This is a genomic window from Acidobacteriota bacterium, from assembly GCA_022340665.1.
Taxonomy (GTDB): domain Bacteria; phylum Acidobacteriota; class Thermoanaerobaculia; order Thermoanaerobaculales; family Sulfomarinibacteraceae; genus Sulfomarinibacter.
The window spans coordinates 1-57,671 of the sequence record JAJDNM010000149.1 but is presented as its reverse complement, the minus strand read 5'-3'; the positions used below and the strand labels follow the sequence as shown (position 1 = coordinate 57,671).

Sequence of the window (57,671 nt, the reverse complement as noted above, 5' to 3'; positions counted from 1 at the left end):
GGAAGAGACACACAAACAACGCGGACAGATTTCGGGTCATCAGCGGCTCCTTTCGATTCGACGAATTCTACGCTGTCGAAATGTCGAAATTCCTATGTTTGACAGGAGAATCCCCTTCCCTTCGCGGAATCTCGACGACATTCAGAAGCATACGCACTCCTTGCTGGAATCGACGACGTCTCGTGAACACGACCTCCTGATGAAGTTTGGAATAATTTCTTGCATTTATACCTTATTTATGCCACAATGAAGCTCCTGGACAGCCAGCCGTCCACGCTCCAGGACGATCGGAGGATGGTCATGGAAGCCATCACGGCAGGAAACATCACACCGACGATGCCGCGCATCGAGGCACTGCCCGAGGAACGAGACGCGTGGCCCGACAACGCCACAAAGGAGTATCGCCAGCTCCTACGAGAGCTCAACGATTGGAGCCGCGAGCACGACTGGCCAACGTCGAATAACTCCTGGATTGCCGAGGAGGCGGTTCGGCGCAGCTGGTAGTTTGCCCGCCAGTTCTCCGCGATCCCTGCCGATCACTGATTACTGATCACCATTTTCTGCGAGGGATTTGGCGGCTTCGACGATGCGATCGACATTCGGCAGCGCGGCCTTTTCGAGATGACGGGCGTAGGGCAGCGTGTCCTCGACGCATACACGGGCGTAGCGAGGCGCGAGACCTGCCTCGAGACAAACCGCTGCCAACTCACCGGCCAGGCCGAAATCGCGGTAGTCCTCGTCGACCACCAAAAGGCGATTGGTCTTGTCCACCGAGCCGACAATCGTCTCGACGTCAAGCGGACGCAGCGATCGCAGGTCGATGACCTCGCACGACACTCCGCTCGCATCGAGGTTCGTCGCGGCCTCGAGAGCGCGATGGACTCCCACTGCCAGAGAGGCGATGGTGATGTCTTTTCCCTCGCGCCGAATCGCCGCCTTCCCGAAGGGCGTCTCGTGCGGCGGATCCGGCACCGGACCCACCGTGCCGCCGGCCGGCACGTCGAAACTCACGGAGTCACGTCCACAGCGACCGAGGAATTCCAGCCACTCTTCGGACAGCAGTTTCGGCTCCAAAAAGACTACCGGGCCGTCATGGCCCAGGGCGGCGGTCATCAGGCCGTAGGCGTCGGCCGGGGTCGAGGCGGCCACCACCGTGAGGCCGGGGATCGAAGCCAAGGATCCCCACAGTGATTGCCCGTGCTGACCTCCGTCACCGTACCAGCCTCCCGACGGCGCGCGGATCACTACGGGAGCTTTCCAGTTTCCTCCGGAGAAACCCTCGAGCTTGGCCATGTGGTTGAGTACCGCGTCGTAGGCCACCGCGATGAAGTCGACCATGTAGAGCTCGACGATAGTCCTCAAGCCGGCCATCGCGGCGCCGGCTGCAACGCCGAAAAACGCCGACTCGCTGATCGGCGCAGCCAGGACCCGACTGGCACCGAATCTGGCGTAGAGCGGCGCCCGGAGCATCGGTGCATCCTCCCCGATAAGCACAATCGTCTCATCGCGCGCCATTGCATCTTCGATGGCGAGATCGACCGACTGGCCGAGGCTGAGATTACGCATCGTCAGACTCCCCAACGCCCGCGAGCGCAGCCTCCACCGCGGCCTCGATCTCTTCTGTGACCTCGGAATCGATGCGTTGCCGTTCCGCCTTCTGCCTGTCCATCGCCTTGCGCACGGCGCGCATCGGGTCGTCACGGCCCTCCCTGGCCGGAGTCCGTCGTGCCTTCGCCATTGTCGACATCATCCGGGTCATGCCGCCCGTCCTGTCCCGGATGCCTCCGCCACCTTTGGAAGTTGCAGACGAGATGACCTTGGCGAACAGGTCCTTCCCCTCGGCCAGAGGCTTTCGCGCCAACCTCAGCAGCGGGTCGCCGAGAATATGACCGTCGAGTCGGGGGCATTCGGCCAGGAGGAAACCCGGACCCTTGCCGCGGCGTGCGGCGTTGATCAGCTTTCCGGCTTTCTTATGAACGGACTGCACGTCGCTGCCGTCGACCGAGTCGGCAGTGAAGCCGAAGGCACGGGCTCGATCGACAAGGTCGCCGCCGGTCTGGGCCTCCGAAGCCGTAGTGATCGCCCAACCGTTATCGATACACACGACCACCAAAGGCAGTGACCATGCGGCCGCCAGATTGAGGGTTTCGAGGGCCATGCCGGAATTCATGGCGCCAGTGCCGGTGAAGGCCACTGCAACCCTGTTCGTCCGCAGGCGGCTGTTGGCGAGAGCGAAGCCCGCGGCCGTCGGCAGTGACGCACCGACGATGCCGGAGGCCGCCGCCAGATGTTCTTTCGATGCCAGGTGCATATGACCGCCGCGGCCACCACAGATTCCGTCCTCGCAACCCAGCAGCTCACGCAGCATCGGCACCAGTGGTACTCCTCGAACCACCAGAGCAGGAGAGCATCGATGGGTGAGAGCAAGTCCTTCACCGTCACCGAGGTGGGTGACGACGCCGGCTGCCACTGCCTCTTCGCCGGTGCCAAGGTGCATTTCCCCGGAGATCAGGCCCCGGTGCCAGAGGTCCTCGATGGCGAGCTCGAACGTGCGCGCCCGCAGCATTTGGCGGTACAGATCCGAAAGTTCCATGTTCGCGTTGAACCGAGAATAACACTCTCGTTTGAATTCCGAACCCACCGACAACAGGGACTCGTGGTCGTAACCGTGGATATCGTAGGCCCAGCGTGAGCTGGTCCGGAGAGGACGGCTGGGAGATTCTACGGCCATTCGCTGGTGGCGGTGAGTCACGACGCCCGCAGGGCGTCAGTAATTCAGATTCGGGTTTCCCGCCCGCCCGTCCGAGGTCACCTGTTCTCACCAGTCCGCGCAGAACTCCGAAGATCCAACATCTGACATCCGATATCTAATATCCAATATCTAACATCCAATTTTTTGACATCGAGCATCCAGCATCGAGTATCAAGTATCAACGATCGCGGATCAGGTGAGCATGGGGTGGGACCTGCGATAATGTCCTCGGAGATTCCAGTGGCTCACAGGACCGTGAAGCAGGGCTACCTCGATCTGACGGATCGGATCAACCGCTTCCCTCAGGGTGCACCGCCATCGGAGCTTCTCTTCCGCATCCTCGAAATGCTGTTCTCGGAGCGCGAGGCGGAGCTCGTCGCCGAACTCCCCATCAGACCTTTCACTGCCGAGAGGGCCGCCCGGGCGTGGAAGATGCCGGTCGACGCCGCGCGTTCGGTCCTCGACCGACTGGCCAGCCGCGCGATATTGGTCGACATCGAATCCGAAGGAGACACCAGCTACGTCCTACCACCGCCGATGGCCGGCTTTTTCGAGTTCTCGATGATGCGGATCCGCGACGATCTCGACCAGGAGGTCCTAGCCGAACTCTTTTACCAATACCTGAACGTCGAAGAGGATTTCATCAAAAACCTTTTCACCAAAGGAGAGACTCAGCTGGGCCGGACGTTCGTCTCGGAACCATCACTCCCGAGTGACAGCGGGCTGGAGGTCCTGGACTTCGAACGGGCGAGCTTCATCGTCGACAGCGCAGATCATATCGGCGTCGGCATGTGTTATTGCCGGCACAAAATGGATCACCTCGGGCGCGCATGCTCGGCACCAACGAGCATCTGCATGACGTTCAACACGTCTGCTGCGGCCCTGACCCGGCACGGCCATGCCCGCGCAGTCGATTCTACGGAGTGCCTCGATCTTCTCCAGGAGGCCCGCGATCTGGGACTCGTCCAGTTCGGCGAGAACGTCCAGCAGCGGGTCAACTTCATCTGCAACTGCTGTGGCTGTTGCTGCGAAGCAATGATTGCAGCCCGTCGATTCGGCCACCTGCATCCGGTGCATACCACTAACTTCCTGCCCGTGCACGACTCAGACCTATGCAAAGGCTGCGGCAAATGCGTTGCGGCCTGCCCGGTGGAAGCCATGACGCTGGTGTCGGCGAACGATTCAGCCAAACCGAAACGGAAGATCGCGAAGCTCGACGAAGACCTGTGCCTGGGCTGCGGAGTCTGCGTTCCGGCGTGTCCGGAGCACGGCATCACTTTGAAGCCACGAGAGGAACGGGTCATCACGCCCGTCGACTCGGTCCGGCGTACGGTTGTCATGGCGGTCGAACGAGGCACCCTACAGCATTTGATTTTCGACAACCACGCCCTGGCCAGCCATCGCGCCATGGCGGCAGTGCTTGGGGTCATCCTCCAACTCCCACCGATCAAACAGTCCCTGGCGCGCGGTCAGCTCGGCTCTCGCTACCTCGATCGCCTCATTCAGTGGAATCAAGAGCGGCCGACTTCAACCTAGATCTTCGATACCCGATCCTCGGTGTCCGACATCTCGGTATCGGCAAAGTCCGATTCCATTTCGGATCCCGATAGGCGCGCGTGCCGAGCATCCAGCATCGAGTCACCAGCATCGGGCGGGAGGGCGGGCTCGAGCCCGAACCCTGCTGGGTACGGCGCCCAGAGGGCCGCGACCTCGCCCGTCGGTCGAAGAACCGGACTCGCGAGCAACCAGACGATCACGACGACAAACAGAATGGTCGACAGGATGCTGCCCTCGAGCCCGAACTCACCGCCGGTGATCAGGTCCGCACCGGTTGGCGTCATGATAATCAGCTGATCGTCGATCTTGATGCCGCTGACGTCGAAGCCCAGCAGCCAGCTCTGGCTGAAGTTCCACGACACGTGAACCGCGATCGGCAGCCACAGACGCCGGGTCTGAAAATAGAGCACGGTGAGCATGATCGAGGCGAGGAAAATGTTGACGATTCCGATGATCGTGACGTCGGGGTTGTTCGCGTGCCCCATCGTGAAAACGATGCACAGGAGAGCACCCGCGATCCAGCGCCTGCTCCCCTCCGCAAGCACCTGCAGAGGATAGCCCCGGAAGACCAATTCCTCCACTGTGGCCGCCATGAGAAAAATGAACAGGTATCGCGGCATCGTGGCCAGGCTCTCGGCAGGCTGCGGCGACACGGCGAACGATACCGATCCCGACACGATCAGGATCACGGTTAGGACGCCGGTCGCACCGACGCCCCAGACGAGACCCACGGCGGATTCTCGAACCCAGCCGGGAGTGAGACTGAGACCAAGCAGGGCGGCCGGTCGCCGGTCGAGCCAGCGGAGCACGAGCAGTGCCCCGGCGATCAGTCCAAAGTTCGCCACAACCCAGAGAACGGAGTGAAGCCACGAGTCGAACGGCGCCTCGGCAGGATTGCCCATGAAGAGTCTGAGGCCTGTCGTGATGAGTTTGCCGAGGGCGAACGCCGCAACCAGGTACACCAACAGACGCCATCCAGCTCGCCAGTGGCCGAACCGGTTCTTGAAAAGGCGCCGCACCAGGCTCTCGGGTTGAGGTACATCGCGATCCAGGGTCTGTTGCAACGAGCTTCCGGAATCCAGGTTCTCTACCACAATGCCTCCTCGAGCGTTTACGATTGGCACCCCGGCGAGTTTTTCGAAACACTCGACCGACACGGCGAATTCAACCATAATCTGCGGGCAGCCTTCTGCGATTTCTGGATGGGGGGACCTCGTGATGATTCAGATTTCAAGCGACGATCGTGAGCGGATTCGCTCGCAGTTTCCTGCCCTCGCGGGGAACACCGTGTATCTGGAGAACGCCGGCGGATCGCAGGTACCGGCGATCGTGGTTGACAGTATCCGCGACTACATGCTGACGACCTATGTGCAGATTGGCGCCAGCTATCCCCTGTCGCAGCGTGCGACGGAACTGGTCGATGAGGCGCACGATTTTGTCCGCCTGATGATGAACGGGGGCGACGGCGAGGTGATCCTCGGTCCGTCTACGTCGGCCCTCCTGCAGATGCTCTCGGGTGCTTACGCACGGGTGCTCGCGACCGACGCAGAGATCATCGTCGCGCAGACCGGGCACGAGGCAAACGTCGGTCCGTGGAAAAACCTGGAACGGCTTGGCTTTACCCTTCGCTGGTGGAAGATGAATCCGGCCACGTACGAGTGTCCGCTCGAGGCGCTCGAAACCCTCCTCACCGACCGCACCGCTCTCGTCGCATTCCCTCACGTATCCAACCTCCTCGGAGGCATTGTGGATATTGAGGCGATCACCTCGTTGGTCCACGCGGCCGGGGCCCGGGTGGTGGTGGACGGAGTCGCCTATGCACCCCACCGCGCGATGAACGTTTCGGCCTGGACGGTCGACTGGTATGCGTACTCGGCCTACAAGGTCTATGGCCCGCATATGGCCGCCCTGTGGGGACGACGCGATGCGATTGCCGAGCTGCCGGGACCGAACCATTTCTTCGTTCCGGAGGATGAGCTGCCCTACAAGTTCGAGGTCGGCGGGGTCAATCACGAGGGTTGCGCCGGCATCCGCGGATTGCGCCATTACCTGGCTTTCCTCGCCGACATTCCCGACCCGGAGCTGTTGGATCGGGCGGCAGTCGAGCGCGCATTCGATGTGATGACCGCCTGTGAGCTTCCGCTCCAGGCCCGCCTCATCGAGTACCTGCGTTCGCGAGACGACGTGCGGATCTTCGGTCCGACCGACGCCGGGCCGTCGCGCGTCGGCACTATCAGCTTCGTACACGAATCCAAGAGCTCTGCCGAGATCACCGAAGAGGTGGACCGATCCGGAATCGGCATTCGCCATGGCCACATGTACGCCTACCACCTGTGCGAGGCCGCCGGGCTGATTCCTGAGGATGGCGTCGTCAGGACCAGCCTGGTGCACTACAACACACCCGAAGAGATTGATCGCCTGATCGAGGTCTTAGATCGGGCGTTGGGTTGAGGGTCGAGATTCTGGATGCTGGATTCTGGATGCTGGATGTTGGATTCTCGGTGCGGGCTTTCAGTGTACTGCTCTCTAGTACGACCCCAGAAAACGCTTTTAGGGTGGGCGGGAAATTCCAAATCCGAAATGCGAGGAGGGGTGGACGACTACTCGTCCACCTTCTTTTCGAGTTCAGCGATTCGCGCGACCAGCCGCTCGCGAACCCGTTTGCGGATCGTGATCGTTTCTTCGATCTGTTCCGCCTCGTCTTCAGTCGCACGTTTCGCCTTCTCACCAAGCTCGCCGATCTCCTTGTCGAGCTCGGTCAGGCGGGCGCGGAGATCCTCCACCTTCTCCACCTGGTCAGCTTTGTCAAAGACAAGCGCATCGGGAGCCCGCTCCCGGGTCTGTTCGACCGGCTTGTCGGAGGGAATCTCAGGAATGAACGCCCGGTCAGCCTGTGCCCGCCTCTGGTACACAAAGGTCGGCGAGACGATCTCGACACCGGCCTGATGCAGGGTGTCGAGCACGGCTCGGTTGAGGGTCGACTTCGCGCCGAGGAACTTCTTGGTGTCTGCTAGCCTTCCGACGACCTCGTAGGTCACCGAGAAATCTCCGAGCTCACGAATGCGCACGAAGGCCTCGACCAGACCGGTGTGCTCCGCAGCGCTGAGAAGGAGAGCCTCGATTTCGTCGTGTTGGAGGTCGTATCCCAGCGAGAGTCTTGCAGCCACGAACGAGCCTGACGAACGAACGACCGTGACCGGGTTGGTGGCGAGGTACAGATTCGGCAGGGTGATGAGATCCGAGTACTGATTCTGGATCTCGGTGTGGAAGAGGCCGCGTTCGGTCACCCGACCGAAGAGATCGCCGCAACTGATGAAGTCGCCATGTTTGAAGTTTTCAATCGCGCGAAGCATCAGACCCGCCATCGCGTTCGATGCCAGAGTCGCCGAGGACAACGCGATGACACCTGTAAGCGCGATTCCGAAGAGGGAAATCAGGTTTCCGCGAACCCCGTCATCGAGCGGAGCCGTGACGAGGATAGCGACAACGAAGATGAGCGACGTGAAGGTCATGGCCATCTGTCGCCTGAAGGTGCCCTTTTCCGCCATATCGGCACTTTTCTTGACGATGCGTCGGTTGAGAATGGACATGGCACCGACACCGATGATGATCACGATCGTCATCGGTATCAGGCTCCGAACCACTTCGATCAGTCTATCCATCTCGCCTCCTCGCAGCCGAAAATCTCAACCCGGATTATCTTCAGTACACTACCACGGGGAGGATGCATGCCTGACGCCGTGCTCGCGATCGACCAGGGGACCACTGGGTCGACCGCCTTGGTGCTCGACCGCGACGGAAGGGTCCTCGGACGTGCGACCGAGGAGTTCAGCCAGTACTACCCGCAGCCCGGTTGGGTCGAACACGACCCGGAGGAAATCTGGCGGGTGTCTCTCAGCGTGATTGGTGTCGCACTGGAAGAGGCCGGGCTGGCCGATGGCGAGCTCCGCGCCGTCGGGGTCACCAACCAGCGCGAGACCACCGTGGTGTGGGATCGGGCCAGCGGCGAACCTGTTCATCGCGCAATCGTGTGGCAGAGCCGCCAGACTGCGGACATTTGCCAACAGATCCGTGACGACGGTCTCGAGCCTCTGATCGCCGCGCACACGGGACTGGTTGTCGATCCCTATTTCTCCGGTTCGAAGGTGAAATGGATCCTCGATCACCACCCGGACGCGAGACCACGCGCCGAAGCGGGCGAGATTGTCTTTGGCACCATCGATACGTGGATGCTCTACAAACTCACCGGAGGCGAGGTCCACGCTACCGAACCGACCAATGCTTCCAGAACCCTTCTCTACGACATACGGAAGCTCGCCTGGGACCCCGAGCTGCTCGATATTTTCGGAGTGCCCGAAGCCATGCTGCCTGAAATCAAACCGAGCTCCTGGACCTTCGGAACCACGGTTCCCGCCGGCGCCCTGCCCGGCGGCATTCCGGTGGCGGGTATGGCGGGCGACCAGCAGGCCGCGCTCTACGGCCAGGGATGTTGGCAACCGGGAACGGTGAAGAACACCTATGGCACCGGTTGCTTCGTGATGAAAAACACCGGTTCCGAACTCCATAGAAGCAGCTGCGGACTGCTGACCACCGTCTGTTGCGACGCCCACGGGAACGCGGCGTACGCCTTGGAAGGCTCCGTCTTCACGACAGGCGCCGCCATTCAGTGGCTTCGCGATGAGATGGGTCTCGTCGGCAGCGCTGTTGAGACCGAAGAGGTCGCCATGCGGGTGAACGACACACAGGGCGTGTACGTCGTGCCGGCGTTTGCCGGTTTGGGTGCACCCTATTGGGACATGGAGGCGCGCGGAGCGGTCGTGGGTCTCACACGGGGCAGCGGCCGCGAACAAATCATTCGCGCCACTTTGGAGAGCATTGCCTACCAGACGCGCGACGTCGTCGACGCAATGAACAGCGACTCGGCCGAACCGATCCATGAACTCCGAGCCGATGGCGGTGCGGCCGCCAACAATTTCCTGATGCAGTTCCAAGCCGACATCCTCGGCGTACCTGTGGTTCGCCCTCGCCTGTTGGAGACGACCGCTGCGGGGTCCGCCTTTCTCGCCGGGCTGTGCACCGGCATGTGGCGCAATCCCGAAGAGCTTATTGGCGCGTGGCAGGAGGACCGCCGATTCGAACCCGAGATGAAGGCCGCCGATCGAGACGAACTCTATCGAGGGTGGCAACTGGCGGTCGATCGGGTGCGCGCGGACCGTCGGGAGGGAAACGGGTGAAAACAGATCAGGGATGGACAAAGAGTGCCGACGGCAATCGACTCTTCTGGCGTCGCCACTCGCCCGAAGGCGACCCTCGCGCAGCGCTGCTCATTGTCCATGGACTCGCCGAGCACACGGGCCGTTATGTCCATGTTCTCGATCATTTCGCCGAGGCCGGTTTCGACTGCTGGGCGCACGACTATCGGGGTCACGGCCGGAGCCCCGGACTTCGGGTGCACGTGGATTCTTTTGACGAATTCCTGACCGATCTCGCTGCCGTCCGCACGCTGGTCGGCGAGGCGCAACCCGACCTGCCGCTCTTTCTGGTTGGCCACTCCCAGGGAGGGCTGATCACGCTCCGAGACGCCCTGATCCACCCGACTGGGCTCGCGGGAATCGTCGTGTCGTCACCCTTCCTCGGCGTCCACCCGAGCGCGGCTCCACCGCCAGCCCTGCACATGGTGGCGAACATCGTCTCGACGTTCGTACCCAAGCTGATGTTTTCGAAACCTGCGGAGCCGAGCGCGCTCAGTCACGACCCGGCGGTTCCCGAGGCCTATATCAACGATCCGCTGGTCAGCGACACCGTGTCGGCCAGGTGGTTCACCTCGGTCCTGAGAGCGCACGCCGATACCCTGGCCCGGGCACCTTCGCTTACCCTGCCAACCCTGGTGATGCAGTCAGGCGACGACCTCCTCGCCGACCCGGCTGCAACCAGAAGATGGGTCGCAAATGCGCCTGATCATCTGGTCGATTACGTCGAATGGGACGGGCTGTACCACGAAATGTTCAACGAGCCGGAGAAGGAGGAGGTCTTCGATCGGATGGAGGCGTGGTTGGCGAAGCGGATTGAGGGCTAGCCACTCGTCTCGCGTGGCCTTACGGCTCAACGGCTTCACGGCTTGACGGCTCGACAACGAGATTGAAGTGCCCGAAGCAGGAGAACGGACGGTCGGGGCCCTATTGCCGTGGGCGGGCGGTGGAAGCCGTACGGCCGTCTGCCAAAAAGATCGCTGGATGCGCATTTTGATGGCTCAGGCTGTGTGGTCTTCGTCGCGGGTCGCCGGTGGGACGGGGTCGTAGCCGCCGGGGTGGAACGGATGACACTTGAGGATACGCTTGATGGCCAGCCAGAAACCCAACAGTCCGTGGGTTTCGATCGCTTCCGCCGCATAGACAGAACAGGTCGGCTGGAAACGGCAGGCTGGTGGCATGAAAGGCGAGATGAATCGCTTGTAGAAGCGTGCGGGTGAGGCGACGACACGCCAGAAGGTAGTCATGGCAACTCGGGTATTCTACCTCCTGACAGGAGGTCACACATGAGTCAACAACGTGAGGTCATCGCTACCACCGAGGCACCGGGTGCGGTCGGACCCTACTCTCAAGCCATCTCCACTGACGGATTCGTGTTCACCGCCGGACAGATCGCGATCAATCCCGCGTCCGGAAAGATCGAGGCAGAGACGATCGAGGACCAGACCCGCCAGGTTCTCTCGAACGTCGATGCGGTGCTGCGTGCCGCCGGCAGCGGACTCCATCGAGTCGTCAAAATGACTGTTTTCATGACCGATCTCGGAGATTTCCAGGCGATGAACGGGATCTACGCCGAATTCTTCCCCTCTGAACCGCCGGCGCGTTCGGCAGTCCAGGTCGCCGCCCTCCCGCTCGGCGTCCAGATCGAAATGGAAGCGGTAGCCCTGGCGGGCTGAATTCTGAATCCCCCCTCCCATCACCCGGTGGAGGGAATCCGAAATAGTCTGATGGCATTCCGAATTCAGAGTTCCGAATTCTGAATTCGTGGTCGAGGTCACTCGAGAACGTGTATGTTCCTCGCCGCACATATCTCCTTCAGTTGCTTCGGCCACACGGTGACTGTCACCTCGCCGAGGTGAGCCGTACGAAGGAGGTACATGTACGTTCGAGCCTGGCCGATGCCGCCACCGATCGAGAGCGGAATCTCGTCGTTGAGGATCGCCTGGTGATATGGCAGTTCGAGGAAGTCGAGCTGACCACTCATTTCGAGCTGCACCTTCATCGTGTCCTTGGTGACTCGAATCCCCATCGAGCTGAGCTCGTGGCGCCGCCTGGTGACCGGGTTCCAGACCAGGATGTCGCCATTGAGGCCGTGCATCGGTCGGCCGTCAGCCGATGTGGTCTCTGTGACCCAGTCGTCGTAGTCGGCCGCCCGCATCTCGTGCGGATAGCCGTCGGCGAGCGGCCAGCCGATGCCGTAGATGAATATCGCCGGATACTCCTGAATGATCTTGGTCTCGCGCTGCTTTCGCGGCAGATCGGGGTAGCGCTCAAGGATTTCTTCAGCGTGAATAAAGGTAAGTTCTTCGGGAAAATCCGGGTATCTGTCGTTCCTGAGCTCCGGAAACAGCTCCCTGACATGCTGGCCTGCGCCGTAGATGACCTTCCAGATCTTTTTGACTGTCTCGGTCAGATAGTCGAGATTTCGCTGCTCGGGGGTGATGACCTTTTCCCAGTCCCACTGGTCAACGTAGGACGAATGATCGTGGTCGAGGAAGTAGTCCTTGCGCACCGCACGCATATCAGTGTTGATGCCCTCACCCACCTCACAACCGAATTGGGCGAGCGCCATCCTCTTCCATTTGGTGGCCGCCTGCACGACCTGAGCCTGTATCGGAGTCTCGAGACCGAGCCCGCATTGAAAGTCGACAGGGGTCCGTGATCCGTCTCGATCGAGGTAGTCGTTGACTCCACTGTCGCGGTCGACGATCAGTGGCACCTGGACCATTGTCAGGTTCAGCTCCTCGGCAAGGCCTTTCTCAATAAACTGCTTGGCCTCGTACACCGCTTTCATGCGTTCGAGAGGTTTCTGAAGCGGCTCGTAGTCGGTGGGCAGGATCTTCGCCACCTCCTCGTAAGTACTGATTCCCGGACCGGCGAGATCTGCTTTCTTGTCGTTCATCGAGTAACCTCCTGTAGTGACGGCTGTCGGCCGTTATTCGCACCGTTTGTAGTGAGGTGCGCACTTCGTGTCAAGTTTCAAAGGTGTATTCTCATCTCAGGTGCACATCTTGAGGCCGCATGCAATGGCCTAAGACCTCGAGTGGTTCCCGAACCAGCGCGATCGGTGCGGGTCTGAAGAGCGGTAAATACACATACTTCGCATCCACATCGGCAAGAAGCGTTTGCAGGAGATCGAGCCTCGATTCGGATCGAGTCTCGTGCGCCGCCTCCTCGAGAAGCCGGTCGATCTCCGGATCGCTCAAGGCTGCTCCGTTGAAGCTGCCATGCCCACGGTCCGGATTCCGGCTCTGAACGAAAAGCTCGAGGAATGGTGATGCGTCAGGGACCCGGAAGTTCCAGCTGAAGAAAAACAGATCGTTTTCGGCCTCCTCGAGCCGACGGTAGAACGTTTCATACTCGTGCGACCGGGGCACAACAACGAGACCCGCTTCAGCCAGCATCGCAGCCAGGGGGGCAACCACGGGCTCGTAGCGCGCCTGGAAGTCCAGATTCAGTTCCGTTTCCGGCTTCACCCCGGCGTCGACGAGCAGCTGTCGAGCTTGCTCCGGGTCAGGATGTTTAGCCCGCTGTTCCGGACCATAACCGAAGATCTTGGGCGACACCAGGGAATAGGCCGGTGTCGCATATCCCGGGGGATAGATCTCGGAGACCAGCTGTCTGCGGTCAATCAGGTCATCGATGGCCTTTCGTACCCGCAAATCGTCAAACGGGGGTGTGGTGATGTTGATGCCGAGGTAGGTCGTGGCCACCGCTGGCAGAGCTTCAACTCTCCACCCTGGTGTCGGCTCGAAATCGTTGACAAAGCGCTCCTGAGCAAGAGCCACGACGTCCACGTTCTGACTGTCCACCAGGTCGGCCAACTCCTCGAGTAGCGACACGAACTGAATGGTGATCTGATCGAAGTCCGGTGCCCGGGCCCAGTATTCATCCCATCGTTCGAGAAGGACCGGACCGTCGACCGAGCCGGCCCGCAGCCGATATGGGCCTGTCCCGATCGGAACCGACAGCTTGAAATCCCGTGGCACTATCGCCACAGACTCGAGCCGGGTGAGCAGCAACGGAGCCGGGTGTCTGGTTTTCACCTCTATCGTCCGAACGTCGTTCTCGGCAACTTGGATCCCTTCAATGTCATCCAGCTGCTGGCCCCGGTTTTCGCCCGATCGTGCTCGTTCGATCGAGGCCACAACGTCATCCGCAGTGAGGTGTCTGCCGTCGTGAAATCGCACGCCATCGCGAAGGTGGATGCGCCAAGTGAATGCATCTGGAGTCGTCCAACGATCAGCCAGACAAGGTTGGACCGGTGACCCCGGCTTGAACTGAACAAGGCCCTCGTACACTGCCGACAGAACCCTGCGTGTGACACCATCAGAGTGGGCATGTGGATCCATCGTCACCAGCTCGTGAGGGTATGTCATACGCAGTCTGGAAGCGGGCTGCTCCGGCCCGCAACCCGCAGCCAAGAGCGCGATCACGAAGATCGGAGCCGCCAGCGGTGTGAGAGCTGCCCATGTGCTTTTCATTGACGGTGAATCATACACGCGCAACACGAATTTCGGATTTCGGATTTTGGTATTCGGATTTCCCGCCCCTTCCCTCGGTTTCGCGAAGCGCGAAGGTTGAGTGGCGGTTCCACACTCAAAGTCCGTCGGTCCTGAGTCCAACCATCTCTTCGCTGAGGCGCCACAGGCGCTCGGCGGCCGCCGAATCCCGGGCAGGTTTCGACGGTTCGGTCAGACGTCGTTTTTCGTAGTACCCGCCGCTCGCGCCCTCGACCGCTGGAGAGGTGACCAGCCATATCGCGGTGTCTGCGCCCTTCTTCGGCGACAACAGGAACACCCCGGCAATCCTCGTTCCGACCCGGATGAACGCAGAACCCTGACGACCGAAGCCGGTGCGCACAACCCCTGGATGGAGACAGGTCACGGTCACGCCGGTCCCTTCGAGCCGTCGCGCGAGCTGTCGCGTGAAGAGGATGTTGGCAAGCTTTGATTGGCTGTAGGCCCGCCAGGCCGAATAGCCTCGTTCGGCGGACAGATCGTCGAAATCGATCGCTCCCCTTCGATGGGCATCCGAGGCGACATTCACGATGCGCGAGGGCGCGCTTTGCTTCAGCCTGTCCAGAAGGAGGTTGGTGAGCAGAAACGGCGCCAAATGATTGACAGCGAAGGTCGTTTCGATGCCATCCTCCGTGAGGATGCGTTTCCCGAGAGTGAGTCCGGCATTATTGATCAGAGCGTCGAGCCGATCACTTCGGTCAAGAATGGCCGTCGCCAGCTCCCGCACCTCGCGTTGGGAGGAAAGATCGGAAATCAGGAGCTCGACCTGCCGATTTCCGGTAGATCCCATGATCTCCGCTCGTGCCGGTTCGCCCTTCTCACGGCTACGGACCACCATGAGAACTCGCCAGCCTTCACCCGCCAATCCGCGGGCAATCTCCTTGCCGATGCCCGAGTTCGCACCGGTAACGACGCAGGTCTTCTGAGCGGCATTCTCTTTTTTCTCGTTCAAACGGCCTCCAGTAGGGTGGATAACCTCGCTATGGATACTTCAAATTTCGGGTATTCAAAGCCCGTCTTTTCGCGCGAATCAGGAGTCAATCCAGGTGTTGGCGGGTAATCCGAAATTCGAATTCGTCACGCGACTGGGTTGGTGAGCCTGCCAACGCGTTCCACTTCGACGGTCACCTCGTCCCCAGAATGCAACGGTCCGACTCCGGATGGGGTGCCGGTCATCACGACGTCGCCCGGCTCGAGGGTCATGACCTGGGTGATATACGAGATGAGAAAAGACGGCGAAAACACCATCTGCGCCGTGCTGGCGCTTTGTCTCTCCTCCCCGTTGACCATGCACCTCACCTGGAGCTCGCCGACCTCGTGTTCGCCGAGGTCGGTCACGACCCATGGTCCGAGGGGGCAGAAGGTGTCGAATCCCTTGCCGCGGGTCCACTGCGAGTCGGAGCGCTGGAGATCTCGGGCGGTGACATCGTTGCCGCAGGTGATGCCAAATACGTTCGACCACGCGTTCTCCGTCGATACGTGGCGACAGCGCCGACCAATGATCAACGCCAGCTCGCACTCATGTTCGACTCGCGAGGACAGGTCCGGGAGCACGATCTCGGCACCCGGGGCAATCACCGAGGACGGCGGTTTGAGAAACAGCAGCGGTTCCGTCGGCACGTCGGCACCGTGCTCTGCCGCGTGGGCTGCGTAGTTGCGGCCAACACAGACGATCTTGGTCGGTTGCGCAGGCGCGAGCAGATCGACATCCTCCAATCGGGCTATCGACCGACCCGTCTCGAGAGCTTCAAACGGCCCCCGCAAAAGGTGGCAAACCATGTCATCGACGACGGAGCCCCACTCGGAGCCGGATTCCGTCAGGAAATGAACGATACGCATGCCGATCACCTATCCCTTTCCAGCGGTCATTGTACCGGTCGGGTGGCAGCGCCTGATTGGTGAATGGATCCGGACTAACCGAAGAGCTCGTGAATCTTCACCGAGCGGATGGTCTCCCGGGTCCGATGGGCGGCGAGGCGAACCTCGGAGTCGATGTCTTCGAGAAGCTCATCCATCAGGTGGCGCGCCGGGCCTTTGAACTCGAAGTGCACTAGCGCGCGTACGGCGTTTCGCCGTACGTTCGGGTCGATGTTGCGACACAGGACGCGGACAGTTTCGAAGGCCGATCCTTCGTCAATTGCTCCAATTGCGATGAGCTCCGTAAGAACATAACTCGCACCTTCGACTACCCGCAGTTCGTCGCTCTGGAGTCCATCCACCAGAGCCTCGACACCATTCTCGTTTCCGCCATAAATCACGCTGAGGGCAGCAAAGTGCCGCACGGTCTCTGAACGGCTGTCCAGTTCTCCGAGCACTCGAGGATCTTCACCGCCACCGACTCGCACCATGATCGACAGCAGATCTTCGAGGCGGTAGGGATGGAGGTTTTTCGCAGCGCGCTCGAGCAGGTCATCGACCACCCCTCGATCGCCGAGCCTCCCGACACAGTTCACCGAGCCTGCATAACGGTCTCTGAAGTTGAGGTCGGCAGCAGGCACACCCGGATCGAGAGGGGGATCGACCGCACTCTCTGCGTTCAGCACAAAGGACAGGAACTCTCCGAATGTGCCGTCGCTGCAATTGATCGAACCCATTGACGGTCGGTTCTGATACGCCAGCACCATACCGCGTTTGAGTCGAATTCCGCGCTCGCGAGTGAGAAGAGACACCTCTCCGTGCAACTTGTCGTTGAATCGAATCTCTCCGCTGTCCGGAGTACGCAAACTCGTCAACGCCAAGAGCACCACGATCGCCAGCCCAGCTGCACCTGCCAGTTTGATGCCGAGATTTTCGGTCAGGCCCGCGGCAATTTGTTTTGCCGGGGCCATCCGCACCTGACGCGCCCGCCGCTTTGCGAGCTCCCTCGTCCGTTGCTGCTCCTCGTCCCTCTGCTCATCCCGGTTTCTCGCGAGTTTCTCGAGCTCCCGCTGCAGGATATTGCGGTCGAGCCATCCAAATCCCCGATGCCCGAGGTCTTCGATCAGTCTGTCAATGTCCTGATCGTTCCACACGGGCGGGCCTCCGCCCTGTGTCTCACGCTCGAGCCGCCGGAGGAATACGTCGAGAAACGGCCGCGCACGATCATCCCACCGTCCGTCTTCGGGAGTTTCCGGTTCCCAATCGAGAAACCAAAGGCGAAGGGTCGCATCTGTCCCGGCGCTCAACGCCGCTCCGCCATCACGACTCAGTGCGAGATCGGTGATGGGCCCCGCGTGACCCTCAACCACCTTTTCGGCAACACCGGTGCGGACGTTCCACAAACGCAGCGTGGCATCTTTCCCGACCGATACCAGGAACCGGGCATCGGGAGTGAACTCAACTGTTTGCACGCTGCCCTCATGGCCCGACAGGACGCGCCAGCAACGGCCGTTTTCGAGGTCCCATAGGCGGATGTCGCCATCCTCCCCCGCCGAGGCAACCAACCGACAGTCCGGACTGGTCGCGACCGCAAAGATCGCACCCTCGTGACCCCCCATGCGTCGGAGTTCCTCACCCTTGGAAAGGCTCCAGACGGTGACCTGACTGTCCCATCCGCCACCGACCACGAATCGACCGTCCGCACACACAGAAAGCGCAGTGACCGCATCCTCACAACGGCCGAGGAGCTCCGGCAACGAATTTTCGTCGAGCGGCCACCGCCTAACAGTCCCATCATCGCCCGCCGTGACGACCGCTGAACCGTCGGGATCGAAAACCACAGCTTGGACGAGTCCGTCGTGCCCTTTGAACTCGCGCAGAAATGCGGCCTGCCCCTTCTCCCACAACCTCACCACACCGTCCTTGCCTGCCGATGCCAGCAGTTCGCCGTCGTCACAGACCGCGACAGCCGTGACACTGTCCGCATGGCCCTCGAACATGCCTTCTTCGGCGCCTGTGGAAGTCTCGAAGATTCTCAGCGATCCGTCATCACCGCCGACGAAGCACGCATTGTTGTCCTTGGTGAGCCGGCAGGCCGTGACAACCGTGCCGCCGCCGATCCTGCGGAGTTCCACGACCGATCGTGGGGAACTCTTTGGGAAAAACGCCAACACCCTGTTCCATAACTCGAGTGCCTCGTGGTGAAGCTCGTAACCTGAAACCTCTCGAGCCGCACGCAACGGTTGCATCGCTTCTTCAAGCTGGCCAGCGTCGATCAGCTCTCGAGCGAGATTGATGTGGGCGCGGAATTCTCTGTCTCGACCGGCAAGCTCGCCGGAAGCCGCGCTCTGGGCAAGTGCGAGCGGTAGCCGGTAGGGTACATGCAGAGGCAGAAGGAGCTGGCTCACCGAAGAGCTGTGGACCACGGCCACGTGTTGCCCATGGTTCACGACAGCCAGGTCCTGGACCGGGTTGGCCAGTCGCATGATCCGTTGCGCCGCACCGGTGTCAACGTTCCAGATGCGGACAGTGTTGTCCTCACCACCGGACACCGCCGTTCGACCGACCAGAGAAATGGCGGTCACTGCACCGCTGTGCCCCCTCAGAAACCGGATACAACGCCCTTCTTCGAGATCCCACACCCCGATCGAGCCGTCCTGACCGGCGGAAAGTGCAACCTGCCCATCGTCAGCGATCGCAATATCTCGAATCGGCCCGCGATGGCCTTCTAAGACCTGGATGCATCGCTGTTCGCCGGGATCCCAGATACGAACGGTGCCGTCGGCGCTCGCCGTAACCACTTGCCCTCCGGACGGAAGCCAGCCAACGGCGCTGACAAAGGCGCCGTGGTCCGAAAGTGTCTGCGTGCACTCACCACTCTCGAGATCCCAGATTCTCAGATTGCGATCGGACCCTCCCGAGGCCACCGAACGGCAGTCAGGAGAGGCGGCTACGCAAATCGCAACACCAGGGTGGATACGGAGGTTTCGCAACCGCTGCCCAGTCCCGAGGTCGAAGAGAGTCAGCGGTGCGTTCTCCAGGCAGGCGATCAGGACATCGTCGACTGCGGTCATTGAACGACCCTGGCGAGCCGGCCCACCGAGATTGATACGGTGGATGGGCTGGTTCCCGGTTCGGGCCCAAACCATTGCCTCACCGGCCACCGACCGCACAACCAATTGGCCGTTGGGCAGTCCGAGCAGGCTCTGCAGAGGGGCCTGGTGAGCCATTTTTCGAGTGACCAGATGACCCGGCAGATAGTTGGCCACCGCCAGGGATAAGCTCTCCCCGAGGTTCGCATCAAGGGACCGGGCTCTGGTCAGGGCTTCTTCAGCGACCTCGTGATTCCCCTGCAATCTGTAGATTTCGCCCAGCGCGACTACGACTCCGATGTCGGACGGGCTCGCCTCGACGACCTCTGAAAGGAGTCCATGCGCCCGTTTCAGGTCTCCGTCGTTTCCTTGCAGATTGTATCGAGCAAGAAGAGCGAGGCCGAGCTCTCGTTTGTCGGCATGCGAATGCCCTTCGGTGCCCGTAGATTCCAATGCGGATATGGCCCCAATGGGATCATCCAGAAGGAGCCGCATGCGGGCGCGAAGCAGCTGGCCTCTCGCAACATCGCCGGATGCTCGTTCAGCTTCGCTGAAACGGCGCTCGAGTTCCGCATCTGTCAATCCGTCTCGACGCCATTCCAGGAGACTCGAGTTGAGGGTCGCTTCGAGGTGCCGAGGATCCGTCTCGAGGGCGGAGCGCAAGCTGGTTTCCGCACGCTCCGCGAGTCCGAGCGTGATGAAGGAGACCCCTCGATTGTTGAGTGAGTCCGCGAGCAGCCGCGTGCGCTGCGGCTCCGGTCGCGGGTAACGCCGACCCGTCGACTCCCGGTACATCCCGACCAACCATTCACGTAACGGTCCAAATGATCGGGGGCGCCGATTCGGGTCCTTTTCGACGCACGACAGCATCAGAGAAGCGAGACGCCCTCCAATACTCGGCTCGAAGAGACGCGGATCGGGGGCCTCCTCACGCACGTGCATGCGCATCCAGCCGCTGAGCTGGTTCTCCCGGGTCTGGGACGCCGCATCGGTGGGCGTCATGAAGGGTCGACGGCCGCAGAAGATTTCGTAAAGCATACAGCCGTATGCGTAAATGTCCGTCGCGACCGTTCCCCTGAGGGATTGACGCCAAAGCTCGGGAGCCATGTACGGTGGTGTGCCGACAAGACCACCGTCCACCGTCACCGTCTGCCAGGTGCCGCTGCCCATCGAGGCGTCCTCACGTCCCGCGGTGTGTTTCAGGAACGGCGGCATCTGCTCGCGGATGTCGCCTTCAACGTTCTTCTCGGTCCCCTCCGCGCGAACCAGACCGAAATCGGTCACCCGGGCGATTCCTTCGGACGTGAGGAGCACATTGGCCGGTTTGATGTCGCGGTGGACGATGCCCCTGTGCTGGACGCCATCATCGTCAGTCCACAGAAAGTTGTGGGTGTAGTCGAGCCCGCTGGCTATCTGAATCGCGATGTCGAATCGCTGTTCGAAGCTCGGTTCCTGCTCTCCCCTGAGCCAACAGCCGAGATCGCCTCCATCGACGTACTCGATGAACAGCCGGGGCATACCTCCTATCTCCTGGAGGTAATATGCGGAACAGATGTTGGGGTGAACTCCGAGAGCGATCCATGATTCGGCTTCCCTCTGGAACCGCGCCCTCCCGTCTTCGGTCGCGAGGACCGATGGAAGGGGGGTCTTCACAGCCACCATTCGTTGCAGTTCTCGATCGAAGGCGATCGAGACAACCGCCATCCCGCCGCGCGCAACCTCGCGCACCTCGTACCGGCCATCCACGACCGTGCCGGCTATCCAGCCTCGGCCCGTGTCTGCTGCAGCAACAGTTGCGAAGGATGGTGCCGCCGATTCCTCTCGCGAGACCCGACGCGTTTTTCCATTCGCGGCCTGTGAAGCGGAATCAGACCTCGACTCGTCTGTTCGAGACTTCGCGACCGAAAACGCCTTATCGAGCTCTGCCAGAGCCTTCTTCCGCCATCCCAGCGCGGTCGATGAGGACGGATCGATCTCGAGGCACCGGTCGAGCGCGGCAACGGCCTCGTCATACCGCTCGAGGTGTACCAGGCAATATCCGCGATTGAGCCACGATCGGGAGTCGTTCGGAAACCGTTCGCACCACACCTCGAGGCCGTCGAGGGCTTCAGCCCATCGCTGTTCTCTCAGCGACTCCACGATCTCGCGCTTCGACTGCTCGGCGTTGAAATCCATGCTCATTCAAGAATACCCCGAGTTTCGGCTATCTCGCTCGTTTGGCGTAACTTGGCACACCGCGTCGGGGCTTGACGGCTCGTCGGGCGTACGGCCAATCAGAAAGTCCGAACCACCTCGATCGAGCACGAGCGCGGTCGCTGTCGCGATAGCTTCGTCAGCACATTCAGACTCGGCGTCAGGTTTTACGGACTCTCGCCCGCTCCGACCATTCCTGAGCGTGAACTGACTCGGCACTCTCAGCAGCGGGATAGGGAATAATGGCAGCCGCGGGGGGAGAAGATGAGGATCACCGGCAGGCGACGGGAGATCGACATCGCTGGATCGACGATCGAGATCGCGCGAAACCAGAACGGCGTCATCATGCTCTGGGGGGACGACGATCTCGATCTCGCCCGGGGGTTGGGTTTTGCTCATGCGCAGGACCGATTTGTCCAGATGATCCTGGTTCGCCTCATCGGGCAAGGGCGACTCTGCGAATGCCTCATCAATGACGATGAGACGCTCGAGATCGACATCTTCATGCGAGAGCTCGGTATCGCCCGATATGCAAAGGTTGAAGCGGTCAACTGCATTGCAGAGGGCAGAGAATTGGGCGAAGCCTATGCGGAGGGAATCAACCACTGGCTCTCCACCAATCATCGTCCGCTGGAGTTACTTCTGGTCCGTCACGACCCCGAGTGGTGGACAATCGCCGACACCATTTTGACCGTCAAGCTCATGTCCTACGTCGGCCTCGCGCAGTCGCAACAGGACATGGAAAAGTTCCTCATCCAAGCCATTCGAGGCGGTGTGTCAATCGAACGGCTGGCCAGACTCACCGCGCCCCACCTCGAAGCTCTCGATCAGCAGACTATCGACGCAATAGCCAAGCTTCGATACCTCCAACCGCTGCTTCCAGCCTCCCTCAGGTTCCTCGGACCGGTGCCGACCATCATGGCTAGCAACAACTGGGCGATTTCCGGTTCGAAGACCGTTTCGGGAAAACCGCTCCAGTGCAACGATCCCCATCTCGAGTGCAACAGGCTGCCGGCGATCTGGTACGAAGCAGTCATGCATACCGCCGACAACTATCGGATCGGTGCAACGATGCCCGGCGTTCCTGGCCTCGTCATGGGACGCACCCGAGATCTCAGCTTCGGTTTCACCTACGGGTTCATGGACATGGTGGATTTCTTTGTCGAGAAATGCAGGGATGACAGCTATCAACGCGGGGATTCCTTTGTACCTCTGAAGATCCGAACCGAGAAGATTGCCAGGAAAGGCGCGAGCCCGGTTGAAGTGACGATTCGCGAAACCGATCTCGGGGTGCTCGAGAGCGACAACCGGAAGCCCGATCTGGAGAACGGCTTTTACCTCAGTCGTGCGTGGTCGGCACACCGAAGGGGCGGCTCGGCATCTCTCGATGCCCTCGCGCGCCTGCCTACCGCCACAACAGTACTCGAAGCGCAGACGATCGTTCGCGAGGTGGCAATCTCCTGTAACTGGCTGCTGGCCGATCGCGACGGCAATATCGGCTACCAGCAATCCGGGCTCCTTCCGGATCGGCAACACTCGGGACTGCACCCCGTACCCGCCTGGGATGACAAGATGCGGTGGCGTGGGCTGGTGTCGGCAGATCAACTCCACTCGTTGTTCAACCCACCCGAGGGATTTCTCGCGACCGCAAACAACGACCTCAATCCGGAGAACGGCCGGCTGGTCATCAATTTGCCGATGGGTTCATATCGAGTCGACCGGATTCGCTCGTTGCTTTCCGCGATTGATGCTTGCTCTCAGGACGATATGCGACACGTTCAAAACGATGTTTACTCGCTCCAGGCCGAACGGTTCATGGAAATCCTCCGGCCGCTGCTTCCCGAGACATTTGCCGGTCGAATGCTGGCTGGATGGGATTGTCGATACGGTTACGGATCTCGCGGCGCTTCCCTCTTCGAAACTGTCTACCACGCCATTCTCAGAGAAGTTTTCGGCAGGGGCCTTTTCGGCGAGGACATCTGGGACGCGACGATCGAGACGACAGCGATTGTCGCCGACTACTACCACCTTTTCGACCGGGTTCTGCTCGGCGACGAAGCATCATGGTTCGGAGAGGAGGGCAAGGAAGTCCTTTTCCGTCGCGTTCTCGAAGAGGTCCTGACCGAGGTCGATGTGGAAGCAATCAGCCCGTGGGGCCGCCGCCAACAGGTCATGATGAAGAACATATTTTTTGACGGGCGGTTGCCCACGTGGCTCGGTTTCGATCACGGTCCCATCCAGGTCCAGGGAAATCGCGCCACCATCGTTCAGGGGGGTATTTTCACCGCCCACAACAGGCAAACAACCTTCACGCCATCCTGGCGCTTCATCACCGATCTCGGCGAAGACAGCGCGCTCACTGTTCTTGCCGGTGGTCCTTCGGGCAGGCGTTTTTCACGCTGGTACAAGACTGATGTCAAGCGATGGCTGAGCGGCAAATACAAGGTTTTGAAGGCGGAGTGACGCTGGTTGCAGAGGGGAAAAGGGGAAAAGGTGCAGAGGGCAGGGCGACAACTGGCTGCCACCCCCCGCCTGCTCTTCCCCTTTTCTTCTCTTCTCCTTTTCTCCCCTGCTAGTTCACCAACTCCGCTGAATCACCGGTTGCAGTTGGGGACGGCGGTCGCACGCTCTTGCCACCGCCGTTGCGGGCTTTGGAGTCGAACTCGTACTCGCACCAGCCACCGTCCAGGAGACGTTTGAGCCCGTCCCTGGTAGCAGTACGAGGATCGACGGTCAATGCCGGCGGCGGCACCAGTCGTGCGCGGAAACGACCTCGCCGGAGCAGCTCGAACCTGACCGGCATCTCACCCGGATGTTCGAGCAGATACTCGCGAATCTCTTCGAGCCGTTCTTCGTCCACCTGATCGAGGTCAATCACCACTCGCAGCGCTGCCGCGCGCCGCGAGTCGATGCCGTCGAGAGCCACGACCTCGTCCGCCATGAGTTCGACGTGCTCGCCCTCGCCCCTGGTGGTCGCCACGACCAACACTGGCTTCCCGTCAGCCAGCAGTCGCTCGTAGGCTTCGAAGACATCGGGAAAGGCGACCACCCGGACCGCACCGGCCGCATCCTCGAGCCGAAAAACGGCCATTCTGCGACCCTGGTTGCGGCCCTCCTTACGGATCGGCATCACCTTGAGACTGGTGACCAGTCCTCCGACTGTAAGATGCTCGGCACCAGCGGCGAAACGATCGGCGATTTCGACGACTCGACAATCAGAGTACCGGTCGAGCTGCTCATCGAAAGCAGCCAACGGGTGACCTGTGAGATAGAAGCCGAGAACCTCTCGCTCCCAAGACAATCGCTCTGCCTCGTCCGCCCGGACGGCCTTGCGAAGCTCGTCCTCGAGTGCCTCGGACGGCAGAGCATCGAAGAGAAAGCCCTGTCCGAGCTCGCGCTGTTCTCTCTCCCGCCCGGCCATCTCGAGCAGGCGTTCGAGATTGTCCAGAATGCCCTTTCGGCTGATGTCGAAGCGATCGAAACAACCTGCCTTGGTCAGGCTCTCGAGGGCCTTCTGGTTCATGGAACGGGCCGACAGCGATCGCAGGCAATCGGAGACCGAGGAGAATTCACCGACTCGTGACCTGGCTTCGAGCAGGGGTTCCACGGCGGCAAGGCCCACACCCTTGATCGCTGCCAGTCCGAAACGGATACCACCATTCTCGACCGTGAAGTGCGGCATCGACGCGTTGATGTCCGGCGGCAGGATCTCGAGTTCCATCTGCTTGCACCTCACGAGGTACTGGCCGAGTTTATCCGTATTGTTCATTTCCGAGGTCAGCATCGCTGCCATGAAGTGCGGGGTGTAGTGCGCCTTCAAGTATGCGGTGAGGTATGCCACGTGCGCGTAGGCCACAGAGTGCGAGTTGTTGAAGCCGTACTTCGCGAACGGCACGATCTGGTTCCACAGCTGCCGGGTCTTGTCCTTCGGATGGCCCTTGGCGACCGCACCCTGGATGAAGTTCTCACCTTCACGGTCGATGATCTCCTGCTTTTTCTTGCCCATGGCCTTGCGCAGGGTGTCCGCCTTGGCCATCGAGAACCCGGCGATTTCGACCGCGATCTGCATCACCTGTTCCTGGTAGACAATGATGCCGTACGTCTCGCCGAGAATGTCTTCGAGTTCGGGGAAGATGTAGGTGAAGGTTTTTCGCCCGTGCTTGCGGTCTGCATAATCATCGATGAACTGCATCGGGCCTGGCCGATACAGCGCATTCAGGGCGGCAATGTCGAGAAAGCTCTGCGGCTGTACCTTTCGCAGCACGTCCTTCATCCCGGAGGACTCGAACTGAAACACGCCGTCGGTTTCCCCTGCCGAAAAGAGTTCGTAGACTACGTGATCGTCGAACGGGATGGAGGTGAGATCGAGATCGGGATTTTCCGATCGCCTGATTGATTTCACCGCGTCATCGATGACGGTCAGTGTCCGCAGCCCAAGAAAATCCATCTTGAGAAGTCCCAGGGCCTCCACATCGTCCTTGTCGAACTGAGTCGTCACCTCCTCGTGGGACGATCGGTTCAACGGAACCAGATTTACCAGCGGCTCCGGAGCGATCACGACACCGGCAGCATGGACTCCGCAGTGGCGGGCGAGCCCTTCGAGCCGCGCAGCAGTCTCTACGAGCTGCCTGACGTCATCGTCGTTTTCGACCAGCTCGCGCAACCTCGGCGAATCCTCGAGAGCCTTCGCGATCGTGATATTCAGTTCATCGGGGATCAGCTTGGCGATCCGATCCACGTCACCGAATGACATGCCCATCACGCGCCCGACATCGCGAACCGCAGACTTCGCCTTGAGGATGTTGAAAGTCGCGATTTGTGACACCGATTCCTCACCGTAAAGTCCGCGCACGTACTCGATCACTTCATCTCGACGTCTCTGACAGAAATCGATATCGATATCGGGCATCGAGATCCGATCCGGGTTGAGGAATCTCTCGAAAAGAAGGTCGAACTCGAGAGGGTCAATATCCGTGATACCAAGCGCATATGAAACCAAGGATCCAGCGGCCGATCCGCGACCCGGACCGACCGGAATATCGTTCTCCCGCGCGTGACGGATGAAATCCCACACGACGAGGAAATAACCGGGGAAACCCATTTTTCGAATGATGTCGAGCTCTTGCTCGAGACGTGTTTCATAGTCCTGAGTAGAGCACTTCCTCGGGTTTCCCTTCTTGAGCCTGTTCGTCAGTCCTTCCTGCGCCTTCTCGGCGAGGAAAACCTCGAGGTTCATATCATTTGGAATCTTGAATTTCGGCAAGTGGAGAGTATCTGTGTCGAATCGCATGTGGCACCGAGATGCGATTTCGGCAGTGCGCTCGCAAGCTCCCGGATAATCAGCGAACAGCTTGTACATCTCTTCCGGGGTTTTCACGTAGAATTCGGCGTTATAGGCGTAGCTTCTCTGAAGGTCCTCGAGGTCCCGATTAAGACCGATGCCGAGCAGGACACGGTGAGCAAAGGTGTCCTCGCGCTCGTGGAAATGGCAGTCGTTTGTCGCCACCAGCGGAATGCCAGTCGTCCCCGAAAGCGCCACCATGCCTGCACGAACGAACTCCTCGTCCGCCATGCCGTGATCCTGAATTTCGAGGAAAAAACTCTGGTCGCCAAAGATTTCTCGGTAGGTCTCTGCCGCTTCACGCGCCTTTTCCTGCTCCCGAGACAACAGGAGCCTCGAAACCTCACCCGAAAGACACGCCGAAAGGGCTATCAATCCATCGCTGTGAGCACCGAGCAGTTCTTTTGAAACTCTCGGCTTGTGGTAGAAGCCCTCGAGATATCCGGAACTCACAAGCTTGACGAGGTTCGAATAACCGTGGTTATTCTCGGCCAGCAACACCAGATGATCGTACGGTCGCCGCCGGCCCGGAACCGGCTTTCGATCACGATGATCACCGGGTGCAACATACACCTCGCAACCGACGATCGGCCTTACCCCGGCTTCGAGAGCGGATTTGTGAAACTGAAACGCGCCAAATATGTTGCCGTGATCGGTCATTGCCACTGCTGACATTCCAAGGCGGGATATCTGTTTCGTGAGGTCCGGAATTCTGATTGCCGAGTCGAGCAATGAGTAATGCGTGTGAAGGTGGAGATGAACGAAAGGCGGCACCTCGGTTGGTCGACTCATGGCGCCATGATAGCGCGATCCCGCAACCTCCCGCCTCGCATCGTCGACACGGTCCGGAGCCTATTTGCTTCTGGCACATTCTTTGTTCTCTAAAATTCTATGAACTCATATCATCGCAAAATCAATCTCTTGAGACATCCTCGATGCAACTAACATCTACCTGTTTGTAGAATTCTGAGCGTTTTTGAGGTACGAAAGCCAGGGCAGATTTCGAATACAAGGGAAATTTTTCTAACATTATTCGTCAAATTCTCTTGACAACGACAATTCATTGCGACATCCTTGGCCAGAAAAGATGAGAACCTTCTCCATTTTTCAGCGCGAATCAGGACCAAAACTGAGTGACCACAATTCTCAGATTCGCGTTTACAGAGCACATGCTGCAAGAGCAATTTCAGAAGAACGATGGGAAGTCGCCGAAATCTTCATCGACAGAATATTGAACGTTGACCCGAATCACACGGAAGCATGGTTGATGAAAGGTCATCTGCGACATCATTGTCGTGAAGATGAGCAAACTGCAGTCGACTGTTACCGTAAAGTCATCAATCTTTGTGGCCGTGAATCCCACCATCCGCACGCCCAAAGTGCGCGCACATCCCTCGGCAGACTACTTTCAGTCTGGGGATAGTTTTTTCCCAGGCACCCAATTCTGATTTCGAATTTTCAGCTTTGAATTTCAGTTAGCAGCACTGTTCCCAGATACCATCTGGAAAAGGGATTTAATCCGGTTTCCCCAACGCGGAATACCGAATTCCGAATCCCGAGTTCATTAGCCGTGCTATCCTCCGCGGATGAAGGCGACGGTCACCTCGCTCAGGCAGGCACGGCAGATTCGTGAGGTCTTCGGACCGATCATTGATCGATTGGACGAGGTCAACGCATTCTTCGATCGAGAGTTTCGAGGCGCGCAGCCGATGGTTCGCGACGTCGTTACCTACGTCCTTGGGAGCGGCGGAAAGCGCCTTCGCCCGGCGTTCGTACTTTTAGTGAGCAAGATGCTCGGCTACAAGGGCGAGCGGGATGTCCGCTACGCGGCAATCGTCGAGATGATCCATACCGCGACCCTCATCCACGACGACATCATCGACGGTTCGGACTTGCGTCGGGGAAAACCTACTGCAAACAACACATGGGGCAACCAGAAGACAGTCTTGGTCGGAGACTGGCTTTATACGCGGACCATGGATCTTTGCCTCGAACTCGGCGATGTGGAGATGATGCGCGTGTTGACGTCGGCTACCCTGCGGATGACCGAAGGCGAGATTCTGGCCGATCAGATCCGTGGAAGCCTCGACGTCGACGAGCCGACCTACATGGACATCACACAGCGAAAGACTGCAGAGCTGTTTGCAGCGGCCTGTGCTCTACCAGCCCTTTTTCAGCCCTCGACCCTTCATCTCACCGAGCAACTGCTCGAGTTCGGACGCAACGTCGGGATCTCTTTCCAGCTGGTCGACGACCTGCTCGATTTCACGGCCGACCGTGCCGCGCTCGGCAAGCCGGTGATGGCCGATCTGCTCGAGGGTCACGTCACGTTGCCGATCATCCTTCTCCTCGAACGGCTCGATCAATCGACTCGTGACCGGTTTGAAGAGGTCGTGTCGAGCCGCTCCTTCGACGCAATCTCGGAGGGTGAACTCTTGCAGATGGTCCGCATGTCAGGAGTTCTCGACGAGGTTCTCAGACGAGCGAAGATGCACTCCACCGAGGCTGTGGAAAAGGCGCAGGCATTCCCTCCCGGTCCCGAACGCGACGCTCTGATTCACGCCTGCCGGCTCCTGCTCGACCGCGGCATGTAGTATCCCGACAGTCGACCGTTTAACTGTCGGAAATACAGTCCAGACCTAGAGGCGGCTCGGGTAGCCAAACTCCGTTCGGTGGACCCTGTACCGACTCCCAGCCGGAAAACCAGAGATGATTCGTCGATCCTTGCGGATCAACCACGATCACCTCGTTCGGCAGATGCCCTTCCCCGAGAACAACAATCACCCGCTCAACGCCTCCGGGCTCCCGCGGAACGAGGACAAACCCAAGATCCCCGTGATCGAGGACCGAAAACCGGTCCACCGCACCTCTCGGATCGAGTACCGCTGCCAGTGGCACCCTCGCCCATTCGTCATCGTCGAGAAGATGCTCGTCGCAGCTCGGTATCTCGGCATCAAGCAACCGCACGAGCCGCCCGTCGAGGCCCATTTGTTGCCGGGATGGGCTGTCTGCGACAAAAACCGCACGGTCGGGCCAGCCCACGACGACCTTCCCGGTGACCTCTTCTCCTGCTCCCATACCCGCCGCGATGTACTCCTGCCGATAGGAAGCCTGCCACGCCACTTCGGCCTGGAGGGCCGTACTCAAGGCCTCCAGCGCAGCCATCCCCGTCACTTGTGCATCGGATCGCGGCGCAAGGCAGATCGAAGCGGCACACGCCACGATCGAGAAGACCACTCTGAAGAAAGAACGAGTGCTCAACCGTCGAGACTCAAGGTGGTGATCGATCGGGCAACCACGAAGATCTTCTCGTTATTGCTCTCGGTCGACGTCGGATAGAGGAAGAAACCGCTATCCTCCATTCGATACTCCTGGACGATTCCGTGGATGATCTCGCCGTCAAAGAACTCGACTCGGGAGAGAGCCCCCTGCGGAGTGTCTCCAACGAGAGAGCCGAGCTGCATTTCGGCCTCTCGACGACTCGGATCTTTGAGGAAGAACACAGCTTTGAGATCGGAGATGTTCACCCGCAGCTTTTCGCCGTCATCGGTTTCCGCCTCGACTGCGAAATCCAGTGGAGTGAAATCTCTCGTCAGGATGGCACGGGTGAGGTTTCCGTCTCGATAACGAAGCACCACCTGGTGATTGGTCGACTCCTCCATCGCACCCCCCAAGAAGTCGGTATCTCTCGCCTCATGCTATCTCGAATCAATAGGAAGGTCCAGAACGCTGGTCACCATGCCGGAGAGACCCCCGGGATTGTCCCCGAATCCCCGAACCAGCCACCTGTACTGGTCGTCCCGAGCCGCCCGGAACAACGACTCAATGTCTGAAATGCCGTCTGCGAGTCAGAACCATCGCCACACCGAGCTGGTTGCACGCTTCGACCACCTGACCGTCGCGAATCGATCCCCCGGGTTGAATCACAGCGCGAACGCCCGCTTCACTGAGAGCCTCGACCCCGTCCGGAAACGGGAAGAACGCATCGGACGCCGCGACGCTTCCCGCCAGGTCATGACCCATTTCGACAGCCTTGGCGACCGAGATCTTGGCGGCATCCACCCGGCTCATCTGACCGGCGCCAATCCCCAGGATCCGGTCCTCGACGCCGACCACGATCGCGTTTGAACTGACGTGCTTGACTACTCGCCATGCGAGTTCGAGAGCACGCATTTCGTCCTGGTCGGGTTCCCTTTCGGTGACGATCTCCCTCTCCTCCCCGTCCCAACCGCCGTCCGCGCTCTGGATCAGGAATCCGCCGTCGACGTCACGCACAACCAGCCCGCCTTCCCGAGCCGGTTCGGCTTCGAGCACCCGCAGATTCTTCTTCCGAGCGAAGACCTCGCGTGCGTGTTTCCCGAAGCCGGGCGCGATGACGACCTCTGCAAACTGTTCCACAACCAACTCGGCGAACGAACCATCGACCTCCTGATTTGCCGCAATCACTCCGCCAAACGCCGACACCGGGTCAGTAGCACGTGCTTTGCGGAACGCTTCCGCCATGTTGTCGTCGACTCCGACGCCGCACGGGTTCGCATGCTTGATCACCGCGACCCCGGCGCCCGGAAGATCCCAAACCAACCGCCATGCTCCTGTGGCGTCACCGAGATTGTTGTAGGAGAGTGCCTTACCCTGAATCTGGCGAGCTCCCGCCAGGCCGCGAGCGGCCGCACTGCGTCCCAGGACTCCCCATTGATGCGGGTTCTCTCCATAGCGTAGCTCCACTTCGCGACAGCTCAGGAGCTTCTCCGCCACCTCGGCCGAGGCTGCCGGTCGTTCCTCTCCCATCAGGCGCGGCAGGTGAGCGGCGATTGCGGAATCATAAGCGGCAGTGTGACGAAACGCCTTGACCGCCAGCCGCCGACGGAACTCGTCGCCAGGCTCACCAACAGTCAATTCTTCGAGAATCTCCTCATAATCTGCGGGATCAACGACGACTGTCACCCGGGCGTGGTTCTTTGCGGCCGCTCGGATCAGACTCGGCCCACCGATGTCGATCTGTTCGACCGACTCCTCGAGATCCGCACCCTCTCGAGCTACTGTCTCCCGAAACGGGTAGAGATTGACGACCACTAGGTCGATGTTCGGAATCTCCAGCTTCGACAGCTCGGCCTCGTGCTCGGCGGTCGGCGCCGCGAGGATCCCTGCGAAGACCCACGGATGGAGCGTCTTGACTCGTCCACCAAGGATTTCCGGAAAACCGGTGTGGCGGCTGACCTCGAGCACCTCGCAACCCGCGTCACGGAGCGCGCGGGAGGTACCACCTGTCGAAATGATCTTCCAGCCGAGATCGACCAACCCGCGTCCCAGCCGATCCAATCCGGTCTTGTCGGACACCGAGATCAACGCGATTCCGGCCATCACTTCCTCCCAACCCGGTCAGGAAATTGGATTGTACACGGCTCTCGGAAAGTCCGCGCCGTTGGACGAGCAGCGGTGAGACGAGGCAGGTCCAGATGCCGTGTCCCATGCTCCAGTTTTCCTGCTGCTGCTACGATGTCGCTATGAAATGCCGAATCTGGCTCCTGTCGGTCCTCGCCCTTCTGGTTGCCTCCTGCTCACCCACCTCGACCACTGAGCGACCTGTGGACACAATCATCATTGGTATCGAGTCCGACATCCAGAGCTGGAATCCCTTCCTCGCCGAGGACGCCTCGAACGAAGAAATCCTTGCCCTGATCTACCCCTCCCTGGCAGTTGAACAGACCGACTACCAGAATCACCCGCCGTCGTTCGAGCCATCCCTCGCGGAGTCATGGCAGTACTCTGATGACGGCCTCGAGCTGACGTTGACACTGCGCGATGATGCCGTGTGGAGCGACGGTGTCCCGGTGACACCCGAGGACGTGCTCTTCAGCTGGCGGGCGCAGACCTCGGAAGCGCTCGGATGGATGTGGTCGGACATCACTGACAACATTCAGGAGGTGGAAAAGATCGACGATCGGACCGTCCGGTTCACTTTCACCCACCGCTATCCGTACCAACTCATGGACGTCAACGATGGACCGATCGTCCCTGCTCACGCATGGGCCGAGATTCCATTCGAAGCCTGGGAGGAAACCGATTGGAGTGATCACGTGCTGTCCGCCGGGCCGTATAGAGTCGCCAGCCACACGCGGCAGCAGGAGATCGTCCTCGAGAAGAACCCGACCTACTGGGTGCCCGATCGCCCGCGGATCGCACGAATCGTCTTCCGCGTTGTTCCGTCGAAAAACTCACTCTTCACCCAGTTCCTGGCCGGGGAACTCGATCTGGTCAACGGCGTGCCGCCGACCGAAGCCACCAAGGTCCAGACGGATCCTGACCTCGAGCTCAGGATTTTTCAGGATCGCTCCTACACCCACGTCTGTTGGAACGTCGACAATCCGCTTTTCGCGGATGAAAACATTCGTCGCGCGCTCGGCCTCGCGATTGACCGCCAAACCCTGATCGACGTCGTGTACGAGGGATTTGCCCGACCATCGATAGGGCCCGTGCTATCGACCATGTGGGCCTTCAACCAGGAGCTGGAACCGCTCGCTTTCGATCCCTCTGAGGCAACTCGGTTGTTGAATGACGCCGGATGGGAGGACAGTGACGGTGACGGCATTCTGGACCGTGACGGTCAGGAATTCAGCTTCGAGATCCTGGCTCCTTCCGTGAGCGAGGTGCGCCAGGATGTCGCACTGATGATCGAACGCGACCTGGGCCGCATCGGCATCGAAGTCGTACCGAGATTCATTGAATGGGGAGCCGTTCAGGCGGCGGTCAGCACGGCAGACTTCGACGCCTTCGTCAACCGATGGATCGAACCGACCCAGGTGGATCTGGAGGGCATCTGGCGCAGCACACCTCCGGACATCCCCACATTCAACTTCGGGCGGTACGCGAACGCCGAGGTCGACCACCTGCTCGACGAAGTGGCGATGGCTGCTGATTTCGAGACCCAAAAGCCTCTCCTCGACCGGATTCAGGAGATCATCGTCGCCGATCAGCCCTACACTTTCCTCGTGGAGAACGTCAGGCTCGTTGGTGTCAACTCGAGGATTTCGGGCGCAGACATCAATGACGCGGCCATCTTTTTCAACATCGAGGATTGGTACATCGACCAATAGCACTTCTCCCCGGTTACGAAACCGATACTGGATGCTGGATGCTGCCGGAGGGCGAACTCACTCGCGGCGAGTTCAATGGGCGGTCGGGCAGATCACGGAGAGGGGGGGTGGGCGGATCTAGCATCGAGGATCCGGTATCTAGCTTCCGTCGGGTAGGAGGTCGGGATCCCCGCCTATAATCTCAACGTGACCTATCGACGCCCCGAGTTCCAACCATGACCGGACTGGTCCTTCGCCGGCTCCTCGCTCTCGTGCCCCTCATGTGGCTGGTGGCAACTCTGACATTCGTGATTGTCCAGGCGGCGCCCGGCTCGTACGCCGACACGATCGACAACCCGCGGCTCTCTCCGGAGGCCAGAGAGGAGATCCGTGCCCACTACGGGCTCGACCAACCGGCCGGTCGACAGTATCTGAGCTGGCTCAAGGCGGTGGCATCTGGCGATCTTGGAATCTCCGCCTTGTACAAGGAGCCGGTAGCGAGTGTGCTCGTGCGCGCGCTGCCGCCAACCGTGCTCCTCGCTGGAAGTGGTCTCCTGATCATGCTGGTCCTCGGTTTGGCGCTCGCAGTCGTCGCGGTTCGCCATCCCCACGGCTGGGCCGACCGGGTGATCACGATCTTCAGTCTCGGGCTCTACGGAGTTCCCTCATTCTGGCTGGCCGGCATGTTGATCCTGGTATTCAGCGTGTGTCTCGGTTGGTTTCCCGCATCCCACATGCACTCGGTGAACTCGGAAAATCTGGCTGGCGTTGCCCGAACGGCGGACCTCCTGCACCACCTCGCGCTTCCTGCTCTCTGTCTCGGCCTGATAGGTGCAGCCGGGACCGCCCGATACATGCGGACCTCCCTCCTCGACGTCCGCGCCTCGCGTTTCATGCTGGCGGCCCGGGCCCGGGGGATTCCGAACCGACGTCTCCTGATGGTCCACGCCCTGCGGCCGGCCCTGCTCCCCGTCGTCACCCTCTTCGGTCTGGCACTGCCGATCCTCGTCTCCGGGTCGGTTGTGATCGAGACGATTTTCTCATGGCCCGGCATGGGGCAGGTGGCGTACAGCGCGGCGCGGGCACGCGACGTGCCGCTCATCCTCGGCGCGACACTGGTCGGGGCGGCGGCGGTCATCATCGGCAACCTGGTTGCGGATCTGTTGTATGCAATGGTCGACCCCCGTGCTCGGAGCGCACGGTGAGCAAGCCCCGGAGTCTGCTGCTGGGTCTCGTCGCGCTCGGGTTCCTGGTGCTCTCCTGCCTGTTCGGCCCACTCCTGTTGGCCGACACCGGTGATGGTGACCCGGTCCACTCCGCCCTGCTCCCACCTCTCACAGAGGTCACGGTTCTCGAGCTCGCCAATGGCCGATTTCATGTTTCGCCTGCAGTGAGCCGTGAAGGCGACCAGTATCGAGTGGGGGGAAGAACGAGCACCGAAACTGTTCCGGCAGCTGAGGTCATCGCCGAACGCAACGCACGGCTGTGGTTGGGCAGCGATCGTTTCGGCCGCGACGTGTTGCGGCAACTCCTTGTCGGCGGGCGCATATCACTCGCTGTTGCCGCGCTCGGTGTCGTGGTCGCGCTCGTGATCGGTCTCACCGTCGGTCTGGCAGCCGCCACCGGTGGTTCCGTCGTCGACGCCATCTTGATGCGATCAGTGGACGCCCTGCTCGCGATCCCTCTGTTGCTCCTGATGATCCTCCTGTCAGCCCTCTTCAGGCCAGGGCCGGTGCTCTTGGTGGTGGTGCTGGGTTTCAGCTCTTGGATGGGTCTGGCCCGCCTGGTACGGGGCCAGGTTCTTTCGCTCAGATCCCGGACCTTCATTCAGGCAGCGCGCGTCGCTGGCACCCGTCCGACCCGGATATGGACCCTCCATTATCTTCCGAACATCAAGGCGCCGGTTGCGCAGGACACCGCACTGCGGATGGGCGACCTGGTTCTCGCCGAGGCAACCCTGTCGTTCCTCGGGCTTGGGATCCCGCCCAATCTGCCGAGCTGGGGTGGCATGGTGGCCGAAGGCCAGCGAGTCATGCTCAACGGCTGGTGGCTGTCCGTTTTCCCGGGGCTCGCGATCACGCTTCTGGTCGTCAGCCTCGCACTGATAGGTGACGGGCTCCAGCGCCGCGGTGAGGCCAGCTCATAACGGTTTGCTACCCTCCATCGATGGGACACAGAACCTTTGCAACGCGTTGTTGGTCGACCGTCATCCTTGGGACGATGTTATTGGCAACTCCTCGAGTCTGGAGCCAGGAGCAAACGATGAAGGATGAAATCGCTGCAGCAGCGAAAGCCATCGAGACGCGACTGATCGAGGCCCGGCGGTGGTTTCATCAACACCCCGAGCTCTCCAACCGTGAGACGAATACCGGGGCCGAGATCGCCCGACGCCTCGGAGCGATGGGACTCGAGGTCGAGACCGGCGTGGCACACACCGGCGTCGTAGCGGTTCTGAGAGGTGCCCGACCCGGCCCGGTCGTGGCCTGGCGGTCCGACATCGACGGCCTGCCGATTCAGGAGATGGTCGATGTCCCATACCGCTCGGTCAACGATGGCGTCATGCACGCCTGCGGACACGACGTCCACACTACGGTCGGGCTCGGTGCGGCCGAGATCTTGACGAAACTCAGGGATCGTCTGCACGGAACCGTCAAATTCATCTTCCAGCCCGCGGAGGAGGGCGCGCCGCCCGGCGAGGAAGGCGGCGCCTCGATGATGGTCGCCGAGGGTGTTCTCGAAGATCCAATGCCGGATGCAATCTTCGGGCTTCACGTCATGCCGACCCTCGATGCAGGAGATATCGCCCTCGCGGCTGGTGGCATCATGGCGGCCGCCGACCGGTTCACCATCACAATCCACGGTCGGATGACCCACGGTTCGGCACCACACAACGGGGTCGACGCGATCTATGTCGCTTCTCAGGTGGTTACTGCGCTTCAGGTGATTGCTTCACGCGAGGTCGATGCACGTAGATCTCTGGTCGTGTCCATCGGAACATTCAACGCCGGCAACCGCTGGAACATCATCGCCGACACTGCGGTGCTCACCGGCACCGTGCGTACGCTTGATTCAGAGACCTGGGATGGAATTCCCGAGAGATTCGAGAGGATTATCTCCGGCATTTGTGAGGCCAACCGCGCCACCTACGAGCTGAACTTCGAACGCACAACGCCGGTTGTGGATAACGATCGCGGCCTGATCGACTTCGCGCGGGCAACTCTTACCGAAAGCCTCGGTGCCGATCACGTACACGAGGCCACACCGATCATGGCGGCCGAGGATTTTGCCTTCTTCCAGCAGCAGATTCCCGGGGCCTACCTCTTTCTCGGCGTTGCCAATCCATCCGAGGGCTGGACCGATTACGTACACACGCCCACCTTCAGGCCGGACGAATCGGCGATCGTCACAGGTGTTACAGCCGCAGCATCACTGCTCGCCGACTTCACGAGCAAGGACCCGCTCCGAATTGCGGATTAGCCCGGACTATTCATGAGTATTGAGTCTCGGGTTTCGAGACTTCCCTCCCTCGCTCAAAAGAGGGCGAGGGAGGAGTGTCTCATCTCATAACTCGACGCTCAAAACCGGGTTCAGTGTGCGACGTTGATGACCAGAGCGGCCACTGTCAGCCATACCACGACACATATCAGCAGTGGCCAATCCGTCAACAGGGCACGCGTAGGACTGCCGCCGAGCTCGTGGCGATGCAGCAGATAGAGGTAGCGAAAGAGCCCGTAGAGCACGATCGGCACAGTTGCCAGGAGTCCGTCCGAGCCCACCTTGGCCACCGTGTCGGGAGCCACTGTGTACAACGCGTATGCGAGGACGGTGGCGCCCAAAGCGACGCTGATCGCCTGGTCCACCATGGGTAAGGTGTAGTGGCCGAGGACCTGTCGATGGTCCCCTGCGACCGCGCCGAGGAGAACGAGCTCGGACCGCCTTTTGCCGAGTGCCAGATAGAGAGCGAGCAAATAGGTGACAACCAGGATCCAGCGGGACACCGGGACACCGATGGCCACCGCGCCGCCCACCACACGGAGCACGAATCCAGCTGCGACTACCAGCACGTCGAGAAACACAACCTGTTTGAGGGCGACCGAGTACAGAAGAACCAGCGCGACATATGCAACAAGGACCGCCGGAAACCAGCCGCCAAGCCACAGCGCAATGGCGATCGCACCCGCCACCAGGAGAACCGCCACCGCAAGTGCGGTCGCCACCGACACTTCTCCGGAGGCGATCGGACGATGCTTCTTGATCGGATGAGACCGGTCGGCCTCACGGTCGACGACGTCGTTGAACAGATATACCGCCGAGGATGCGGCACAGAAGGCAACCACGGCCAGGATTGTCCGGATCCAGGCATCGGCATCACCGACGAGGCCCGAAAAGACGATTGGCGCCAGGACGAACCCATTCTTGAGCCATTGCACGGGCCGCATGCTGCGGATGATGCCGTTCACTGTTCTATTCTATCCCGTGACCCGAGCCGCGCACTCCATGGGCCCCGGCTCGGTCGAGGTGAGACGAAACTGCATGTGGCGACTATCTGAATCCCTTCGAACTGCTGAGTATGCGTATCGTATACCCCGGCGGAGGTGCTGATGCGTGGAATCAGGTCTCTGGTGGTCGTTGTCCTCTGTTTGCCGCTGACCGCGTGCTTCGAGGAACCCGTGCAGGAACACCTTCATCTCACGATCCTGCCCGGCGGCCCCGTTGTTGCCACCGTCGTCCAACAGGTGGTTCCATCCGAAAGAGGTCGCGACAACCCGCAGCTCACCCGCAGGCTCGAAGAGTCCCGGGCGAGTCTCGAACAGGAACTGGATCCATGGAGCCAACGATTCGCGAGGCTCACGCCCATTGCGGAGCACAAGAGTCTCGAGATCAGTGAGGGTGAGGTCCGGCGGGCGATCCGCAGCGCCGTCCTCCAATCCTTTGATCATGCGGTGCAGCTCGTGGAGGCAGACGGACTCACCGGCAATCTGATAGACACCGGCAGTTACCAAGAACTCAGCCTCTTCGCCACCGGCGGTTCCCGCGCGACCTACTCGCAACGTCAACAGGCCGAGCGCCTGCTCACCGAGTGGTCGACCGACCTTGCCGATTACTTTTCGGCCACGATCGAACTCTACACCCATCTCGACCGGCACCCAGACAGGGCGGAATCCTGCCTGGCACACGTGTTCGACAAACATGAAGATACGGAAGCAACAGGACCGTTGACCACGATCGAAGGGAAGCTCGTGGTTCGAGTCAAGGAATCCATGGAGAGAGTGGCGGAGGCCCTACTGGTTCCTGATGATGAGGCGTATTCCCTCAACGAGCTCTCTCGACTCGTGTACGATCCGTTTCCCGCTCGCCTCACCATCGCGGTGGAAGCTGTGGTCCTGGATTTCGTCGGCTTCATCGCAGGCGAGGGGTATTATGAGCGGCCAGCGGTAGATGTCTGGAGCGCACTGATCGCTCTCGAGGGGCGCTGGGTTTCGCCGGACCTGGTCACCGCGGCTGCTGCTCCCGCACCCGATGACCAGCAACCCGACCCCGACGTATCGCTGATCGCCTCCCTCCCGCGGCAGTTTTCGACTCCGCCGACCTCCGCCGATATCGAGATGGCGATCCTCTCCGAGCTCGTGCCGGAAGACGTTCTCCAACTTCGCTGGCACACTCCGGCGAAAAACAGGCAAGAACACGATGCAGACTTCGTGGACTGGCTGGCAGTGATGGCCTCCGCAGAAGACAAAATCCCCGACTAGCCCGGACTATTCATGAAGCCTCTGCTGCAATCGGCGATGCACCCCACCCAACGGTGTTTGCTCGCCTCGGGGTGCTCAACGTACGATCAAGTACGCCTCCGCGCCCCTCGGGTCGCAAACCCCATTGGGCACGGCACCTCGCCGCCCTCGCCACGAGACCTCATGAATAGTCCGGGCTAGCGCGAACGCGTTCCGAATCTCACCGGGACTTTGCTAGAGTGTTTTGCGACACCGCATCAATGAGAGGTGCCCCATGGCCGAGGATTCGAGCAGGGTCATTCCACCAAAACCCGAAATCGCGAGAAACGCCCACATCGGATCGATGGAAGAGTACGAGAGGCTGTACCGGCTGTCACTCGACGACCCGGGGAGTTTCTGGGCGAAGCAGGCGGATCGCCTATCCTGGTTTCACCCCTGGAACCAGGTCTTCGACCACGATTACGAAAACGTGGACTTCGGCTGGTTCCTCGGCGGGCGGCTGAACGCCTGCTACAACTGCGTCGACCGCCACCTCCGCGAGAGAGGTGAGCAGGACGCCATTATCTGGGCCAAGGACGAGCCCGGAGAGTACGAACACATCACCTACCGCCAGCTCAAGCACGAGGTGAGCCGGGTCGCCAACGTGTTGCGTTACTACGGCGTCCGGCGAGGTGACCGCGTGTGCCTCTACATGCCGATGATTCCCGAACTCGCCTACACGATGCTGGCCTGCGCCCGCATCGGCGCCGTCCATTCGATCGTCTTCGGGGGATTCAGCGCAGAGGCAATCAGAGACCGCATCCTCGACGCAGGGGCGCGATTGGTGGTCACCGCGAACGAGGGACGTCGCGGCGGCCGCACGCTTCGCCTCAAGGAAACGGTGGATCGTGCCGTCGAGGGTCTCGACCTGGTCGAGACCGTGCTCGTTGCCCGCCGCACGGACACTGCGGTCGACATGAAGCCGGGACGTGATCACTGGCTCGACGAAGAATGCCGACGGCATCGCTCGACCTGCACCTACGAGTGGATGGGCGCTGAAGACCCGCTCTTCATTCTCTATACATCAGGCTCGACCGGCAAGCCGAAGGGCGTATTGCACACGACGGGCGGTTACATGGTCTACGCCGCCATGACACACGAGTTGGTGTTCGACTATCAACCCGGGGACATCTACTGTTGCGCGGCCGACATCGGCTGGATTACCGGCCACTCGTACATCATCTACGGCCCGCTCGCCAACGGCGCCACGACGGTGATGTTCGAATCAATTCCCACCTACCCGGACCCTGGGCGATACTGGCGCCTTGTTGAAGACCTCGGAATCAACATCTTTTATACGGCTCCAACCGCCCTTCGCGCGATAGTCTGCTCGGGCGACGAGTGGGTCACCAAGTACTCACGCGACAGCCTGCGAGTCCTCGGCACGGTGGGCGAACCGATCAACCCGGACACGTGGAACTGGTATCACGACGTCGTCGGCGAGGGCCGCTGTGCGGTCGTGGACACCTGGTGGCAGACCGAGACCGGAGGAATCCTCATCACTCCGCTACCGGGTGCGACACCTCTCAAGCCGGGTTCTGCCACCCTTCCCTTTTTCGGCGTCAAGCCAGTCATCGTAGATGACAACGGCGCGCTGAAAGCCAACATCGAGGCCGCTGGCAATCTCTGCCTCGAGCGGACATGGCCGGGCCAGGCGCGGACGGTGTGGGGCGATCATGAGCGATTCCGCGCAACCTATTTCACTCGCTATAGGGGCTACTACTTCACTGGAGACGGGTGTCGCCGCGACTCTGACGGCTACTACTGGATCACCGGTCGAGTCGACGACGTGATGAATGTAGCAGGCCACCGACTCGGGACCGCCGAGATCGAAAGCGCGCTGGTCGAGCACGAAGCCGTAGCGGAGGCCGCGGTGGTCGGTTTTCCCCATCCGATCAGGGGCCAAGGCATCTTCGCCTACGTGTTTCTCAACGACGACGTCCGGGATTCCAACCCGGAAGAGTTGACCGGCGTACTCAAGGAACAGGTGCGCCACGTAATCGGCCCGGTGGCGACGCCGGACGAGGTGCTGATGGTCGAAGCCCTTCCAAAGACCCGGTCGGGCAAGATCATGCGTCGGATTCTCCGCAACATCGCTGCAGGCGAGTACGAAGACATGGGTAATATCACGACTCTTGCCGATCCGTCTGTGGTGGAGGCGCTGATCAAGGCCCACAAAAAACTGATCGGGGGCAAATAGGGTCAGGAACTTCGACCTCGGCCGCATTGTTCATGAGGTCTCGTAGCGAGGGCAGCAAGGCGCCGTGCCGAGTCGGGTCCGCGACCAAGAGACCCGGCCGGGTTACATTACGATCGAAACGGAGGTCCAGTGGCGGCAGGCGATGGTTCGGAAGCGGTGTTCGACGATGAGTTGAGAATCAGTGAGCACTTCCGACGCCCGACGATCGAGGCGTGGGAGGGTCTCGCACGCAAATCATCAAACGGGCGTTCGCCGTCCTCCCTCGACGTCCGGACTCATGAAGGACTCGTCATCAAGCCTCTATATACCGCGGAGGACATCCCACCCAACCTCCAGGCGCTAAATTCCACGCGCCCCGGGAGGGCGGAGATCGCCTGTCCGATAGACGTCCGCGATCCCAGGGCGACGATCACGCAGATTGCCGAGGCGCGCGATTCCGGAGCTGACTCGCTCTGGCTGTTTGTCGATCGTCGAAGCAGCGGCTGGGGTCGCCTGACGGCAGGATCTTTTGCCCTTTTTCAAGAGGCCGCCGACGGTTTGCCGATCTACATTGACGGGCGCGGTGCGGCGTTGGCCCTATCCGCACTCTTCATCGCTTCGATGCGCCGTCTCGAAAATGGGCCGGATCATCTTTCCGGGGCGCTCGACGTCGATCCAGTCGCCGTCCTCGCCAACGACGGCACCGTGCCGAAGAGTCTCGACGGCTGTTTCGATCTCACTGCAGAGTGCATGAGGTGGTGTGAGGACAACACTCCCCAGTTGCGCACCGTCGCGGTGTCGACCCTCCCCCACGTCAAGGGAGGAGCGACCGCGGTGCAGGAGCTCGCCATCATGTTCTCCACCGCGGTTGCATATCTGCGAGAGTTGAATCACAGAGGACTGCCACCAGACCTCGTCTGCCGCCGTCTCCGGTTCGTCACCGCCATCGGCCGGGATCTCTTCATGGAAGTTGCAAAGCTCCGCGCCCTGCGAATCGCCTGGGCCCGCATCGCAGAAGCCTGCGGCGTGTCGGAGAACGCGGCCACCGTACCGATTCACGCGGTCACGTCGCCGCGCTGCCTCACGGCTCGAGACCCCTGGGTCAATATCCTTCGAGGAACAGCTTCGGCATTCTCCGCAATCGCTGGAGGGGTCGACGTCATTTCGGTTCTGCCATTCGATTCGGTGACCGGGAAACCCGACGAATTCGCATTTCGCCTGGCTGTCAACACGGGCACCATTCTGTGCCAGGAAAGCTCCGTTGATAGGGTCAGCGATCCCGCCGCGGGAAGCTATTTTATCGAGCGTCTCACGTGGGACCTCGCTCAGGCCGCTTGGAAGGAGTTTCAACGCATCGAGTCGATGGGTGGGATTGTCAGCCACCTGCGGTCAGGCGCACTCGCTCGTGAGTTGGCCGACTCTCTGACCTCGAAGAGACTGCACGTCGAGACTCGGCGGGATCGCATCACCGGCGTCAGCTCGTACCCTGATCTCGAGGAGGATTCTCTCGATCGGCGGCACGCAAAAAGAGACTCACGCGGTTCACAGGATGATCTGGAGACCGACGTGCATCGGGCGATCGGTGCCGACACCTGTTCATTCAGTTCAGCGATCGAGGCAGCACACGGCGGAATCACTGCTGCAGAGCTGGCCGAGATCCTCTGCGGCAACGAACAACCCGAGAGATTGACCGCGGCCACTACAGAACGCGAAGCGGTCCCCTTCGAAGCCCTGCGATTCGCATCAGACGAACATCTTCGTTCGACGGGGGCGAGGCCTCAAGTCTTTGTAGCCGTCCTGGGTTCATCTGCAGAAAACCGCGCGGCCGTCAACGCGGTGAAAAACCTGCTCGCGTCCGGAGGACTGATCGCGGTTCTCGGCATGAGTCTCGACGATCCGGAAATCCTCGGCACGGCTTTCCGGGCGAGCGGCAGCGGGGCAGCCATCATCTGCTCGGATGCCGAGCGGGCGGCCGAGATGGTCCCTATCCTGGCTCGAGACCTCAAAGCTCTCCGGGCACGCCAAGTGCTTGTCGCCGGCGACCCGGGACGGCTCGAGGGCGTCTGGAGGGAGGCGGGGGTCGACGGATTCATCGAAAAAAACGGAAACGCCGCCGTTCTGCTCCGAGAGCTTCTTCAAGCCGAGGGGGTGGATTGTGGCTGAGGAGCGAATTCCGGATTTCGCATCCGTCGGCCTCTCTCCAACGAACGATTTTGAGACAACCCCTCGGGCGCCTGTTGAGGAGACGTGGACGACCCCAGAGGGGATCGAGGTGGCCAGTGCATACTCGGCTGCCGACCTGGAGGAGGTCGACCATCTCGGCGGTCTTCCCGGCATTCCACCCTACGTGCGCGGGCCCTACCCCACGATGTATGCGGTGCGGCCGTGGACCATACGCCAATATGCCGGCTTCTCGACTGCGGAGGATTCGAACGCCTTCTACCGCCGCAATTTGGACGCCGGACAAAAGGGCCTCTCGATAGCCTTCGACCTCCCGACTCACCGCGGCTACGATTCGGACAACCCGAGAGTCCGCGGCGACGTCGGGATGGCCGGCGTTGCGGTGGATTCGATTCTCGACATGCGCGTGCTCTTTGACGGCATACCCCTCGGCAACGTGAGCGTTTCCATGACGATGAACGGCGCGGTCCTGCCGGTGATGGCCCTCTACATCGTCGCCGCAGAGGAGCAGGGAGTGAAACCGGAGCAGCTCGCGGGGACCATTCAGAACGACATCCTCAAGGAATTCATGGTCCGAAACACCTATATCTATCCGCCCCAGCCATCGATGCGGATCATCGCCGATATCTTCAGCTTCACCGCGAGGCACATGCCCCGATTCAACTCGATCTCAATTTCGGGTTACCACATGCAGGAAGCCGGAGCGACGGTCGATCTCGAGCTCGCCTACACCCTGGCCGACGGCATCGAGTACGTGCGAACGGGGATCGGAGCCGGCCTCGAGATAGACACCTTTGCACCTCGGATTTCGTTCTTCTGGGCGATCGGAATGAACCACTATATGGAGATCGCGAAGCTCCGTGCAGCGCGACTGCTGTGGGCCGAAATCATGCGTCGGTTCGGCGCACTCGATCCCCGCTCCTTCGCCCTGCGCACTCACTGTCAGACCTCGGGTTGGAGCCTCACCGCTCAGGATCCCCTCAACAACGTGGTTCGGACCTCGATCGAGGCCCTGGCCGCCGCCTTCGGTCACACCCAGTCACTACATACGAACTCGCTCGACGAGGCGCTCGCTCTGCCAACCGATTTCTCGGCCCGCATCGCGCGCAACACCCAGCTTCAGCTTCAGGAAGAGACGGCGATTTGTCGGGTGGCCGACCCCTGGGGCGGTTCGTATTTCATCGAGAAGCTGACACACGACCTCGCCCACCGCGCGTGGGAGCATATCCGCGAGGTGGAGAAGCTCGGAGGCATGGCCAAGGCGATCGCGGACGGCCTGCCGAAACGTCGCATCGAAGAGGCGGCGGCCCGTACCCAGGCCAGGATCGATTCCGGCCGCCAGGCCATCATCGGTCTCAACCGATACCGATCGGAGTCGGACAGCGAGATCGACGTCCTCAAGGTGGAAAATAGCGCCGTTTATACCTCACAGGTAGCGCGACTCGAAAAGCTTCGGGCCGAACGCGACCAAGGGATGGTGCAGGCAACCCTCGACGAAGTGACACTGGTTGCCGGATCCGGAGAGGGTAACCTTCTGGCCGCCGCAGTCGAGGCCGCGAGGGCCGGAGCCACGGTAGGAGAGATCTCGGACGCGCTCGAGCAGGTCTTCGGCCGTCACCAGGCAATGATTCAGACGATTGCAGGAGTGTACGCTCAGGAGGTCGGAGACAGCATGGAGAACGTCAATCGAGCCCGCGACATGACCGACGAGTTCGCCCAACGCAACGGCAGGAGGCCACGTATCCTGGTCGCCAAGGTCGGCCAGGATGGGCACGATCGCGGTCAGAAGGTCATCGCCACCGCTTTTGCCGACCTCGGGTTCGACGTCGATATCGGCCCGATGTTCGCGACCCCGCAGGAGGCAGCCCGCCAGGCGGTCGAGAATGATGTCCACGTGGTGGGCGTATCCTCTCTCGCCGCCGGACACCTGACCCTTGTACCCCTGCTGAAGGATGAGCTCACCAGGCTCGGACGTGACGATATCCTGATCGTCGTCGGGGGTGTGGTTCCACCCCAGGACCGAGATGCTCTGCGCGAGGCCGGAGCGTCTTTCATCTTCGGACCGGGCACGAATGTCCCGGAGGCTGCGGTGGAGCTGATTGAGGAACTCTCAAAGCGACTGACGAGCTGAAGCCCCGGGCTTCAGGCCGTCGTCGCCATCCCCAATGCAGAATTCCGAATACCAGATTCCGAATTCCTAATTTCCTTCGTCCTCCCCCCAGTCGAACCAGTCGATTTCGATGAGGCTAACAGGTTCCTTCGTCAGCAGCATGACAGCTCGATTCCCGTCGGTGAACCAAGGATCACCGGTGAGATTGCCGCGCGGCGCATCCCGGGACACGAACCCCACTCCGCCCGCTCTCGCAAACGCCTTGAGCGCCTGGGCGTGGATGAAATCCTGTATCAGTGTCGAGCGGGTCTCGTCGACGTTGGGATCGATGCGGTGTGTTGTAAGCGTTGAGCTCTTTGTGGTGAAGCGGCTGCCGATGTCGCGGCTGATCTGACCGATCATCACCGGCAATCCCTGAAACTTCACCGGCGCCAGCCACAGTCTCAGATGGTTCCGGTAGTGGATGTTGGAGCGGACCTTCTGCAGCGCCATGTCCTGTGACCTGCCGAAGACATAGAGATCACTGACAGGCGAGTAGCGATAGGCGCCACCGAAAAGGCCGAATGCACCCACCTTGGCCACCGTGGCCGCCGATATGGCCGCCGTCGGATCCCAACCGGAGCGGAGGAAGGCGGAAAAGACCGCCTCGCCATCACCGATAATGACCAGGTTCAGCGGGTCACCGGTTTTGCTCCCGTCAGCGTTGGTCACCGTGGCAGGCTGCTGCTCGATCCACCTGCGCAGATCCGACGGTTCCGCGAGCTCGACGATTTCCTGATCCGGGTAGAGCGATTGGTAGAGATTTCCCCACTCGAGCTTGTGAAAATCGGCGTTGAATCCCGGGATTTCGTGCACGAACTCGATCTGCACGTCGTCGTTCTCGGAGAAGACCTGGACCAACAACCACCGCAGTCCCCGGCTTCGGTTGGCGAAGACGAATCCCGACACCGTTTCACCAGCAGGAATCACCAGCGGTATCTGGTTTTCGTAGTAGAACCATCTCTTCTGCTGGTTGGCCTGTTTTGACCAGGTCCATGCCGTCTTCTGTGCCACTTCGAGAGGAGAGAAGTAGTCAGGGTCGATGCTGCGCGGCATGAACAACATCTCCTCCTCGGTACCGTTCGTGATTTCGAGCCATACCGGCTGGATCTTTTTCTTGTCAAGCTTGCAGTCGAATGCCGCTTTGGCTTCCTCCGGCGTGAGTACTACCGCCGACGCCGTGACGCCAGATTCGGTGCGGGTCTCGACCCTGTCCATGAATCCTACTTCATCCATCGGCGTCGGGCTGAAAGTGCGGCAGCCGACCACGGTGGCAAGAACCGAGATGATGGCGACGGATCTCCAGATACCGTTCATGCGGCGAATCCTCCCGGGCTTATGGCCCGAAGATACCACGCCTCCGGTCTCGTGGCACTGGAGGCACGTCCCACGTATGATCGTTACGAACGGCTGATTGATGAATTCAAGATCCAACCTCGACGAGCTCATTCACGGGATTCGGGAAGGTGACCGCTCAGCGCTCGGACGCGCGATAACGCTGGTCGAGTCGACCTCACCTGAGGACCGGCGGCTCGCGCAGAAGCTGCTGACCGAACTCCTGCCCGAAACCGGACAGGCACACCGTATCGGCATCTCCGGGGTGCCTGGCGTCGGGAAGAGTACGTTCATCGAAAAGCTCGGCCTGCGCCTCGTGGAGGATGGTCACAGGGTAGCGGTTTTAGCGGTCGATCCATCCTCGTCGATCTCGAAAGGGTCGATCCTCGGCGACAAGACACGGATGGCGAAGCTCGCCGCGTCTGACCACGCTTTCATCCGCCCCTCGCCAACCGGTGGATCGCTTGGGGGAGTGGCGGCAAAGACCCGCGAGGCCATCCTCGTTTGCGAGGCCGCAGGCTATGACGTGATTCTCGTCGAAACTGTGGGCGTCGGGCAGTCCGAAACTGCGGTCGCCGACATGGTCGACTTCTTTCTCGTGCTCAAGCTGGCGGGAGCCGGTGACGAGCTACAGGGCATCAAGCGCGGAATTCTCGAACTCGCCGATTTGATCGCCATCAACAAGGCCGATGGTGACAACCTCGCGGCCGCCGAGCTGGCGAGAGCCGAGTTCGAACGCGCGCTCGGGATACTCCGGACCGAGGACGACTGGAAACCACGTGTCGTCGCCTCGTCCGGACAAACGGGTTCCGGGCTCGACGAGATCTGGGCGATCATCCGCGAGCACCACGATCTGTTCTCGGCAAACGGAGAACTCAATCGAAGACGTCAGCGTCAGCTCCTAAATTGGATGTGGAGTCTGGTGGACGAGGGTCTGCGGGCCGCTGTGCGCGACCAACCCGAGGTCGCAGAGACTATCGCAGCTCTCGAAGATGATGTAATGAAAGGCAGGGCGACGGCAACATCAGCAGCAGAAACGATTCTCAACGCCTTTCGGAGTTGAGAGTTCAGAGTTGAGGACCGAGAATTCCACCCACCCTCCCTCACTCCTCGGGTGCGTGGGGAAACTCTCAACTTTCAACTCCGAATTCGTCACCAGGGCTGATACCGCAACCTGAGCAGGAAGATGTTCGCCGCACCCCGATTCTTCGGGCTGGCGCGAACGTAGTTGAGCTGAATCCGGGTCGTCGCATTGGGGTACCAGCTCAGGGCTGCGCTGATATCGGTCAGCTCGCCCCCGTCGACCAGACCGTCAGTCAGATCGATTCTCGACAGCCGTCCGACGACCTCCCAGGCCCCTCCATTCTTCTTCTTGAACGGGTTTCCCTTGGTGTATTTGACGGTCGGACGGCGCCGGTCAAAAATGCCGCTATTGGTACGGTACGGTCGGCTCTCGCCGGTCAAGAACCATCCGACCTTGATGTATGAGCCCATGAAGGTGGGATCTTCGACCAACTGTGCCGAAACCCGGCTTTGGATGTGTTCCGCCGTGATCCACAATGGGCCGCGAACGGCCGCAGCCTCGAGACCGATGAGTGTGACGTGGCTCGCATCGATGGCTCCGGTGTCGACCAGGTAATCGACAAACCTTGCCTCAGGTCGCGATCGGTATCGAATGTCGCCCCCTGTCGGCGACCTCGAACTCACCGACAGGCCGACATGGAAAAGCATTCGTCCCTGATCGCTGTATTTGAGCAGATAAGTCGTGCGCCCGGTCAGTGACAGGAGAGACGTGCTGGCGTTTTTGTCGTTGCTCTGACCGACCGAAAAGACTCCGACCGCCCATGTAAAGCGTTCCTTCGATCCCGAGTCGTGGATCATCGCACCGATGTTGGAGCCGGGCGCCATTGTCTGCACCGGCAGCGATCGTTCCATCAGCCCGAGGTTGTACGCGCCGGTCTGCCGCTCAAGGCTAAAGGGTTCACGCATCCAGCCAACGCGAAGCTTCCCGAGATGGTGACCCCATACCTCCAAGCCACCCCTCGCACCCTCGATCCACGCATCGCCAATCCCCCAGTCGGCACCAAAATCGAACGCCACGGTGAAGTTGAATTCGCGGATTCGTCCGGCGGCAAAGATCTCGAATCGGCGCACGCTGATATCCGACTCGACGGGGGCAAAGAATTCTTCGTATTTGCCGTCATTCACACCGGCCGTAGCATCGAACTGAGCCTTGCCGCCGATCCTGAACTTGACCTTCCCGTCAAACAAACTGTATCGGGAAATTCCACGCACGCCGCTGACAAAGTTTCCCCATTTCGTCTGCATCGGTTCCGCTTCGATCTCTTCGAGATCGAAGGGTTGATAATCGGTGAACGCGACCTCGCCCGGGTTGGTCTCCTCTTCTCCCTTTGGAGTTTCGTCGGCAGTTTCGGCGGGCTGTGGCTCGTCTCCGGGTTTTCCCGACGCCCTGTCGGCCAAGCCTGGATCCGTAGGTGGCTCAGGAGTTGGCGTGGGTGCCGGCGTTTCCTGAGTCGGTTCGGGCGACGGAGTGAGAGTGGACGTCGGAATCGGAAACGGTAATCGTGGCGCATCCCGACCTTCGGTGGTAGTCCCAACGCCAATCATCGCTACAAACAGCAGTCCGATCGTGCCAAGCCGCCATTTCCTCATTTCGATATCGTACCCCAGGATGCTGGCTATCGAGAGATTGGAGCGCTCGCCTGGCGAATCAACAGCCACAGGAAGAACGGCGCACCGAGGAAAGCCGTGATCACGCCCACTGGAAGCTCGGCTGGAAAGAGCACGAGCCGTGCAGCTGTGTCGCAGAGCAAGAGGAACGCACCTCCGAAGAGAAGCGACGCCGGCAGCAACGTCCGGTGGTTGGGACCGACCAGTAGACGGCAGATGTGGGGCGCCATCATGCCGACGAAACCGACCGGGCCGCAGGCGGCAACGACTCCACCGATCATCACCGAGGTGGCGAGAAAGAGGAGCGTTCTCGTCGGCGCCACCGCGACGCCGCGAGCTGCCGCAATCTCCGCGCCTGTGGCCAGCAGATCGAGCTCGCGGGAGCGCCACATCACAACGATCGCGCCGACCGCGACGACGGGAGTCATGTGCAGGACCGTGTTCAGGTCTACGCCTCCCAGCCCACCCATCAGCCAGCGCACGATGCGATAGGAATCGCCCAACGACGCGGTGTACTGGGCGAAGAGAATCAAGCTCGAGAAGAAGAAGTTCATGGCTACGCCTGCAAGGAGCAGGGTTGTCGACGAAAACTCGGGCCGCAGGCGCGTCAGCAGCCACAGTGCGCCAACCGCAACCAGCGCGCCGGCGAAGGCCGCAATCGAATTTGTGGCGAGGCCGAGCACAGCCAGGGAAAGTCCGAGTCGGCTCGCGAGCGCGACACCGAGTGACGCCCCGCTGGCTACGCCAAGGATGTAGGGCGTGGCGAGGGGATTGCGGAAGACGGCCTGAAATACTGCGCCCCCCAGCGCCAGTCCAGCACCACCAATGAATGCGGCCAACGCTCTCGGCACTCGGATCTGCCAGAAGATGATGGCCACGGGGTCGCTGCCACCGAATTGAGAGAGCACCGAAACCGGAAGCACCTGCCGGCCGACGAGGGGCATGATCGCAAGAGTCAGAAACGCAAACCCTGCGAGCAACCCAAGACGCAGCGATGTCTTCACGACCCGTTCCTTGCCGGCAACACCAGCGGGAGTCCCCGGTGCCCTCCCTCGACCAGATGGAACTCGACGTCGTAGATCGTCGCGAGGATTTCGGCGTCCAAAAGCTCGTGCGGCGTGCCGTGCGCCGCCACCCTGCCTTTCTTGAGTGCGAGCACCGAATCTGACGAGGAGACCGTGCTGTTCAGGTCGTGGGTGACCGCGACGATCGTCAGGCCGCCCTCGAGGTGCAGCCGGTCGAGCAGGTCGAGAATATGCACCTGGTGGCGATAGTCGAGGAAGCTCGTCGGTTCGTCCAGCAACAGTATCGATCCGCCCTGAGCCAGAGCCGCGGCAATCGAGGCCCGTTGGCGCTCACCGCCGGAGAGCGACGACAACGAGCGGTCGGCGAGATGCTCGACCCCGGTCAGTTCCATCGCCTGAGAGACCGCCGAGACATCCTCTTCGGTGAGCGCCGACCAGGCACCGAGATACGGGTAGCGTCCCATCTCGACGAAGGATCGAACCGTGTAGTCGACCGCCCCGGCATCCGGTTGCGGCACATAGCTCACCGTTCGCGCGAGGGCACGTCGCTCCAGATCCTCGATCGAACGACCTTCGATGAAGACACCGCCCCTCGATGGTTCGAGGATTCCGTCGAGACACCGCAGCAACGTCGACTTGCCGGCGCCGTTGGGACCAACCACGGTGACGAACTCCCCGCCCCTTACCGACATCGAAACGCCGTGCAGTATCTCTTCTTTCCCGAGATGGACCGAGAGATCCTCGACGCGGATCTTCGGCTCACTCATTCGGCGCTCCAGTCGAGCCCGGGATGCAGCGATCGCGCGAAAACTTCGACCATTTCCGGCAGTCTCGGCCCAGGCACGACCATCAAGTCCCCCGCGAGCACTCTCACCCGGTTTTCGCGGACCGCACGCAGCTCCGTCAGCCGTTCCCATTCCTCGCGAATACGTTCGACGTCGAGGTCCCGTTCTTCGATTCCGGCGACGAGGTCGAGCACGACGTCCGGGTCGAGCGATGCGAGCCCTTCCCTCGACATTTCTGGATACCGCGCGAGGCCCCCCTCGACCGCGTTCACGCCTCCGGCAATTTGCAGGACGCCGTCGTAAAAGGTGTCGGGACCCGCGGTCCAGACGCTTCTCACCGAGCCCCCTCCGACCTGGTGCCCGATCACGACCACCGCCCGCGGGCGCGGAGATTCGCCAACAATCGAGCGAATCCGCTCCAACCCGCCCCTGAGTTCGGCGGTGAGCGCCTCGCCCCGTTCGGAAACACCGCAGGCGTCTGCGATTGTCGAAATCGATTCGAGGACCGCCTCGACGTCGTGCTGGTCGACCTCGAGAACACGAATTCCCAACGACTCGAGGCGCTGCCTGATTTCGCGACTCGAGGGGATCGCAACCACGAGATCGGGAGAAAGCGCCACGATGGCCTCGAAATTCGGATCCAGGTGTCCGCCGACCTTCGGCAGATTCACAGCTGCCGACGGATGAGCGCAGTACCGCGTGACGCCCACCAAGCGGTTGCCCAGCCCGAGAGCGAAAAGCGTTTCGGTGAGACTCGGTGCCAGCGAAATGATCCTGCGCGGCTCCACACCGCTCTCTTCTCTGGGCGCCTGGCGATCGATGCTGCCACCGCATCCGCCAGTCACGATCCAGCCTGCGATTATTATCGCGAACAATCGTCCTCGAGCCATTTTCCTCCAAAAAATAATCCCGGGCCCTGAGGGCCCGGGATACCGTTTTTCACCCGGGTGCTGCCACCACGACTCGAACTCCAACCCACGAGAGTCTCACCGCACGTCGCGGATCGGGTCTTCTGGCTCCCGGATCTTCCTACCTGCCGGACCTTCCCATGATCCTGCGATCACAGTGGTATCCCCGGCTATCGTCCCCGGTCACAGCGGCGGGACCGCGACGGAATCACACCGTCTTCCCCACACTCGCGACGTGCCGAGTTTAGCCCGCATTATTCACGAAGTCACTACTACGGGCGACGATCCATCGATTTTGAATTTTGCATATTGATTTTTCGCCATTGAGTTTTGAGTTCCTGCCCAACCTCCCGTTCTCAGGGAGCGCGGGCGGACATTCCTCATTCCTCATTCCTCATTCCGAATTCCTAATTCCTAATTCCTAATTCCTAATTCTCTCAGCGTATCCACCGTGCGGGGATCCAGACGATCCGGCTCTGCCACGGCCCTTCGAGAATTCGAATACGCGCTGTGCGACCGCCGTCTGCAAACTCGAGCACGCGCACGTTGGTTCCGGCCGGCAGTTCGAGATATTTGTTCTGGTCCATCAAGGCAGAAACGTTGATCTGGACGGAACCCTGCCCAATCGTTTGCAAAGCCGCCACCGCCTCGTGATCGAGGGCAGTCAGAACCGGGCGTCCCGTTCCTGCGTCGACGGTCGCATTTTCGCCGGCCGAACGCTCCTCTCGAAACACGGATGATGCGGGGCCATCACCCTGATCCTGTCCGAGGAACCAGATGAGTGCCACGATCGGCACGACGACAAAGATCACCCAGATCGGGAACTTCTTTTCCCGAGAATTCTCGACCTCTTCCTCGATTTCGGGGAGGATCGGCCCGTCGCCAACCGCGCCTTCAGGCAACGTCGCTTCGAACTCGGTCCGGCACGAGGTGCATTTGAGGGTTCGCCCGAGGTAGCGCTCGTGGACTTGCATATGGGTGCCGCAATTCGCGCAGGTATGGATATAACCGGGCATGACAACCCCCATACAAGGTTATCAAAGGGAACCGAGGTAGATGTACGGAGGATTGTGAATGGGGATACCGGGATGCTACCCACCACTACGCGACATATTTCGAATTTCGGATTTCGAATTTCGGATTTCCCGCCCCACACCCCCCCGGGGTAAATTGCGCAGCCGGCAGGGATGCGGGGCATCCCGGATTCCGAATCCCCAATTCCTAATTCGCGCGGTACTGCACTTCCCCACCTACGATGGTGTAAAGAACCCGCGTGTCGAGGATCTCCTCGGCTGGAATCTCGAGGATATCTCTCGAAAAAACGGTGATATCGGCCAGTTTCCCGGGCTCGAGCGAGCCCTTGATATCCTCCTCGAAGGCCGCGTAGGCAGCGTCCAGAGTGTAGGATCGCAACGCCTCCATTCTGGTCATGACCTGGCCAGGGTAGAAGGCGGAACCATCCGGCAGCCGGCGCGTGATCGACGCGTAGTAGGAGGGCAGCGGATCTACGTCTTCCACCGGTGCATCCGTGCCGTTGGCGATCACCGCTCCGGAATCGAGCAAATCGCGCCACATGTAAGCGCCTTCGCGGGCGCGATCCTCACCGAGTCTGACCGGAACCCACGGACCATCCGAGGTGCAATGCACCCCCTGCATGGCCGCGATGACGCCGAGCTCGGCGAAACGTGGAAGATCGGCCGGATCAAGATGCTGAGCGTGCTCCACCCTCCATCTGAGATCGCGGCCATCCGGTCTGGACCGGATCGTCTCTTCGTAGACATCGAGCGTTTCACGGTTGGCTCGATCACCGATGGCGTGGGAGCACAACTGCAGCCCGTTCTCCGCTGCGAGTCGTGCGGTTTCGCGAAGGTCTTCCGGCGCGTAGGTGTTGAGACCCGTGCTCTCGGGAAGATCGGTGTAGGGTTCGAGCAACCAGGCTCCGTGCGATCCGAGCGCACCGTCCACCAGCCGTTTGATGCCGCCAACCGTGAGGTGGGCGTCGCCGACGCGATACACTCCGTAGCCATCCAGGTTTTCGGCAAGCGATTCGTTGTTTTCGGAGAGCATTACCCACAGCCGGATACCGAGATCGCCCGATTCCGCAAGGGATTTCAGGACCTCCACATTGCGAAAGCCCGTGCCAGCGTCGTGAAAGGACGTCAGGCCTTTCGACAGACACTCGGCATCCGCGAGCTCCGCCATGCGGCGCACGGTGGCTTCATCCCACTCGCTGTCGAAGTAGTCGGCGACCAGATTCGCGGCGGTTTCGCGAAGGACCCCTATGGCCCTTCCTCGAGCATCTCGTACGATCTCCCCACCGGGGGGATCCGGAGTCCGATCATCGATGCCGGCCAGCTCGAGCGCGACGGCATTGACCATCGACGCGTGGCCGCTGACGTGGGTCAGCATCACCGGGTTGTCGGGCGACACTGCGCTGAGATCGTCATGGTAGGGCAGCCCTGACACGCTCTTCTCGGGAGGCTTCTTCCACTTCTCCTGGTGCCAGCCACGACCAAAGATCCACTGGCCCGGCTCGGCCTCGGCGACCGCCGCTTCCACCATGGCGACGATCTCGTCGAACCCCCCCACCCCGTTCAGGTTGAGCTGCATCCTGGCCCGCCCGATGCTGAGGAAATGAGCGTGAGCATCAATCAAACCCGGAACAGCAACTGCGCCGCCAAGATCAATGACTTCGGTGTCCGGTCCGATGAATCGATCGATCTCCTTCTCAGATCCGACAGCCACCAGCTCATGATCACGAGCGGCGAGAGCAGTGGCTTCAGGGTTGCTGTCATCCATGGTCACGATTCGCCCGCCCATCAGGACCAGATCCGCGGGATCCTCAGCGGGCGAGCAGGCAAGCACGGATACGACGGCACAGAGAAGAAAGAAACGCTTCATGGCAACCTCCAGCGACAGGGTACACCCGAACATATTTTGGATTTCGGACTTCGGGATTGGGATTCGAGCGAATGTCAGAGCCTACCGCGAAGAATGAGCTGTACCGACCTACCGGGGGCGAGCACCGCATCCTCGTCCGAGGAAACGAAGTACGAATGGTCGAGGAGGTTTCTCCCCAACAAGGAGATCTCGAGCCAATTCGCGAGAGCGTAGCCCGCTCCGGCGTCGAGCACACCATAACCCGGGATCTCTCTCTCCGTCGGCCCCGGCCGATCGTCGCGCGCGTAGGCCGCACCCCGAACCATCCACCACCAACGCGAATCCGGGCTGCCACGAAGGACTGCAAAGACACCCGGAGGGGGCACGCCGTCAGTCGGCGAGCCGTCCTCGGCTATCTCGCCCTTTAACACCTGTGCGCCGAACTGTATCTCGATTGAGTTCCCGACGACCAGGCCTGCCTCGACTTCGACTCCTGTGATCTCTGCCTCGCCCCGATTGCGGAAAAAATAGTCTTCGTCGAGCCGGTAGCGCTCGATCAGATCTGAAATGTCGTAACGATAGAGGTACAGCCCGACAGCCATGGTGTCCGGGCTGTACGTCAACGCGATATCCAGTTGGAGACTGGTTTCAGGTTCGAGTTCCGGGTTTCCGGTGATGAAGCCGCGCCCGGACTCCCCCCGGTAGTAGCGATCCGACAGCAGGGGATCGCGAAAACCCCTCGCCACCTGTGCGGTGAGCTCAAGGTCAGAGACCAGCTCGACGCCTGCGGCGGCGAAGCCGGAAAGAGCTGAGTTGAAGGTGCTCCGGTCGCCGAAGTACCCGCCTCTGTTGGCGCTCCAAACTCCGTCGCCGCGCAGGCCGATGTCCAGCTGCCACCGCCCGACAGCGCGACCGATTGCAATAAAGAGCCCGAAATCGTTGCCGTGTGCATCCTCGATGCTGTTCGTGCGGTCGTTTTTGATCGGGGTGCCGCCATCCCCGTAGGTCGTGTACTCATTGGTTGCCTCGAGATTGTAACGCCCACTGAGGTCAGCCCCCAGCACCATTCGCCAATCGCCGAGGAGACGCTCCGCGTCCGCCCGGATCGAATAGTCGTTGGCATCGACCTTCGATGAAGCCACGTCGCGCGGCGTCGACTCGGTCGCGAAGCGGTCTTTGGCGAGGGTCAGCGAGTAGTCGTCCCACGAGAAGTTGAGGCTGAAGCGATTCCAGTCGCCTGGGCCTGGCCGTTCGAAACCGAGGCTGAGGCGGTTGGAGGCCTCTTCGGGGTAGTAGACCCTTCGGACATTCGACTCGGGTGTTGGCTTGCCGACGTCACGCGCCAGATCGGTCCGCCACCCGATGTGGAAGATCCCGCCCGAAACGGCCGCCTGCCAACCGGTTCTGAAACCGTGCATCTCCGAGCCCGAGTTGAAAACCGTACCCTCAGGGCTCTGGTAATCGTCGTAATGACGATAGTGGGCGCCGAGCATCAGGCCACCGCCAAACAGGGAGGTCGTCGCCTCCGCTGCCGCACCCACCTCCTCGAGGCCCATGCCACCGAATATGCTGTAGCGGAGTTTTCTCGTCCCCTGCGGGTCGGGCATGCGCGTGCGGGCACGGATGATCCCACCGAATGCGTCCGATCCGTATGCGACCGATCCTGGTCCGCGCACGACCTCCACCTCTTCGATCGTCTCCGGATCGAGATAGGTGGCCGACGCGCCCGCCCGACGTTCCGAGCTGACCCGACCGTCGTCGAGCAGGAGCAACGTCCGATGCTGGGCCAATCCACGAATACTCGGCACGGCCGCGTGGCCATTGCCGCTCGCCCCAGCCCCTGGGAGATTTTCCAATACCTGAAAAAGCTGCGCCGGGAGACGCTGTCCGAGATCACCACGGCCCATGACGGTTGAAGCAACCGCCGGCGGCAGTTCGAGATCCGGCACGACGCCACTGACAACCGTTACCGTTTCCCCCGCCGGGAAGACTTCGATCATCAGCGGTCCGTCGTTCGGCAGCGCCTCTATGGTGACCGGCTTCAGGGCCACCCCGTCAGGGCGCGCGATGAAGAGCACGAATGGCAGCTCCGGCACCGGATCGAGCTCGAATCGACCGTCGCCGTCGGCCACCAAC

At 60.8% G+C, this 57,671-nt stretch carries 41 protein-coding genes and 1 riboswitch (1 of these 42 running past the window's edge); of the genes, 17 read left to right on the top strand and 24 right to left on the bottom strand.

All coding sequences use genetic code 11. The annotated features are described in order from the left end of the window. On the bottom strand, window positions 1-40 hold the start of the coding sequence (locus tag LJE93_17255) for a nuclear transport factor 2 family protein (protein MCG6950665.1). The gene continues 416 nt to the left of window position 1, outside the view; 40 of the gene's 456 nt are visible here — the first part of the coding sequence; it begins with the start codon at window positions 38-40; the stop codon falls past the left edge of the window. A 206-nt stretch (window positions 41-246) separates the two neighbouring features. Here LJE93_17255 and LJE93_17250 point away from each other — a divergent pair, with 206 nt between their 5' ends. Continuing rightward, window positions 247-504 carry a hypothetical protein gene (locus LJE93_17250; GenBank protein MCG6950664.1) on the top strand — a complete coding sequence of 86 codons (258 nt, stop codon included), beginning with the start codon at window positions 247-249 and terminating at the stop codon, window positions 502-504. Window positions 505-543: 39 nt separating this feature from the next. Here LJE93_17250 and LJE93_17245 read toward each other — a convergent pair whose 3' ends face one another. After that, window positions 544-1,566 carry a pyruvate dehydrogenase gene (locus tag LJE93_17245; GenBank protein MCG6950663.1) on the bottom strand — a complete coding sequence of 341 codons (1,023 nt, stop codon included), beginning with the start codon at window positions 1,564-1,566 and terminating at the stop codon, window positions 544-546. Next, on the bottom strand, window positions 1,559-2,593 hold the full coding sequence (locus LJE93_17240) for a thiamine pyrophosphate-dependent dehydrogenase E1 component subunit alpha (GenBank protein MCG6950662.1): 1,035 nt from the start codon (window positions 2,591-2,593) through the stop codon (window positions 1,559-1,561). Before LJE93_17240 ends, LJE93_17245 begins: the two co-directional genes overlap by 8 nt. A gap of 399 nt (window positions 2,594-2,992) precedes the next feature. Between LJE93_17240 and LJE93_17235 the strand changes: the two genes are divergently transcribed. Continuing rightward, a complete protein-coding gene (locus tag LJE93_17235; GenBank protein ID MCG6950661.1) occupies window positions 2,993-4,288 on the top strand; it encodes a 4Fe-4S binding protein in 1,296 nt (431 codons plus the stop codon). Here the strand turns inward: LJE93_17235 and LJE93_17230 are convergent. Next, window positions 4,285-5,403 (bottom strand): CPBP family intramembrane metalloprotease, encoded by a 1,119-nt coding sequence (locus tag LJE93_17230; GenBank protein MCG6950660.1) that lies wholly within the window; start codon window positions 5,401-5,403, stop codon window positions 4,285-4,287. The genes LJE93_17235 and LJE93_17230 overlap by 4 nt on opposite strands. A gap of 124 nt (window positions 5,404-5,527) precedes the next feature. On the opposite strand from LJE93_17230, the gene LJE93_17225 reads away from it, so the two are divergent. Beyond that, a complete protein-coding gene (locus LJE93_17225) occupies window positions 5,528-6,760 on the top strand; it encodes a cysteine desulfurase-like protein (GenBank protein ID MCG6950659.1) in 1,233 nt (410 codons plus the stop codon). A gap of 149 nt (window positions 6,761-6,909) precedes the next feature. On the opposite strand, the gene LJE93_17220 is transcribed toward LJE93_17225, so the two are convergent. Beyond that, window positions 6,910-7,971, bottom strand: coding sequence for a mechanosensitive ion channel (locus LJE93_17220; GenBank protein MCG6950658.1), 1,062 nt, complete (start codon window positions 7,969-7,971; stop codon window positions 6,910-6,912). A gap of 66 nt (window positions 7,972-8,037) precedes the next feature. On the opposite strand from LJE93_17220, the gene glpK reads away from it, so the two are divergent. Both glpK and LJE93_17210 read left to right on the top strand, forming a co-directional pair. After that, on the top strand, window positions 8,038-9,543 hold the full coding sequence (glpK, locus tag LJE93_17215) for a glycerol kinase GlpK (GenBank protein ID MCG6950657.1): 1,506 nt from the start codon (window positions 8,038-8,040) through the stop codon (window positions 9,541-9,543). Further along, on the top strand, window positions 9,540-10,385 hold the full coding sequence (locus LJE93_17210; protein MCG6950656.1) for an alpha/beta hydrolase: 846 nt from the start codon (window positions 9,540-9,542) through the stop codon (window positions 10,383-10,385). The genes glpK and LJE93_17210 overlap by 4 nt, the downstream gene beginning before the upstream one ends. 174 nt (window positions 10,386-10,559) lie before the next feature. Here LJE93_17210 and yidD read toward each other — a convergent pair whose 3' ends face one another. Next, complete coding sequence (yidD, locus tag LJE93_17205; GenBank protein ID MCG6950655.1) at window positions 10,560-10,805, bottom strand: membrane protein insertion efficiency factor YidD; 246 nt, start codon at window positions 10,803-10,805, stop codon at window positions 10,560-10,562. A 39-nt stretch (window positions 10,806-10,844) separates the two neighbouring features. Here yidD and LJE93_17200 point away from each other — a divergent pair, with 39 nt between their 5' ends. After that, on the top strand, window positions 10,845-11,234 hold the full coding sequence (locus tag LJE93_17200; GenBank protein ID MCG6950654.1) for a RidA family protein: 390 nt from the start codon (window positions 10,845-10,847) through the stop codon (window positions 11,232-11,234). 98 nt (window positions 11,235-11,332) lie between these two features. Here the strand turns inward: LJE93_17200 and asnA are convergent, their stop codons facing one another. The 5 genes from asnA to LJE93_17175 form a co-directional block, all read right to left on the bottom strand. Next, window positions 11,333-12,460 (bottom strand): aspartate--ammonia ligase, encoded by a 1,128-nt coding sequence (gene asnA, locus LJE93_17195; GenBank protein MCG6950653.1) that lies wholly within the window; start codon window positions 12,458-12,460, stop codon window positions 11,333-11,335. Between the two features lie 91 nt (window positions 12,461-12,551). Further along, entirely contained in the window at window positions 12,552-14,042 is a 1,491-nt protein-coding gene (locus LJE93_17190; GenBank protein ID MCG6950652.1) for an ABC transporter substrate-binding protein, read from the bottom strand. Between the two features lie 115 nt (window positions 14,043-14,157). Then, window positions 14,158-15,030, bottom strand: coding sequence for an SDR family oxidoreductase (locus LJE93_17185; GenBank protein MCG6950651.1), 873 nt, complete (start codon window positions 15,028-15,030; stop codon window positions 14,158-14,160). A 125-nt stretch (window positions 15,031-15,155) separates the two neighbouring features. After that, complete coding sequence (locus LJE93_17180) at window positions 15,156-15,917, bottom strand: fumarylacetoacetate hydrolase family protein (GenBank protein MCG6950650.1); 762 nt, start codon at window positions 15,915-15,917, stop codon at window positions 15,156-15,158. A 74-nt stretch (window positions 15,918-15,991) separates the two neighbouring features. Next, window positions 15,992-21,202: a protein kinase gene (locus tag LJE93_17175; GenBank protein MCG6950649.1), complete on the bottom strand. Its 5,211-nt coding sequence runs from the start codon at window positions 21,200-21,202 to the stop codon at window positions 15,992-15,994. Between the two features lie 282 nt (window positions 21,203-21,484). Between LJE93_17175 and LJE93_17170 the strand changes: the two genes are divergently transcribed. Beyond that, window positions 21,485-23,683 carry a penicillin acylase family protein gene (locus LJE93_17170; protein MCG6950648.1) on the top strand — a complete coding sequence of 733 codons (2,199 nt, stop codon included), beginning with the start codon at window positions 21,485-21,487 and terminating at the stop codon, window positions 23,681-23,683. Window positions 23,684-23,792: 109 nt separating this feature from the next. Here LJE93_17170 and dnaE read toward each other — a convergent pair whose 3' ends face one another. Beyond that, the gene (gene dnaE / locus LJE93_17165) at window positions 23,793-27,353 is read right to left on the bottom strand and encodes a DNA polymerase III subunit alpha (protein ID MCG6950647.1); all 3,561 of its coding nucleotides are present in this window, start codon (window positions 27,351-27,353) and stop codon (window positions 23,793-23,795) included. A 794-nt stretch (window positions 27,354-28,147) separates the two neighbouring features. Between dnaE and LJE93_17160 the strand changes: the two genes are divergently transcribed. Beyond that, window positions 28,148-29,155 (top strand): polyprenyl synthetase family protein, encoded by a 1,008-nt coding sequence (locus LJE93_17160; protein MCG6950646.1) that lies wholly within the window; start codon window positions 28,148-28,150, stop codon window positions 29,153-29,155. Window positions 29,156-29,174: 19 nt separating this feature from the next. Here LJE93_17160 and LJE93_17155 read toward each other — a convergent pair whose 3' ends face one another. From LJE93_17155 to purH, 3 genes are all read right to left on the bottom strand, one after another. Further along, window positions 29,175-29,822 carry an outer-membrane lipoprotein carrier protein LolA gene (locus LJE93_17155; GenBank protein ID MCG6950645.1) on the bottom strand — a complete coding sequence of 216 codons (648 nt, stop codon included), beginning with the start codon at window positions 29,820-29,822 and terminating at the stop codon, window positions 29,175-29,177. Then, window positions 29,819-30,223 carry a hypothetical protein gene (locus LJE93_17150; protein ID MCG6950644.1) on the bottom strand — a complete coding sequence of 135 codons (405 nt, stop codon included), beginning with the start codon at window positions 30,221-30,223 and terminating at the stop codon, window positions 29,819-29,821. Before LJE93_17150 ends, LJE93_17155 begins: the two co-directional genes overlap by 4 nt. A gap of 160 nt (window positions 30,224-30,383) precedes the next feature. Further along, window positions 30,384-31,922 (bottom strand): bifunctional phosphoribosylaminoimidazolecarboxamide formyltransferase/IMP cyclohydrolase, encoded by a 1,539-nt coding sequence (gene purH / locus LJE93_17145; GenBank protein MCG6950643.1) that lies wholly within the window; start codon window positions 31,920-31,922, stop codon window positions 30,384-30,386. A gap of 143 nt (window positions 31,923-32,065) precedes the next feature. Between purH and LJE93_17140 the strand changes: the two genes are divergently transcribed. From LJE93_17140 to LJE93_17125, 4 genes are all read left to right on the top strand, one after another. Next, on the top strand, window positions 32,066-33,655 hold the full coding sequence (locus LJE93_17140) for an ABC transporter substrate-binding protein (protein MCG6950642.1): 1,590 nt from the start codon (window positions 32,066-32,068) through the stop codon (window positions 33,653-33,655). Window positions 33,656-33,870: 215 nt separating this feature from the next. Then, the gene (locus LJE93_17135; protein MCG6950641.1) at window positions 33,871-34,839 is read left to right on the top strand and encodes an ABC transporter permease; all 969 of its coding nucleotides are present in this window, start codon (window positions 33,871-33,873) and stop codon (window positions 34,837-34,839) included. After that, on the top strand, window positions 34,836-35,780 hold the full coding sequence (locus tag LJE93_17130; GenBank protein ID MCG6950640.1) for an ABC transporter permease: 945 nt from the start codon (window positions 34,836-34,838) through the stop codon (window positions 35,778-35,780). Before LJE93_17135 ends, LJE93_17130 begins: the two co-directional genes overlap by 4 nt. A 116-nt stretch (window positions 35,781-35,896) precedes the next feature. Continuing rightward, window positions 35,897-37,111 (top strand): M20 family metallopeptidase, encoded by a 1,215-nt coding sequence (locus tag LJE93_17125; protein ID MCG6950639.1) that lies wholly within the window; start codon window positions 35,897-35,899, stop codon window positions 37,109-37,111. A gap of 110 nt (window positions 37,112-37,221) precedes the next feature. Here LJE93_17125 and LJE93_17120 read toward each other — a convergent pair whose 3' ends face one another. Continuing rightward, a complete protein-coding gene (locus LJE93_17120) occupies window positions 37,222-38,094 on the bottom strand; it encodes a decaprenyl-phosphate phosphoribosyltransferase (protein MCG6950638.1) in 873 nt (290 codons plus the stop codon). A 141-nt stretch (window positions 38,095-38,235) separates the two neighbouring features. Here LJE93_17120 and LJE93_17115 point away from each other — a divergent pair, with 141 nt between their 5' ends. The 4 genes from LJE93_17115 to scpA all read left to right on the top strand — a co-directional run bounded on the left by LJE93_17115 (window position 38,236) and on the right by scpA (window position 45,893). Next, entirely contained in the window at window positions 38,236-39,384 is a 1,149-nt protein-coding gene (locus tag LJE93_17115; protein MCG6950637.1) for a hypothetical protein, read from the top strand. A gap of 253 nt (window positions 39,385-39,637) precedes the next feature. Beyond that, window positions 39,638-41,602, top strand: coding sequence for an acetate--CoA ligase (gene acs, locus LJE93_17110; GenBank protein MCG6950636.1), 1,965 nt, complete (start codon window positions 39,638-39,640; stop codon window positions 41,600-41,602). Window positions 41,603-41,731: 129 nt separating this feature from the next. Beyond that, window positions 41,732-43,744 carry a methylmalonyl-CoA mutase family protein gene (locus LJE93_17105; GenBank protein ID MCG6950635.1) on the top strand — a complete coding sequence of 671 codons (2,013 nt, stop codon included), beginning with the start codon at window positions 41,732-41,734 and terminating at the stop codon, window positions 43,742-43,744. Beyond that, window positions 43,737-45,893: a methylmalonyl-CoA mutase gene (gene scpA, locus LJE93_17100; protein MCG6950634.1), complete on the top strand. Its 2,157-nt coding sequence runs from the start codon at window positions 43,737-43,739 to the stop codon at window positions 45,891-45,893. Before LJE93_17105 ends, scpA begins: the two co-directional genes overlap by 8 nt. 66 nt (window positions 45,894-45,959) lie before the next feature. Here scpA and LJE93_17095 read toward each other — a convergent pair whose 3' ends face one another. Continuing rightward, on the bottom strand, window positions 45,960-47,228 hold the full coding sequence (locus LJE93_17095) for an LssY C-terminal domain-containing protein (protein MCG6950633.1): 1,269 nt from the start codon (window positions 47,226-47,228) through the stop codon (window positions 45,960-45,962). A 100-nt stretch (window positions 47,229-47,328) separates the two neighbouring features. Here LJE93_17095 and meaB point away from each other — a divergent pair, with 100 nt between their 5' ends. Beyond that, on the top strand, window positions 47,329-48,309 hold the full coding sequence (gene meaB, locus LJE93_17090; protein ID MCG6950632.1) for a methylmalonyl Co-A mutase-associated GTPase MeaB: 981 nt from the start codon (window positions 47,329-47,331) through the stop codon (window positions 48,307-48,309). 89 nt (window positions 48,310-48,398) lie between these two features. Here the strand turns inward: meaB and LJE93_17085 are convergent, their stop codons facing one another. From LJE93_17085 to LJE93_17055, 7 genes are all read right to left on the bottom strand, one after another. Further along, window positions 48,399-49,919, bottom strand: coding sequence for a hypothetical protein (locus LJE93_17085; protein MCG6950631.1), 1,521 nt, complete (start codon window positions 49,917-49,919; stop codon window positions 48,399-48,401). Between the two features lie 26 nt (window positions 49,920-49,945). Then, a complete protein-coding gene (locus LJE93_17080) occupies window positions 49,946-50,941 on the bottom strand; it encodes an iron ABC transporter permease (GenBank protein ID MCG6950630.1) in 996 nt (331 codons plus the stop codon). Continuing rightward, a complete protein-coding gene (locus LJE93_17075; protein ID MCG6950629.1) occupies window positions 50,938-51,729 on the bottom strand; it encodes an ABC transporter ATP-binding protein in 792 nt (263 codons plus the stop codon). The genes LJE93_17080 and LJE93_17075 overlap by 4 nt, the downstream gene beginning before the upstream one ends. After that, complete coding sequence (locus LJE93_17070) at window positions 51,726-52,637, bottom strand: helical backbone metal receptor (GenBank protein MCG6950628.1); 912 nt, start codon at window positions 52,635-52,637, stop codon at window positions 51,726-51,728. Before LJE93_17070 ends, LJE93_17075 begins: the two co-directional genes overlap by 4 nt. A 92-nt stretch (window positions 52,638-52,729) precedes the next feature. Beyond that, window positions 52,730-52,913, bottom strand: a riboswitch (cobalamin riboswitch). Between the two features lie 179 nt (window positions 52,914-53,092). Next, window positions 53,093-53,671 carry a hypothetical protein gene (locus LJE93_17065; protein MCG6950627.1) on the bottom strand — a complete coding sequence of 193 codons (579 nt, stop codon included), beginning with the start codon at window positions 53,669-53,671 and terminating at the stop codon, window positions 53,093-53,095. A 205-nt stretch (window positions 53,672-53,876) separates the two neighbouring features. Further along, window positions 53,877-55,556, bottom strand: coding sequence for an amidohydrolase (locus LJE93_17060; GenBank protein ID MCG6950626.1), 1,680 nt, complete (start codon window positions 55,554-55,556; stop codon window positions 53,877-53,879). A 74-nt stretch (window positions 55,557-55,630) separates the two neighbouring features. Next, window positions 55,631-57,671, bottom strand: a 2,041-nt coding sequence (locus LJE93_17055) for a TonB-dependent receptor (GenBank protein ID MCG6950625.1), incomplete at its 5' end; no start/stop codon positions are given.

What these genes read in the sequence shown, in the direction of transcription:
- LJE93_17250 (MCG6950664.1), top strand. Translation starts at nt 247, where the DNA reads ATGAAGCTCCTGGACAGCCAGCCGTCCACGCTCCAGGACGATCGGAGG.
- LJE93_17245 (MCG6950663.1), bottom strand. Translation starts at nt 1,566, where the DNA reads ATGCGTAATCTCAGCCTCGGCCAGTCGGTCGATCTCGCCATCGAAGAT.
- LJE93_17240 (MCG6950662.1), bottom strand. Translation starts at nt 2,593, where the DNA reads ATGGAACTTTCGGATCTGTACCGCCAAATGCTGCGGGCGCGCACGTTC.
- LJE93_17225 (MCG6950659.1), top strand. Translation starts at nt 5,528, where the DNA reads ATGATTCAGATTTCAAGCGACGATCGTGAGCGGATTCGCTCGCAGTTT.
- LJE93_17220 (MCG6950658.1), bottom strand. Translation starts at nt 7,971, where the DNA reads ATGGATAGACTGATCGAAGTGGTTCGGAGCCTGATACCGATGACGATC.
- glpK (MCG6950657.1), top strand. Translation starts at nt 8,038, where the DNA reads ATGCCTGACGCCGTGCTCGCGATCGACCAGGGGACCACTGGGTCGACC.
- yidD (MCG6950655.1), bottom strand. Translation starts at nt 10,805, where the DNA reads ATGACTACCTTCTGGCGTGTCGTCGCCTCACCCGCACGCTTCTACAAG.
- LJE93_17200 (MCG6950654.1), top strand. Translation starts at nt 10,845, where the DNA reads ATGAGTCAACAACGTGAGGTCATCGCTACCACCGAGGCACCGGGTGCG.
- asnA (MCG6950653.1), bottom strand. Translation starts at nt 12,460, where the DNA reads ATGAACGACAAGAAAGCAGATCTCGCCGGTCCGGGAATCAGTACTTAC.
- LJE93_17190 (MCG6950652.1), bottom strand. Translation starts at nt 14,042, where the DNA reads ATGAAAAGCACATGGGCAGCTCTCACACCGCTGGCGGCTCCGATCTTC.
- LJE93_17180 (MCG6950650.1), bottom strand. Translation starts at nt 15,917, where the DNA reads ATGCGTATCGTTCATTTCCTGACGGAATCCGGCTCCGAGTGGGGCTCC.
- LJE93_17175 (MCG6950649.1), bottom strand. Translation starts at nt 21,202, where the DNA reads ATGGATTTCAACGCCGAGCAGTCGAAGCGCGAGATCGTGGAGTCGCTG.
- LJE93_17170 (MCG6950648.1), top strand. Translation starts at nt 21,485, where the DNA reads ATGAGGATCACCGGCAGGCGACGGGAGATCGACATCGCTGGATCGACG.
- dnaE (MCG6950647.1), bottom strand. Translation starts at nt 27,353, where the DNA reads ATGAGTCGACCAACCGAGGTGCCGCCTTTCGTTCATCTCCACCTTCAC.
- LJE93_17160 (MCG6950646.1), top strand. Translation starts at nt 28,148, where the DNA reads ATGAAGGCGACGGTCACCTCGCTCAGGCAGGCACGGCAGATTCGTGAG.
- LJE93_17150 (MCG6950644.1), bottom strand. Translation starts at nt 30,223, where the DNA reads ATGGAGGAGTCGACCAATCACCAGGTGGTGCTTCGTTATCGAGACGGA.
- purH (MCG6950643.1), bottom strand. Translation starts at nt 31,922, where the DNA reads ATGGCCGGAATCGCGTTGATCTCGGTGTCCGACAAGACCGGATTGGAT.
- LJE93_17140 (MCG6950642.1), top strand. Translation starts at nt 32,066, where the DNA reads ATGAAATGCCGAATCTGGCTCCTGTCGGTCCTCGCCCTTCTGGTTGCC.
- LJE93_17135 (MCG6950641.1), top strand. Translation starts at nt 33,871, where the DNA reads ATGACCGGACTGGTCCTTCGCCGGCTCCTCGCTCTCGTGCCCCTCATG.
- LJE93_17125 (MCG6950639.1), top strand. Translation starts at nt 35,897, where the DNA reads ATGAAGGATGAAATCGCTGCAGCAGCGAAAGCCATCGAGACGCGACTG.
- LJE93_17115 (MCG6950637.1), top strand. Translation starts at nt 38,236, where the DNA reads ATGCGTGGAATCAGGTCTCTGGTGGTCGTTGTCCTCTGTTTGCCGCTG.
- acs (MCG6950636.1), top strand. Translation starts at nt 39,638, where the DNA reads ATGGCCGAGGATTCGAGCAGGGTCATTCCACCAAAACCCGAAATCGCG.
- LJE93_17095 (MCG6950633.1), bottom strand. Translation starts at nt 47,228, where the DNA reads ATGAACGGTATCTGGAGATCCGTCGCCATCATCTCGGTTCTTGCCACC.
- meaB (MCG6950632.1), top strand. Translation starts at nt 47,329, where the DNA reads ATGAATTCAAGATCCAACCTCGACGAGCTCATTCACGGGATTCGGGAA.
- LJE93_17085 (MCG6950631.1), bottom strand. Translation starts at nt 49,919, where the DNA reads ATGAGGAAATGGCGGCTTGGCACGATCGGACTGCTGTTTGTAGCGATG.
- LJE93_17075 (MCG6950629.1), bottom strand. Translation starts at nt 51,729, where the DNA reads ATGAGTGAGCCGAAGATCCGCGTCGAGGATCTCTCGGTCCATCTCGGG.
- LJE93_17070 (MCG6950628.1), bottom strand. Translation starts at nt 52,637, where the DNA reads ATGGCTCGAGGACGATTGTTCGCGATAATAATCGCAGGCTGGATCGTG.
- LJE93_17065 (MCG6950627.1), bottom strand. Translation starts at nt 53,671, where the DNA reads ATGCCCGGTTATATCCATACCTGCGCGAATTGCGGCACCCATATGCAA.
- LJE93_17060 (MCG6950626.1), bottom strand. Translation starts at nt 55,556, where the DNA reads ATGAAGCGTTTCTTTCTTCTCTGTGCCGTCGTATCCGTGCTTGCCTGC.